This is a genomic window from Streptomyces sodiiphilus, assembly GCF_039529215.1.
Taxonomy (GTDB): domain Bacteria; phylum Actinomycetota; class Actinomycetes; order Streptomycetales; family Streptomycetaceae; genus Streptomyces; species Streptomyces sodiiphilus.
The window spans coordinates 419745-475151 of record NZ_BAAAMJ010000010.1 but is presented as its reverse complement, the minus strand read 5'-3'; the positions used below and the strand labels follow the sequence as shown (position 1 = coordinate 475151).

General features: G+C 72.4%; 55 protein-coding genes, 1 tRNA gene and 1 pseudogene. 37 read left to right on the top strand and 20 right to left on the bottom strand.

All coding sequences use genetic code 11. The features are described from left to right. Positions 1-17: 17 nt before the first annotated feature. Both ABD299_RS07340 and ABD299_RS07335 read right to left on the bottom strand, forming a co-directional pair. Positions 18-227: an acyl-CoA carboxylase epsilon subunit gene (locus ABD299_RS07340; RefSeq protein ID WP_344259702.1), complete on the bottom strand. Its 210-nt coding sequence runs from the start codon at positions 225-227 to the stop codon at positions 18-20. Between the two features lie 90 nt (positions 228-317). After that, positions 318-1913, bottom strand: coding sequence for an acyl-CoA carboxylase subunit beta (locus ABD299_RS07335; protein WP_344259701.1), 1596 nt, complete (start codon positions 1911-1913; stop codon positions 318-320). Positions 1914-2014: 101 nt separating this feature from the next. Between ABD299_RS07335 and ABD299_RS07330 the strand changes: the two genes are divergently transcribed. The 5 genes from ABD299_RS07330 to hutH all read left to right on the top strand — a co-directional run bounded on the left by ABD299_RS07330 (position 2015) and on the right by hutH (position 7894). Beyond that, complete coding sequence (locus ABD299_RS07330) at positions 2015-2908, top strand: biotin--[acetyl-CoA-carboxylase] ligase (RefSeq protein ID WP_344259700.1); 894 nt, start codon at positions 2015-2017, stop codon at positions 2906-2908. Positions 2909-3024: 116 nt separating this feature from the next. Further along, positions 3025-4101, top strand: a complete 1077-nt coding sequence (locus ABD299_RS07325; RefSeq protein WP_344259699.1) for an adenylate/guanylate cyclase domain-containing protein — start codon at positions 3025-3027, stop codon at positions 4099-4101. Positions 4102-4226: 125 nt separating this feature from the next. Beyond that, a complete protein-coding gene (locus ABD299_RS07320) occupies positions 4227-5027 on the top strand; it encodes an enoyl-CoA hydratase/isomerase family protein (RefSeq protein WP_344259698.1) in 801 nt (266 codons plus the stop codon). Between the two features lie 71 nt (positions 5028-5098). Next, positions 5099-6232 (top strand): GGDEF domain-containing protein, encoded by a 1134-nt coding sequence (locus ABD299_RS07315; RefSeq protein ID WP_344259697.1) that lies wholly within the window; start codon positions 5099-5101, stop codon positions 6230-6232. 87 nt (positions 6233-6319) lie between these two features. Beyond that, entirely contained in the window at positions 6320-7894 is a 1575-nt protein-coding gene (hutH, locus tag ABD299_RS07310; RefSeq protein WP_344259696.1) for a histidine ammonia-lyase, read from the top strand. A 57-nt stretch (positions 7895-7951) separates the two neighbouring features. On the opposite strand, the gene ABD299_RS07305 is transcribed toward hutH, so the two are convergent. After that, a complete protein-coding gene (locus ABD299_RS07305) occupies positions 7952-8140 on the bottom strand; it encodes a hypothetical protein (protein ID WP_344259695.1) in 189 nt (62 codons plus the stop codon). Positions 8141-8249: 109 nt separating this feature from the next. On the opposite strand from ABD299_RS07305, the gene ABD299_RS07300 reads away from it, so the two are divergent. The 10 genes from ABD299_RS07300 to ABD299_RS07255 all read left to right on the top strand — a co-directional run bounded on the left by ABD299_RS07300 (position 8250) and on the right by ABD299_RS07255 (position 16834). Then, entirely contained in the window at positions 8250-8627 is a 378-nt protein-coding gene (locus tag ABD299_RS07300; RefSeq protein WP_344259694.1) for a hypothetical protein, read from the top strand. A 150-nt stretch (positions 8628-8777) separates the two neighbouring features. After that, entirely contained in the window at positions 8778-10034 is a 1257-nt protein-coding gene (locus ABD299_RS07295; RefSeq protein ID WP_344259693.1) for a L,D-transpeptidase, read from the top strand. Between the two features lie 62 nt (positions 10035-10096). Further along, complete coding sequence (locus ABD299_RS07290; protein WP_344259692.1) at positions 10097-10894, top strand: outer membrane protein assembly factor BamB family protein; 798 nt, start codon at positions 10097-10099, stop codon at positions 10892-10894. Further along, positions 10891-11430, top strand: a complete 540-nt coding sequence (locus ABD299_RS07285; RefSeq protein WP_344259691.1) for a hypothetical protein — start codon at positions 10891-10893, stop codon at positions 11428-11430. The genes ABD299_RS07290 and ABD299_RS07285 overlap by 4 nt, the downstream gene beginning before the upstream one ends. A gap of 114 nt (positions 11431-11544) precedes the next feature. After that, complete coding sequence (locus tag ABD299_RS07280; protein ID WP_344259690.1) at positions 11545-12306, top strand: hypothetical protein; 762 nt, start codon at positions 11545-11547, stop codon at positions 12304-12306. Between the two features lie 71 nt (positions 12307-12377). Next, positions 12378-12632, top strand: a complete 255-nt coding sequence (locus ABD299_RS07275) for a type II toxin-antitoxin system Phd/YefM family antitoxin (protein ID WP_344259689.1) — start codon at positions 12378-12380, stop codon at positions 12630-12632. Further along, positions 12617-13024 (top strand): PIN domain-containing protein, encoded by a 408-nt coding sequence (locus ABD299_RS07270; RefSeq protein ID WP_344259688.1) that lies wholly within the window; start codon positions 12617-12619, stop codon positions 13022-13024. Before ABD299_RS07275 ends, ABD299_RS07270 begins: the two co-directional genes overlap by 16 nt. A gap of 317 nt (positions 13025-13341) precedes the next feature. Then, positions 13342-15393, top strand: coding sequence for a GmrSD restriction endonuclease domain-containing protein (locus tag ABD299_RS07265; RefSeq protein ID WP_344259687.1), 2052 nt, complete (start codon positions 13342-13344; stop codon positions 15391-15393). A 371-nt stretch (positions 15394-15764) separates the two neighbouring features. Beyond that, the gene (locus ABD299_RS07260) at positions 15765-16646 is read left to right on the top strand and encodes a helix-turn-helix domain-containing protein (protein ID WP_344259686.1); all 882 of its coding nucleotides are present in this window, start codon (positions 15765-15767) and stop codon (positions 16644-16646) included. Further along, positions 16643-16834 carry a DUF397 domain-containing protein gene (locus tag ABD299_RS07255; protein ID WP_344259685.1) on the top strand — a complete coding sequence of 64 codons (192 nt, stop codon included), beginning with the start codon at positions 16643-16645 and terminating at the stop codon, positions 16832-16834. Before ABD299_RS07260 ends, ABD299_RS07255 begins: the two co-directional genes overlap by 4 nt. 109 nt (positions 16835-16943) lie before the next feature. Here the strand turns inward: ABD299_RS07255 and ABD299_RS07250 are convergent, their stop codons facing one another. Next, positions 16944-17537 (bottom strand): DUF4291 domain-containing protein, encoded by a 594-nt coding sequence (locus ABD299_RS07250; protein WP_344259684.1) that lies wholly within the window; start codon positions 17535-17537, stop codon positions 16944-16946. A gap of 207 nt (positions 17538-17744) precedes the next feature. Between ABD299_RS07250 and ABD299_RS07245 the strand changes: the two genes are divergently transcribed. Both ABD299_RS07245 and ABD299_RS07240 read left to right on the top strand, forming a co-directional pair. Then, on the top strand, positions 17745-19292 hold the full coding sequence (locus tag ABD299_RS07245; protein WP_344259683.1) for an MFS transporter: 1548 nt from the start codon (positions 17745-17747) through the stop codon (positions 19290-19292). Positions 19293-19363: 71 nt separating this feature from the next. After that, on the top strand, positions 19364-19948 hold the full coding sequence (locus ABD299_RS07240) for a TetR/AcrR family transcriptional regulator (protein ID WP_344259682.1): 585 nt from the start codon (positions 19364-19366) through the stop codon (positions 19946-19948). Between the two features lie 70 nt (positions 19949-20018). Here ABD299_RS07240 and asnB read toward each other — a convergent pair whose 3' ends face one another. From asnB to ABD299_RS07220, 4 genes are all read right to left on the bottom strand, one after another. Continuing rightward, positions 20019-21887 carry an asparagine synthase (glutamine-hydrolyzing) gene (gene asnB, locus ABD299_RS07235; RefSeq protein ID WP_344259681.1) on the bottom strand — a complete coding sequence of 623 codons (1869 nt, stop codon included), beginning with the start codon at positions 21885-21887 and terminating at the stop codon, positions 20019-20021. A 36-nt stretch (positions 21888-21923) separates the two neighbouring features. Continuing rightward, on the bottom strand, positions 21924-23396 hold the full coding sequence (locus ABD299_RS07230) for an MFS transporter (RefSeq protein WP_344259680.1): 1473 nt from the start codon (positions 23394-23396) through the stop codon (positions 21924-21926). A 196-nt stretch (positions 23397-23592) separates the two neighbouring features. Then, positions 23593-24045 (bottom strand): hotdog fold thioesterase, encoded by a 453-nt coding sequence (locus tag ABD299_RS07225; RefSeq protein WP_344259679.1) that lies wholly within the window; start codon positions 24043-24045, stop codon positions 23593-23595. Beyond that, positions 24042-25757, bottom strand: a complete 1716-nt coding sequence (locus ABD299_RS07220; RefSeq protein WP_344259678.1) for a class I adenylate-forming enzyme family protein — start codon at positions 25755-25757, stop codon at positions 24042-24044. Before ABD299_RS07220 ends, ABD299_RS07225 begins: the two co-directional genes overlap by 4 nt. 407 nt (positions 25758-26164) lie before the next feature. Here ABD299_RS07220 and ABD299_RS07215 point away from each other — a divergent pair, with 407 nt between their 5' ends. From ABD299_RS07215 to fabG, 5 genes are read left to right on the top strand one after another with little or no spacing between them, the layout of a single operon-like run. Beyond that, positions 26165-28165 carry an AMP-binding protein gene (locus ABD299_RS07215; protein ID WP_344259677.1) on the top strand — a complete coding sequence of 667 codons (2001 nt, stop codon included), beginning with the start codon at positions 26165-26167 and terminating at the stop codon, positions 28163-28165. Beyond that, positions 28162-29298 (top strand): beta-ketoacyl synthase N-terminal-like domain-containing protein, encoded by a 1137-nt coding sequence (locus ABD299_RS07210; protein WP_344259676.1) that lies wholly within the window; start codon positions 28162-28164, stop codon positions 29296-29298. The genes ABD299_RS07215 and ABD299_RS07210 overlap by 4 nt, the downstream gene beginning before the upstream one ends. Continuing rightward, positions 29295-30251, top strand: a complete 957-nt coding sequence (locus ABD299_RS07205) for a beta-ketoacyl synthase N-terminal-like domain-containing protein (RefSeq protein WP_344259675.1) — start codon at positions 29295-29297, stop codon at positions 30249-30251. The genes ABD299_RS07210 and ABD299_RS07205 overlap by 4 nt, the downstream gene beginning before the upstream one ends. 31 nt (positions 30252-30282) lie before the next feature. Then, positions 30283-30552, top strand: a complete 270-nt coding sequence (locus ABD299_RS07200; protein WP_344259674.1) for an acyl carrier protein — start codon at positions 30283-30285, stop codon at positions 30550-30552. Continuing rightward, a complete protein-coding gene (gene fabG, locus ABD299_RS07195) occupies positions 30549-31319 on the top strand; it encodes a 3-oxoacyl-ACP reductase FabG (RefSeq protein ID WP_344259673.1) in 771 nt (256 codons plus the stop codon). The genes ABD299_RS07200 and fabG overlap by 4 nt, the downstream gene beginning before the upstream one ends. A 439-nt stretch (positions 31320-31758) precedes the next feature. On the opposite strand, the gene msrA is transcribed toward fabG, so the two are convergent. Then, positions 31759-32421 carry a peptide-methionine (S)-S-oxide reductase MsrA gene (msrA, locus tag ABD299_RS07190; RefSeq protein ID WP_344259672.1) on the bottom strand — a complete coding sequence of 221 codons (663 nt, stop codon included), beginning with the start codon at positions 32419-32421 and terminating at the stop codon, positions 31759-31761. Positions 32422-32444: 23 nt separating this feature from the next. Then, complete coding sequence (locus ABD299_RS07185; RefSeq protein WP_344259671.1) at positions 32445-33665, bottom strand: hypothetical protein; 1221 nt, start codon at positions 33663-33665, stop codon at positions 32445-32447. Positions 33666-33766: 101 nt separating this feature from the next. Here ABD299_RS07185 and ABD299_RS07180 point away from each other — a divergent pair, with 101 nt between their 5' ends. Further along, a complete protein-coding gene (locus tag ABD299_RS07180) occupies positions 33767-34921 on the top strand; it encodes a cystathionine gamma-synthase (RefSeq protein WP_344259670.1) in 1155 nt (384 codons plus the stop codon). A 60-nt stretch (positions 34922-34981) separates the two neighbouring features. On the opposite strand, the gene ABD299_RS07175 is transcribed toward ABD299_RS07180, so the two are convergent. Continuing rightward, entirely contained in the window at positions 34982-35470 is a 489-nt protein-coding gene (locus ABD299_RS07175) for a MarR family winged helix-turn-helix transcriptional regulator (RefSeq protein WP_344259669.1), read from the bottom strand. A gap of 171 nt (positions 35471-35641) precedes the next feature. Here ABD299_RS07175 and ilvA point away from each other — a divergent pair, with 171 nt between their 5' ends. The 3 genes from ilvA (at position 35642) to ABD299_RS07160 (ending at position 38943) form a co-directional block, all read left to right on the top strand. Next, on the top strand, positions 35642-36886 hold the full coding sequence (gene ilvA, locus ABD299_RS07170; protein ID WP_344259668.1) for a threonine ammonia-lyase: 1245 nt from the start codon (positions 35642-35644) through the stop codon (positions 36884-36886). A gap of 192 nt (positions 36887-37078) precedes the next feature. Beyond that, positions 37079-38077 (top strand): ATP-binding cassette domain-containing protein, encoded by a 999-nt coding sequence (locus ABD299_RS07165; RefSeq protein WP_344259667.1) that lies wholly within the window; start codon positions 37079-37081, stop codon positions 38075-38077. A gap of 53 nt (positions 38078-38130) precedes the next feature. Next, entirely contained in the window at positions 38131-38943 is an 813-nt protein-coding gene (locus ABD299_RS07160; protein WP_344259817.1) for an ABC transporter permease, read from the top strand. 46 nt (positions 38944-38989) lie between these two features. Here the strand turns inward: ABD299_RS07160 and ABD299_RS07155 are convergent, their stop codons facing one another. The 4 genes and pseudogenes from ABD299_RS07155 to ABD299_RS07140 form a co-directional block, all read right to left on the bottom strand. Then, the gene (locus ABD299_RS07155) at positions 38990-40225 is read right to left on the bottom strand and encodes a SelB domain-containing protein (RefSeq protein ID WP_344259666.1); all 1236 of its coding nucleotides are present in this window, start codon (positions 40223-40225) and stop codon (positions 38990-38992) included. 154 nt (positions 40226-40379) lie between these two features. After that, positions 40380-40793, bottom strand: a pseudogene (locus ABD299_RS07150) (GTP-binding protein); the annotation flags it as partial. Then, on the bottom strand, positions 40793-42163 hold the full coding sequence (gene selA / locus ABD299_RS07145) for an L-seryl-tRNA(Sec) selenium transferase (RefSeq protein ID WP_344259665.1): 1371 nt from the start codon (positions 42161-42163) through the stop codon (positions 40793-40795). The gene selA and the pseudogene ABD299_RS07150, both read right to left, overlap by 1 nt. A 146-nt stretch (positions 42164-42309) precedes the next feature. Then, positions 42310-42403, bottom strand: a tRNA-Sec gene (locus tag ABD299_RS07140). A gap of 45 nt (positions 42404-42448) precedes the next feature. Here ABD299_RS07140 and selD point away from each other — a divergent pair. From selD to ABD299_RS07100, 8 genes are all read left to right on the top strand, one after another. Next, positions 42449-43459, top strand: a complete 1011-nt coding sequence (gene selD / locus ABD299_RS07135; protein ID WP_344259664.1) for a selenide, water dikinase SelD — start codon at positions 42449-42451, stop codon at positions 43457-43459. A gap of 130 nt (positions 43460-43589) precedes the next feature. Then, positions 43590-44291, top strand: a complete 702-nt coding sequence (locus ABD299_RS07130) for a hypothetical protein (protein ID WP_344259663.1) — start codon at positions 43590-43592, stop codon at positions 44289-44291. 10 nt (positions 44292-44301) lie between these two features. Continuing rightward, positions 44302-44898 (top strand): MauE/DoxX family redox-associated membrane protein, encoded by a 597-nt coding sequence (locus tag ABD299_RS07125; protein ID WP_344259662.1) that lies wholly within the window; start codon positions 44302-44304, stop codon positions 44896-44898. A 349-nt stretch (positions 44899-45247) separates the two neighbouring features. Further along, positions 45248-45469 (top strand): hypothetical protein, encoded by a 222-nt coding sequence (locus ABD299_RS07120; protein WP_344259661.1) that lies wholly within the window; start codon positions 45248-45250, stop codon positions 45467-45469. Continuing rightward, a complete protein-coding gene (locus ABD299_RS07115; protein ID WP_344259660.1) occupies positions 45466-46413 on the top strand; it encodes a peptidoglycan-binding domain-containing protein in 948 nt (315 codons plus the stop codon). The genes ABD299_RS07120 and ABD299_RS07115 overlap by 4 nt, the downstream gene beginning before the upstream one ends. After that, a complete protein-coding gene (locus ABD299_RS07110; RefSeq protein WP_344259659.1) occupies positions 46386-46562 on the top strand; it encodes a hypothetical protein in 177 nt (58 codons plus the stop codon). Before ABD299_RS07115 ends, ABD299_RS07110 begins: the two co-directional genes overlap by 28 nt. Positions 46563-46625: 63 nt before the next feature. Further along, positions 46626-47150, top strand: coding sequence for a hypothetical protein (locus ABD299_RS07105; RefSeq protein ID WP_344259658.1), 525 nt, complete (start codon positions 46626-46628; stop codon positions 47148-47150). Positions 47151-47243: 93 nt separating this feature from the next. After that, positions 47244-50531 (top strand): tetratricopeptide repeat protein, encoded by a 3288-nt coding sequence (locus ABD299_RS07100; protein ID WP_344259657.1) that lies wholly within the window; start codon positions 47244-47246, stop codon positions 50529-50531. Positions 50532-50602: 71 nt separating this feature from the next. Here ABD299_RS07100 and ABD299_RS07095 read toward each other — a convergent pair whose 3' ends face one another. Both ABD299_RS07095 and mca read right to left on the bottom strand, forming a co-directional pair. Continuing rightward, entirely contained in the window at positions 50603-50866 is a 264-nt protein-coding gene (locus tag ABD299_RS07095; RefSeq protein ID WP_344259656.1) for a hypothetical protein, read from the bottom strand. 4 nt (positions 50867-50870) lie between these two features. Continuing rightward, positions 50871-51743, bottom strand: a complete 873-nt coding sequence (mca, locus tag ABD299_RS07090; RefSeq protein WP_344259655.1) for a mycothiol conjugate amidase Mca — start codon at positions 51741-51743, stop codon at positions 50871-50873. A gap of 198 nt (positions 51744-51941) precedes the next feature. Here mca and ABD299_RS07085 point away from each other — a divergent pair, with 198 nt between their 5' ends. Together ABD299_RS07085 and greA are read left to right on the top strand one after the other, a co-directional pair. Then, positions 51942-52355: a DUF4307 domain-containing protein gene (locus tag ABD299_RS07085; RefSeq protein WP_344259654.1), complete on the top strand. Its 414-nt coding sequence runs from the start codon at positions 51942-51944 to the stop codon at positions 52353-52355. A gap of 243 nt (positions 52356-52598) precedes the next feature. Further along, positions 52599-53096 (top strand): transcription elongation factor GreA, encoded by a 498-nt coding sequence (gene greA, locus ABD299_RS07080; protein WP_344259653.1) that lies wholly within the window; start codon positions 52599-52601, stop codon positions 53094-53096. Between the two features lie 112 nt (positions 53097-53208). Here the strand turns inward: greA and ABD299_RS07075 are convergent, their stop codons facing one another. Beyond that, entirely contained in the window at positions 53209-53775 is a 567-nt protein-coding gene (locus ABD299_RS07075) for a Uma2 family endonuclease (protein ID WP_344259652.1), read from the bottom strand. Between the two features lie 265 nt (positions 53776-54040). Here ABD299_RS07075 and ABD299_RS07070 point away from each other — a divergent pair, with 265 nt between their 5' ends. Continuing rightward, positions 54041-54607: a Uma2 family endonuclease gene (locus ABD299_RS07070; protein ID WP_344259651.1), complete on the top strand. Its 567-nt coding sequence runs from the start codon at positions 54041-54043 to the stop codon at positions 54605-54607. A 100-nt stretch (positions 54608-54707) separates the two neighbouring features. Here ABD299_RS07070 and ABD299_RS07065 read toward each other — a convergent pair whose 3' ends face one another. Further along, positions 54708-55115: a PIN domain-containing protein gene (locus ABD299_RS07065; protein WP_344259650.1), complete on the bottom strand. Its 408-nt coding sequence runs from the start codon at positions 55113-55115 to the stop codon at positions 54708-54710. Then, positions 55112-55384, bottom strand: coding sequence for a hypothetical protein (locus ABD299_RS07060; protein WP_344259649.1), 273 nt, complete (start codon positions 55382-55384; stop codon positions 55112-55114). Before ABD299_RS07060 ends, ABD299_RS07065 begins: the two co-directional genes overlap by 4 nt. Positions 55385-55407 lie beyond the last annotated feature (23 nt).

The following is a 55407-nucleotide window of genomic DNA, read 5'->3' as shown; positions in this document are numbered from 1 at the left end:
CGGGCGCCGGGCCGGGCTCAGGCCGGCCAGAAGCTGGTGCGCCAGGCGCGCGGGCCGGGGGCCGGCACCCGCCGCGGGACCGTCCTGGCCGGGTCGTACCACTCCGGCAGCGGCGCGGGCTCGTCACCGCCGGCCGCCGCCGCGGCCGCGGCGGCCCGGGCCTGCACCACCGCGAGCGCGGCCGCCAGTTCCTCGGGGGTCGGGTTGCCCCGCACGACCTTGATCACCGCAAGAGACCTTTCCTCGCTCCTCGCGCCCGCCCGCCGCGGGTGCGCCGCGCGGGCGGGCCGGTGCCGCCGGGCCGCCCGCGGTCCCGCCTACAGCGGGATGTTGCCGTGCTTCTTCGGGGGCAGCTGCTCCCGCTTGGAGGCCAGGGTGCGCAGGCCCCGGACGATGTGCCGGCGGGTCTCGGAGGGCATGATCACCGCGTCCACGTAGCCACGCTCGGCGGCGACGTAGGGGTTCAGCAGCGTCTCCTCGTACTCGGCGGTGAGCCGGGCCCGCAGTGCCTCGCGCTCCTCGGTGTCCTCCACCGCCGCCAGGGTGCGCCGGTACAGGATGTTCACCGCGCCCTGCGCGCCCATGACCGCGACCTGGGCGGTCGGCCACGCCAGGTTGAGGTCGGCGCCCAGGTGCTTGGAGCCCATCACGTCGTAGGCCCCGCCGAACGCCTTGCGGGTGATCACGGTGATCAGCGGCACGGTGGCCTCGGCGTAGGCGTAGATCAGCTTGGCGCCGCGCCGGATGATGCCGTTGTACTCCTGGTCGGTGCCGGGCAGGAAGCCGGGGACGTCCACGAAGGTCAGCACCGGGATGTTGAACGCGTCGCAGGTCCGCACGAACCGCGACGCCTTCTCCGAGGCGTCGATGTCCAGGCAGCCGGCGAACTGCAGCGGCTGGTTGGCGACCACGCCCACCGGGCGGCCCTCCACCCGCCCGAAGCCGGTGACGATGTTCGGAGCGAACAGCGCCTGCGTCTCCAGGAACTCGCCGTCGTCCACGACGTGCTCGATCACCCGGTGCATGTCGTAGGGCTGGTTCGCGGAGTCCGGGATCAGGACGTCCAGCTCCCGGTCGGTGTCCGAGGTCTCCAGGTCGGCCTCCTCCGGGAACACCGGAGCCTCCGAGAGGTTGTTCGAGGGAAGGTAGGACAGCAGCGCCTTGACGTACTCGATGGCGTCCTTCTCGTCGCCCGCCATGTGGTGGGCGACCCCGGAGGTGCTGTTGTGCGTGCGGGCCCCGCCGAGCTCCTCGAAGCCGACGTCCTCACCGGTCACCGTCTTGATGACGTCCGGACCGGTGATGAACATGTGCGAGGTCTGGTCCACCATCACGGTGAAGTCGGTGATCGCCGGGGAGTACACGGCGCCGCCCGCGCACGGGCCCAGGATCAGCGAGATCTGCGGGATCACCCCGGAGGCGTGCACGTTCCGGCGGAAGATCTCCGCGAACAGCCCCAGCGCCGCGACACCCTCCTGGATGCGCGCGCCGCCGCCGTCGTTGATGCCCACCACCGGGCAGCCGGTCTTCAGCGCGAAGTCCATGACCTTGACGATCTTCTCGCCGTAGACCTCGCCGAGCGAGCCGCCGAAGATGGTGAAGTCCTGGGAGTACACGCACACCGGGCGGCCGTCGACCGTGCCGTAGCCGGTGACGACGCCGTCCCCGTAGGGGCGGTTCTTCTCGATGCCGAAGTTCGTCGACCGGTGCCGGGCGAACTCGTCCAGTTCGGTGAAGGACCCCTCGTCCAGGAGGAGCTCGATGCGTTCGCGGGCGGTCAGCTTGCCCTTGGCATGCTGCTTCTCCACCGCGCGTGCCGAGCCCGCGTGCGTCGCCTCCTCGGTGCGCCGCCGCAGGTCGGCGATCTTGCCCGCGGTGGTCTGAAGGTCGGGCCTGTTCTCCTGCTCGGGCACGGGACGCGGCTCCTACTCGTCATCGGCTGGCTACCGATCCGTAGGTTATCGGCGCCGGGGCGTTCCCACGATGCGGCGTTGGACACACTTAGGCTGGCCCCATGAGCTCCCGCCACGACCCTCCGGGCGCCGGCCGCTGGTCCGACCTCGGCCGGCCACCGCTGAACGCCGCCGCCCTGCGCGGCGCCCTCGTCCGGCCGGGCGGGCTGTGGACCCGCCTGGAGGTGACCGAAGTCACCGGCTCCACCAACGCGGACCTGGCCGCGCGCGCCGCCTCCGGGGAGGCCGCCGCGGGCACCGTGCTGATCGCCGAGGAGCAGACGGCGGGCCGCGGCCGGCTCGACCGGCGGTGGCAGGCCCCGCCCCGCTCCGGGCTGTTCCTGTCCGTGCTGCTGACCCCCGATGTGCCGGCCGCCCGCTGGGGCTGGCTGCCGCTGCTGGCCGGGGTGGCGACCGCCGCCGCGGTGTCCCGTGCGGCCGGGGTGGACATCTCGCTGAAATGGCCCAACGACCTGCTGGTGGAGGTGGCGGGGGAGGAGCGGAAGCTCGGCGGCATCCTCTCCGAGGCCACCCGCACCCCCGACGGCACGCCCGCGGCGGTGCTCGGCATCGGGCTGAACGTCTCGCTGCGCGCCGAGGAACTGCCGGTTCCCACCGCCGGCTCGCTGTACCTGGCCGGGGCGCCCGGGCTGGACCGGGACCCGCTGCTGCGCGCCGTGCTGCGCTCCCTGGCCGACTGGTACCGGCGCTGGACGGAGGCCGCCGGGGACGCCGTGGACGGCGGACTCCAGCTCGCCTACACCGCCGGAAGCGCCACCCTCGGGCGCCGGGTGCGGGCCGAACTCCCGGGCGGCCGGCAGCTGCTGGGCGAGGCGGTGGCGGTGGACGGCGACGGCCGGCTGGTCATCGCCGGGGCGGAGGGCGTCCAGCAGCCGGTGGACGCGGCCGACATCGTGCATCTGCGGGCCGGAACCGGCCCCGCCGGGGAGGCGTGACCTGCGGCACACCTGCCGTAGGGTTGGGCCGTGACAACGCGCGAGTGGCGCGTGGGAACGGAACGGCAGGGAAGTGCGCGGCGGAGGGATCATCCCCCTGAGGGCGGGCAGCGAGCGTGGCTGAATCGGACAATGTGGACGGCGGTGGCGAGCCGGCGTCCGAGGAGGGCGAGGACCCGATCGCGCTGCGGATCGAGCAGTTGATCATCGGGGCCGAGCGTCAGTACACGCCCTTCCAGGCGGCCCGCGCCGCCGGGGTGCCGATGGAGCTGGCCTCCCGCTTCTGGCGGGCCATGGGGTTCCCCGACATCGGCCAGGCCAAGGCCCTCACCGAGATGGACGTGCTGGCGCTGCGCCGGCTGGCGGGCCTGGTGGAGGCCGGACTGCTCAGCGAGGCGATGGCCGTGCAGGTGGCCCGGTCCACCGGGCAGACCACCGCCCGGCTGGCCGACTGGCAGATCGACTCCTTCCTCGAAGGGCTGACCGACCCGCCCGAGCCCGGCATGACCCAGACCGAGGTCGCCTACCCGCTGGTCGAGCTGCTGCTGCCGGAGCTCCAGGAGTTCCTGGTGTACGTCTGGCGGCGTCAGCTCGCCGCGGCGAGCGGCCGGGTCGTGCAGGCGCAGGACGACGAGGAGATGGTGGACCGCCGGCTGTCCGTCGGCTTCGCCGACCTGGTGGGCTTCACCCGGCTCACCCGGCGGCTGGAGGAGGAGGAGCTGGGCGAGCTGGTGGAGGCGTTCGAGACGACCGCCGCCGACCAGGTCGCCGCGCACGGCGGCCGGCTGATCAAGACGCTCGGGGACGAGGTGCTGTTCGCGGCGGACGACGCGGGCACCGCCGCCGACATCGGCCTGCGGCTGGTGGAGACGCTGCGGGACGACCCGATGATGCCGGAGCTGCGGGTCGGCATCGCTTTCGGCACCGTCACCACCCGGATGGGTGATGTCTTCGGGAACACGGTGAACCTGGCGAGCCGGCTGACCTCGATAGCGCCGAAGGACATGGTGCTGGTGGACACCGCGATGCGCGAGGAGCTGACCGAGGCGGGCGAGGCGCCCGCCTCCGAGAAGGCGGCGGACGCCCGCGCGGCGGGCCCGGCCGGCTACCGCTTCGCGCTCCAGCCGATGCACCGCCGCCCGGTGCGGGGCATGGGCGTCATCGAGCCATGGCTGCTGACCCGCCGGAGCTGACCGCTTCTTCCCGGTTCTCCTCCCCTTTCTTCACGGTGGCCGCCCCCGGCCGGCGCCCGCCCGGCCGGCGTCGCCTACCCTGCCGGTGAGCGATCGTTAACCGAGCGGCGGCCTGGAGGGTGTCCATGGAGGAGCAGCGGTACGAGGAGTGGGTGGCGGTCAGGACCGACCGCGAGCGGCACCTGGCCGAGCTGGTGCTGGACCGGCCGCAGGCCATGAACGCGGTGTCCACCCGGATGGCCCGCGGCATCGCGCGGGCCTGCGAGGCGCTGGCGGCGGACGGCGACGTGCGGGCCGTGGTGCTCAGCTCGACCCACGAGCGGGCCTTCTGCGTCGGCGCGGACCTGAAGGAGCGCAACTCCTTCACCGATGCCGACCTGAGCCGCCAGCGCCCGCACGCCCGGGCCGCCTACGGTGGCGTGCTCGCCCTGCCGATGCCCACCATCGCCGCCGTGCACGGCTTCGCGCTCGGCGGCGGCTTCGAGCTGGCCCTGTCCTGCGACCTGATCGTGGCCGACCCGACGGCCGTGGTCGCGCTGCCCGAGGTGTCGGTGGGGGTGATCCCCGGCGGCGGCGGCACCCAGCTCCTGCCCCGCCGGGTGGGTGCCGCCCGGGCGGCCGAGCTGATCTTCACCGCCCGCCGGGTCGCCGCCGAGGAGGCCCGCGAGCTGGGGCTGGTGGACCAACTGGTGGCCGAGGGCGAGGACCGGGCCGAGGCGCTGGCGCTGGCCGCCCGGATCGCCGCCCATTCGCCGGTCGGCCTGCGGGCCGCCAAGCGGGCCCTGCGCACCGGCTGGGGCATGGACCTGGCCGCCGGGATGGAGGTCGAGGACGCCGCCTGGCGGACCGTCGCCTTCTCCGGCGACCGGGCCGAGGGCGTGGCCGCCTTCAACGAGAAGCGCGCCCCCAGGTGGCCCGGTGAGTGATCACGCGCGGTAACGGCCCGGGGAGTAGCCGGGAGAGCCCGAACCGGGGACACGCCCATACTCTGGGGCGTATGGGTGAGGACACTCGGCTGTGCGCCGTCGTCGAGGTGGCGCACGGCATGGCCGCGGCGCAGGGGCTGCGGGAGCTGGCGGACGCCGCCGCGTCCGGCGCGCGCCGCGCCATGGACGGCTCCTTCGCCGCGCTGTCGGTCTGGGAGCGGGAGCGCGGCAGGCTGAGGGTGCTGGCCAACTGCGGTGAGCTGGCCGCCGGCGAGGAGCCGCACCCGGTGGACGAGTCCTACCCGGTGCACGACTATCCCGAGGTGACGGGCCTCCTCGGCGGGGCGGCGCCCCGCGGCGGCGCCCCGCGGGCCTGGGTGGAGACCGCCTGCCCGGACCCGGCGGACGGGGGGATCTCTCCCGCCCGCCGCGCGTCCCTGCGGCGGCGCGGCCGGGGCTGCTGCGTGGTGGCGCCCGTCGTGCTGGACGGCCGGGTCTGGGGGGAGCTGTATGTGGCGCGCGCGCCCGGGGCCCCGGTCTTCGGCCCCCGGGACGCCGACTTCGCGGGCGTGCTGGCGGCGGTCGTCGCGGCCGGGATAGTGCAGCACGAACGGCTGGAGGAGGTCCGCCGGCTCGCCTTCACCGACCCGCTGACGGGGCTGGCCAACCGGCGGGCCGTCGACGCCCGGCTGGACGAGGCGCTGGCCGAGCACCGCGCCACCGGGGCCGTCCTCAGCCTGGTGGTGTGCGATGTCAACGGCCTCAAACGGGTCAACGACACCCTCGGCCACGGCACCGGTGACCGGCTGCTGGAGCGCTTCGGGTCGGTCCTGGCCATGTGCGGTGCCAAACTGCCCGGCGCGCTGGCCGCCCGGCTCGGCGGCGACGAGTTCTGCCTGCTGGTGGTCGGCGCCGAGGCCGCCGACGTGGTGCGGGTGGCCGAGGAGGTGTGCGAGCGGGCCGCGCGGCTCGAACCGGGCGACGGCGTGGCCTGCGGGGTGGCCTCCACCGGCGAGGACATAGGCCCTCTGCACTCCGCCCGGCGGCTGTTCCGGCTCGCCGATGCCGCCCAGTACCGGGCCAAGGACCTGCGCTCGGCGGTACCGGTGGTGGCAGGCCGGTACGGCCCCGAGGACCAGGTCGTGCGGCTCGCCGACACCCCCGCGAGCACCGCCGACCGCCGCGCGCTGCGCGGCCGTGAATGAGAGCCCCGGCACCGGGCACACCACGGAGCACCTCACCGCGCGGCCCGCGCGATGACAGGAATCGATTCACTGTCTAAGGTCCTGCATATGACTATGCACAACGTGGTGGTGGGAACCTCCGGGACCTCGCTGGACGACGTCGTCGCCGTCGCCCGCGGCGGCGCCCGGGTCGAACTGGGCGAGGACGCGCTGGCTGCCCTCGCCGCCTCCCGGCGCGTCATCGACGACCTGGCCGCCCGCACCGACCCGGTCTACGGCGTCTCCACCGGCTTCGGCGCACTGGCCGTGCGGCACATCGACCCCGGGCTGCGCGGCCGCCTCCAGCGCAACATCGTCCGCTCGCACGCCGCCGGCATGGGCCCGCGGGTCGAACGCGAGGTCGTCCGCGCGCTGATGTTCCTGCGGCTGAAGACCCTCGCCTCCGGGCACACCGGGGTCCGCCCGCTGGTCGCCCGCACCCTCGCCGACGTCCTCAACGCCGGCATCACCCCCGTCGTGCACGAGTACGGCTCGCTCGGCTGTTCCGGCGACCTCGCCCCGCTGTCGCACTGCGCACTCACCCTCATGGGCGAAGGAGAGGCCGAGGGCCCCGACGGCACCGTCCGCCCCGCCGCCGAGCTGCTCGCCGCCCACGGCATCGAACCCCTCGAACTGGCCGAGAAGGAAGGGCTCGCCCTCCTCAACGGCACCGACGGGATGCTCGGCATGCTCGCCATGGCCTGCGCCGACCTCGGCAGGCTGTTCACCTCCGCCGACGTCACCGCAGCCCTCACCCTGGAGGCGCTGCTGGGCACCGACCGGGTACTGGCGCCCGAACTGCACGCCATCCGCCCCCACCCCGGCCAGGCCGCCAGCGCCCGCAACATGCGCGCGGTCCTGGCCGGCTCCGGGCTCACCGGCCACCACCAGGACGACGCCCCCCGCGTCCAGGACGCCTACTCGGTGCGCTGCGCACCCCAGGTCGCCGGCGCCGGCCGCGACACCCTCGCCCACGCCCGCACTGTCGCCGGACGCGAACTGGCCGCCGCGGTCGACAACCCCGTCGTCCTGCTGCCGGGTGACACCGGCCCCGGACGGGTGGAGTCCAACGGCAACTTCCACGGCGCTCCCGTGGCCTACGTGCTGGACTTCCTCGCCATCACCGCCGCCGACCTGGCCTCGATCACCGAGCGCCGCACCGACCGCCTGCTGGACAAGAACCGGTCGCACGGCCTGCCGCCGTTCCTGGCCGACGACCCCGGCGTGGACTCCGGGCTGATGATCGCCCAGTACACCCAGGCCGCGCTGGTCTCCGAACTCAAGCGGCTCGCCGTCCCCGCCTCCGCCGACTCCATTCCGTCGTCCGCCATGCAGGAGGACCACGTCTCGATGGGCTGGTCCGCGGCGCGCAAGCTGCGCACCGCCGTCGACGGGCTCACCCGCGTGGTCGCCGTCGAGCTCTGCGCGGCCACCCGGGCACTGGAGCTGAGGGACGGCCTGCGCGCCCAGGGGTACGTGCCCGGCGCCGCCGCGGAGGCGGTCATCGCCGCGCTGCGGGCATCCGGGGTGCGCGGAGCCGGCCCGGACCACTACCTGGCTCCGGACCTCCTGCTCGCCGAGGAGTTCGTGCGCTCCGGGGCGCTGGTGCGGGCGGCCGAGGCCGCCACCGGCCCGCTCGAATGACACCCGCCCCCGTGCGGGTGCCGCCCCGGGCGGGCGGCGCGGCGACCGGAGCCGCGATCAGTCCGCCGCCGGCGCCCCCGCCGGTCTGATGTCCTCCGAGGACGGCTGCTGCTCCCCTTGGGAGGGCGCCGGACGCTCGTTGTCGGCGTAGGCGGAGGGCATGAGCCACACGGCGCACAGCACCCCACCGGCGGCGACACCGGTGAGGAGCGGACGACGGTTGGTCGCGCGGCGATGTTCGGGCACGGGGGGGCTCCCGGGGTGTTGCTGCGTATCGGCGGCGTGGAGAGCGATGTTACGGCCCGGCGCGGGTCGCGGGGAAGTCCGGGACGCCAGGACGCCTACTCTCCGTTCCATGACAGACATCGGATCAGGCCCGCTCCGGCTGCGTGTCGAGATGCTGCTCGACGTCACCGACGCCGCGGGGATCACCGGGGCGGCCCGGGAGCGCATCGAGGCCGACGACCTCATGCCCGCCGAGCAGCGCCGCCGCGCGGCCGATGCCGTCCGCGACGACGCCGCGGAGGCCCTCGCCTTCCTCGTCGACCCGGCCACCCTGGTCAGCCGGATCCCCGGGGTGGAACTCGCGCAGGCCACCTGGAGCAGCGAGCACGCCCTCGGCCTCGACGACGTCGAGAGCGACCTCCTGGACGGCCTCGACGAACTCGACGGCCTGTGGGACGAGGACCCCGCCAGGGACGAGGACAACGGCGGCCCGCACGGCCGTCGGTGAGCCGGCCGCCCCGCCCGGCCCGCCGCGGCCGGGCCGCGTTACTCATCCCACATTCGGCCGTATTGCCCGCCGTCCGCGGGGCCGTTTGCGTTACCTTCCGTATATCTGGACGTATTGCCCGGATCCCCGGACGGATGGAGCGGTCAACTGATGAGGGACGGCAAGCGCCGCGCGCGGCACGCGGCACGGCCCGCGACGGTACTGCTGCTCGGAGGGGTGCTGGCGCTCACTGCCTGCGGCACCGCCGGTGACGACACCCCGCCGTCGGGCGGCGGCACCGAAGCACGGGAGGCGGCCGCCCCGGCCTCCGCCGCCCGCATCACCATCACCCCCGACGACGACGCCGACAACGTCGGCCTCAACGACGGTGTCCAGGTCTCCGTCGCCGACGGCACTCTGGACGCGGTCCGGCTGACCGCCGTCGACAGCGGCGACACCGTCGCCGGCAGTCTGTCCGCCGACCGCACCCGCTGGCAGCCCGACGACAGGCTGGAGCGCGCCACCGGCTACCGGCTCGCCGTCCGCGCGGTGGACGCCGAGGGCCGCACCGCGTACGAGAACGTCACCTTCCGCACCGTCTCCCCGGACAACAGCTTCATCGGCCACTTCACCCCCGAGGACGGCTCCACCGTCGGCGTCGGAATGCCCGTCTCGCTGAACTTCGACAAGGAGATCACCGAGAAGGCCGCCGTCGAGGCAGCCGTCGAGATCAACACCAGCAGCGGCCAGGAGGTCACCGGCCACTGGTTCTCCGGAACCCGCCTCGACTTCCGCCCCCAGGAGTACTGGGCCGCCGGCACGGAGGTCACCGTCGACCTCGACTTCGACGGCCTTCAGGGCGCACCCGGCGTCACCGGAATCCAGGACCGCACCTTCTCCTTCACCGTCGGCCGCTCCCAGGTCAGCACCGTGGACGCGCGGACCAAGCAGATGACCGTGGTCCGCGACGGACAGGTCCTGCGCACCCTGCCGATATCGGCGGGCAGCGACGAGAACCCCACGTACAACGGGCAGATGGTGATATCCGAGAAGCACCGCGAGACCCGCATGAACGGCGCCACCGTCGGATTCACCGACGACGACGGCGAGGGCGAGTACGACATCAAGGACGTCCCGCACGCCATGCGGCTGTCCAGCTCGGGCACCTTCATCCACGGCAACTACTGGAGCGGCCCGGAGACCTTCGGCGCCGTCAACGCCAGCCACGGCTGCATCGGCCTGGCCGACGTCCAGGGCGCCTGGGACGAGACCCAGGACGGCGCCTGGTTCTACGACAACTCCCTCCTCGGCGACGTCGTCACGGTCATCAACTCCCCGGACCGCGAAATGGCCCCGGACAACGGCCTCAACGGCTGGAACATGCCCTGGCACCAGTGGATCGCCGGCAGCGCACTCACCACCCCCTGAGCAGGCAACCCGCCGCCCCCGGGCGGGAGTTCGGAGCCGCCGGGCTGCCGTAGAATCCCGCCATGCTCCGAGGGGGACCCGGCGGGCGAACGTCCCGTACCCGCATCGCCGCGGCGATGACGATGACGATGACGGCGATGACGCTCGGCGGATGCGTGGACCGGGGACCCGGCACGCCCCAGGAGACCGTCACCGAGGCCGCCGGCAGCTACCCGCCGCGCGTGGAGGAGCCCACCGACGGATTCGAGGTGGCACTCCCCTCGATCCCCCTGCTCGCCGACGACAGGCTGCGGGTGCTCGGCGCGGAGGACCGGGTGTGGGCCGAACCGCTGGAGGCCCCGGAGGATCCGCCCGCCTACTGGTCCTACGCGCGCGACAGCACGCTGAACACCATCGCCGTCGCGGACCGCCCGGGCGACGCGCCCCTGGTCGTCTCCCTGTGGAGCGACGGCGCGCTGATCGCCGTCGACGCCCGCACCGGTGCCGTCGACTGGCGGGCGGAGAGCCCGCGCTCCCCGGGCGGAGGCTGGTCGGACCGGCGGGACCCGGACGAGGACGACCGGCTGCTGATCGTCCCCGGAGGCGGGAGCCCGGTCGCGCTGGTGGCCAGGCTCGGCGGCCTGTGGGCCTTCGACGCCGGCGACGGGCGCCCGCTGTGGGAACGTGAGTGGTCCTGCGGGGAGTCCGGGCGCCAGTGGGCCGCGTCCCACGCCGTCGTCGTGCAGGAGTACTGCGAGCAGGAGAGGATCCGCACCTTCCACCCCAGGACCGGCGAGGAGATATCCGTCCTGGAACCGGAGATGCCCCCGAGTGGCCGTCCCCCGACGAGCCCGGCGTCCAGCAGCCCGGCCTCGACGTGAGCGGCTGCGTCGCCAAGGTCTGCGACCTCCTGACGTTCTACCCGACGGGCAGCACCGGGGGAGCGAGCCCGCTGTTCTGGTGGATCGGCCAGGACGGGCAGCCGGTGCCGCTCGGGGAAGGCGAGCCGCGCCCGGACACCGAAGGGCTTCCTCCGGTCGACGTCCGGCTCGGCATGGGGTCCGGCACCTTCCGGCTGTACGCCACCGACCCGGTCGACCGTTCCTTCCGCTGGGACACCGAGGCCGCGCTGAACACGGCCGGATCGGAGACCTTCCGCAGCGCGGCCGTCACCTCCGACGCGGTCTGGGTCACCTCGGACCGCTGGGAGGAGGAACGCGCCGCGCTGCTGCGCTTCGACCCAGGGACCGGTGAACTGCTGACCTGCCTCAGGGCGCCGGAGGGCCGCATCACCCACCTGTCCACGGCCGGGGACTACCTGATGACGGACCGCTACGTGAACGAACGGGACGACTCCGCGCCCGCCCGGACCCACCCCTTCGTCATGTCGCGCCCGGCGGGCAGCAGCACCTGCTGACCCGCTCGCGGGTGCGGCCCCGGTGGAACCCCACCCGTCCTACGCCGCGGCGTGTCCGGTAGGTTACGGACAGCTCATCACAAGAGCCCAGCCACTGCGCAGGGGGGACCCACCATGACGCACCGTACGCGCCGCCGCACGCGCCGCACCGCCGCTCTGGCCGCCGCCACCGCGGCCGTTCTCCTGGCCACCGCCTGCGGCGGCCAGGACGACGACTCCGCCGGAACACCCGCCGACGACGCCGCGAAGGCGGGGGACGCCGGGGACGCCGGGGACGCCGCCGGTGGGGACGACCCCGCCGAACTGATCGAGGCGGTCAACGAGGCGATGAGCAGCACCACGTTCCACGTCTCCGGCACCACCACCGCCCTGGGCGGCGGACAGCAGGAGGGCTGGTCCGACCCCGAGGTCGGCGTGCGCCTCGAATACCGCACCGAGGAACTGCCCCACGGCGAGATGTACTGCGGCGCCGACGGCTACCTCTACAGCAGCATGAGCCTGTTCGAGGTCCAGCTGCGGCAGATGGGCGAGGACCCGGACATCCCCGAGGACCTGGCCGACCACTACGTGGTCAACGAGGTGCCCGGCGGCGACTGCGGCTTCGTCTACAAGATCGACGCCTCCGGGGCGTCCGGCGAGGCCGGGGAGGTGGACGGCGTCCCCACCACCACGCTGGTGGTGAAGCAGCAGGGCAACGAGGACACCTACCACATCGCCGCCGAGGGCGAGCCCTATCTCCTGCGCCTCGACTCCCTCTACGACGGCCGCGAGAGCACCAGCGTCTACGACTCCTTCGGTGACCCGGTGGAGATCAGCCTCCCCTCCGAGGACGAGACCATCCACATGGACGCCCTCCGCACCCGCCTGGGTCTCTGAGGCGGCCGGCCACGAGGTGGTGGGGCAGCGCATCGGTGGCCTTGCCTGCAAGGATCAGATACTCTGATGCCATGAAGACAATGACCGCGACCGAGGTGTCGCGAAACTTTGCCTCCGTGCTGGACAGAGCGGAACGAGGTGAAACCATTGTGATCACTCGAGGAGGCCGACGACTGGCCACCTTGGCGCCGGCTCCGCCCGGCAATGGTGCAGGGATAAGAGATTTCCTGATGTCCTTCCAGGTGGATGAGGAGTTTGGCACGGACGTTTTGTCCGCGAGGGATGGTCTCACCGATGAGATGAGTGCCACGTGGCACGACGACTGATCCTCGACACCGGGGTACTCATCCGCGCCGAACGGGACCGCGCGGGGCTCGTTTCCTTGCTGGAGACAGACGATGATGTCACGATCGCTGCAGTTACTGTCGCTGAGCTCCAGTTCGGTGTGGAGCTCGCGGATGGATCTAGGCGTGCGCGACGCCAGGAGTTCGTTGACGGGGTACGGGCACTTCTCCCTGTCGAGGACTACACCGCAGACGTGGCTCGAGTGCACGCCCGATTGTTGGCCCATGTGCGTCGCGAGGGCAGGCCCCGAGGAGCGCATGACCTCATCATTGCGGCCACGGCTGCCGCGACGGCGCGAACCCTTGTCACGGCAGATGGCAAGGCTGGGTTCGATGAGCTGCCGGGTGTGCACTCCCTCTTCTCGAGCTCGTGATGCTGCCAAGGTTTCCACACAGGTAAACCTATGGGGATTATGTAGCCCGGCGATTCAAGATCATCTACCTCCCATCCTTCTGGATTCATGCCCGATTGGGAGGCTGAGGGTGACGGTCTGTTGGCTGCGGGTCAGGCGCCTTGAGGGGGGTCCGTGTGTTGACGCCGCGCAGGCGGAGTTCTGGCGGTGCGTGTATGGCGGAAGCGAGTGTCGCGTGCCCGACTGTGGGGTGGGTTTCGCAGACTCGCTGCGCACAGTAGGACGGGCCGATATGCTGTGACGGCGCAGTGTCAGTTCGGACCCGATCGGGGTGTGTCATGCGGGCAAATGAAACAGTGCTTAGAGATCTGCTTCAGGGGGAGAGGCGATATGTCGTGCCCCTCTATCAGAGAACCTATAGCTGGAAGCGTGATCAGCTGAGCCAGTTGTGGTCGGACATAACGGAGCTTCTGGATTCAGATAGCGATGACGGGCATTTTCTGGGCTCTATTGTCATTGCGCCAAGTCCAAATGGTACAGCTTCTGGAATCCAGAGTTGGCTCGTCGTCGATGGCCAGCAGCGCATAACGACTCTAAGTGTTCTGCTGTGCGCGCTCCGCGACTACTGTCATGATTCTTTCCCACAACTCGAACGTAAGATTGACGTCCATTATCTGAAGAACGAGTTCTCGCAGTCTCCTGAGAGGTATACACTTCTGCCGACCCAGGCAGACAGGCAGGCCTGGATTGCACTTCTGGAAAAAAGCCCCACTGCCGGTGGTGAAGATGCGATAGGGAACGCCTACAGATTTTTTCGAGGGCGTCTTGAGCATCTGTTGACTACAGATGGAGAACCCTCGGAGTCTGCGGTTCAGAAAATCGAGCAGTTGGTGGTGAGTCGACTCTCCTTTGTGTTGATTGCAGCTCAAGTGGGCGACAACGTGTATCGCATATTTGAGTCTCTGAATAACACAGGGCTCAAGCTTACGCAGGCCGATCTGCTGCGTAACTACATCTTCATGCGTCTTCCCACCATTGCTCAAAGGGTCTATGAGCAGCAGTGGCTCCCCATTCAGACGCAACTCAATAATCAGCAGCTGGTAGACCTTATTTGGCTGGACCTCGTCCTCAAGAAGAAGCGGGCAACTCAACACTCCCTCTACCGGGAGCAGCAAAAGTATCTGGATCTATTGGGATCGGAAGAAGAAGTAGAGGAATGGGTCGCTGGCCTGCACCGAATGGCGCTCATATTTAAGAGAATTTTGGTACCTGAGAGCGAGTCGGATCCGAAAATTAGAGAGGCTCTGGATCGGCTGCACCGATGGCGGGCTACGGTAGTGTATCCAATAACGCTGCGCACTCTTCTGTCTTATGAAGAGGGTGACCTTGACTCTCAAGAGGTCTCGGACATTCTGCGAGTTGTGGAAAGCTATCTCGTTCGTCAAATGGTTGTAGGTGTAGGGAGGGCAGGGAATAATGTGATGTTGAGCGATCTCGTTGCTTCCCTGGATGGTGAAACGCCCAGTGTTAAGACAGTGACCCGCATTTTAACTCGCCAGCGAGGACGTTTCCCCACTGATGACGCTGTTCGCTCAGCTATGCTAGAGCAGCCTTTCTACTGGCGTGGAAAAGAGTGGCAGAAGCACTTTGTCTTGCGTTGCCTGGAGGAAGGTATTGGCCGCACAGAGAAGTTGGATTTTGCCGCTTCTGATCTCACCATAGAGCACGTTTTGCCCCAGACGCTAACAAAAGAGTGGCGGCAAGTCCTGGAGTCCGACCTCGATGAGGATACTTCGATTGAAGAGCTTCACGAGCGGGTCGTTCACACAATCGGTAATTTGACCCTCTCTGCGTATAATGGGAAGCTCTCGAATAAATCCTTCGAGGACAAGAAGCAGATCTTGGCGGAGAGTGGATTGTCCATGAACCTCAGGATCGCGCGTGAACCTCGCTGGGGTGTTTCCGAGATACATCAGCGAAGTGAGGAGCTGGCTGATCTTGCTGTGAAGATCTGGCCCGGTCCAGATGATAGCATTCCGTTGGAGCCGCAAAGCCCGAAGCTCGCTGCCGTGCGTCAAGTGCTGAGTGAGATTCCTAGTGGGCGTTGGACCAACTATCTGGCGGTGGCTCAAGTCGCCGGTACGCACCGGCGCACAGTCAGTAAGTGGCTGGTGGAGTATCCACTTCCAAATAGACACCGTGTTCTGAGAAGTGACGGGTCGATCCCCGCGACTCTATCTTTGGGGATAGAAAGTCCGGTTGAGCAGATCCAGTTGCTGGAGGCAGAAGGAGTTGGTTTTGGAGTGAACGGACGAGCCGGCAAGAAGTTCCACTTCGGGCTGACTGATCTGGCGAGAATCGTTGAAGGGGGTTCTGGCTCATCACTCTGACAACAGCGAGCCGGGAGGGGAAGTCGCCGTAGGCGTTCGTCGGTCGCCGGCGACGAGAACAGCCCTGAGGGGTATGCCGCCGGGCGGCTGCGGCTTGGTGACACCCGTGGATCCTTCGATACCGCTGCGCACGTCGGCGATTGGCTCAGTAGCTGGTGCCCCCGGACCGTCATCAGCCCCGAGGGACCTCACCCGCCTACCGTTCCCCTCGGGTCGAGCCGTCCTGTCGAGCCGCGAACCACACGCCCCGTACGCGGAGTCAGCGTACGGACACGAAGAGTGGACAGCGTGTCCGGTTTGGCGCCACTCTGGACGGGTTGGCGCGCGAGCGCGAGAGCTCGTCGCGGTGAGACGCGGAGAGAAGGCGACGGATGGACATCGTCGGAGATGGTGAGGCCCGGGTTGTCGGCATGCGGTCGGTTCCGGCCGGGGAGTGGGAGCGTGAACCGCACCCGTCGGACAGCCTGCGCACGTTCGGAGCGGTCGTCCAGGCCCTGCGCGAACACGCGGGCCTCACCCGTGCCGAACTCGGCATGCGCGTGCGGTACTCCAAACACACCGTGGAGTCCATCGAGCTGGGCCGCCGCATGCCGGACGAGGCGTTCGTGGAACGCGCGGAGGAAGCCCTCGGCAACACCGGCGCCCTGCGGCGGGCCGCCCGGCATCTCACCCGTGGCGAGCCGGGCCTGGCGGCGTGGTTCCGCCGCTGGGCCCGGCTGGAACGGGAGGCGGTGAGCCTGTGCACCTATGAATGCCGCCTGCTGCCCGGGCTGTTGCAGTCGGAGGCCTACGCACGCGCGGTCTTCGACAACAGCATCCCGATCCTGACCGAGGAGCAGACCCGGGCTCAGCTCACCGCCAGGCTGGAACGGCAGGCGATGATGCGGGAGCGGCCGACCGTGCCGTTCAGCTTCATCGTGGAGGAGTCGGTTTTCCGCCGCAGGCTGGGCGGGGCGCGGGTGCACCCGGGCATGCTGGACCACGTCCTGGAGCTCACCGCCCCGCGCAACGTGACGCTCCAGGTGGTGCCGCTCGACCTGGAGTTCCACGGCTGCCTGGACGGGCCCGTACGGATCCTGGAGACCCCGGAGGGGCGGCGTCTCGGCTACTCCGAAGGCCAGCAGAACGGGCGGCTCATCTCCGACGTGAAAGAGATGAGACTGCTCTGCCAGCGCTATGAAACACTGCGCTCACAGGCCCTGAACCCCAAGGAATCCAGGGACCTGCTGGAGCGACTCCGAGGAGAGCGATGAGCAGCGGCACGACGGAACTCGCCTGGTTCAAGTCCAGCTACAGCGGTACCCAGGGCGACGACTGCGTGGAGGTCGCGATCGCCGAACAGGCCATCCACGTACGGGACTCCAAGGACCTGGCCCGCCCGGCCTTCACGGTCGGCCGCGAGAGCTGGACGTCGTTCGTGGGCTTCACGTCCGCACTCTGAACGGTCCGCCGCCCGCCCGCAACCGGGCGCCGCGGGAACGGCCCTGCCCCACGTGAGGCAGGGCCGTCGCTGTGCCGCAGGACAGCCGAGGGTCCTCGCGAACACCGTCTCAGCCGCGCAGATGGGCAAGGAGCCCGGCATCAGCGGGATAGGGGTGTTCCTGCGGCAGGAGCCGGGCGGCGGAGTCCAGGTCGCCACGGCTGACGTGGGCGTGAATCTCTCGGGCGAGTGGGGTCACGTCGCGAATGGACCTGATCCACTCGTCCGCGTAGCGGCGTACGGCCTCCCCGGAGAGGCCGAGTTGTAGCGACCGATACGGCAACGGCCGCAGGTGCAGGTCCCGTTCGGGGTCCCACTGGACACGAGCGGGCGCGCGCTTCAACTCACGCTGCCAGGCCGCGCGATCGGGATGCAGTCCGGGGACGTGGCTCGACAGGCAGGCGTGACGCAACGCCCACTCGAACCCGTCCCGGGTGATCTCGATGGCCAGGACGGTCTCCTGCCCGGCCTTGGTGGCCCAGCCGCAGCGGTACATCATCCACAGGAAGGACGGCTTGATCCACGTCATCCGGTCGCGCTTCCACGTCGTGGGGAAGCGGCCCTGGCGAGCTGCGGGCCCACCGATCGCCGGGGCATACGCCTGATAGACGGTGATCGTGGACGCCGTGCGCAGCGCACGGATCCTGCGTCGCGGTTCTTCCATGGGCCCCAGCGTGAGCCCGCCCCACCCCCTCCGGCCACCGGTTTTCGACCGGACCGGGCGCGGCACGCTCCTCCGTTCCGCGCCGAGCGCGGCTCGTCTTGCCTTTCGCCTTCGGCCTGAGCGGGTCGGTCCGTGCCTGCTCTCGTCAAACTTGTACGTGCGTTCTACTTGCACTATCGTCCAAGTGGTGTGCCTGAGGAGGTCGTCATGACAGTGGATCGGACGGTGCGTGCGGGGGCGCGTCAGTGGGTGGGCCTGGGGCTCCTGGCATTGCCGACGGTGCTGCTGGGGCTGGATGTGACGGTGCTGTACCTGGCGGCCCCGAGCATGGCGGCTGATCTGTCGCCCTCGGCCACGCAGCTCCTGTGGATCATGGACGCCTACGGGTTCCTCATCGCGGGATTCCTCATCACGATGGGGACGCTGGGGGATCGCATCGGGCGGCGCCGGCTGCTCATGACCGGCATGGCCGCCTTCGCGGTTGCCTCCGTGTTCGCCGCGTCCGCGCCCACCGCCGAACTCCTCATTCTCGCGCGGGCCCTGCTGGGCGTGGCCGGAGCGACGCTCATGCCCTCCACGCTCTCGCTGATCTCGAACATGTTCCCCGACGCGCGGCATCGCGCGGTGGCGATCGGGGTCTGGGCCACGATGTTCGCCCTCGGCATGGCCGCCGGGCCCGTCGTGGGAGGGCTCCTGGTGGACGCCTTCTGGTGGGGGGCCGCCTTTCTGCTGGCGGTGCCCGTCGCGGTGGTGGTCCTGGCGAGTGCGCGCGCTCTGCTGCCCGAGCACGCCGACCCGTCCGCCGGGCGACTGGACCTCAGCAGCGTAGGGCTGTCACTGGCGGCGATCCTGCCGCTCGTCTACGCCGTCAAGCATCTCGCCGCGCACGGCCCCGACGCGCGCGCCGTCGCGTTCGCCGGGGTGGGCGCCCTGGCCGGGGTGGTGTTCCTGCGCCGTCAGCGCCGCCTGACCGACCCGCTGCTGGATGTGCGGCTCTTCGGCGACCGGGCGTTCACCGCCGCGCTCGCCGTACTGCTCATCGGCCTGGTCGGGGTCGGAGGCTCGATGTACCTGGTCACTCAGTACCTTCAACTCGTCGAGGGCCTGACGCCGTTCGCCGCGGGCCTGTGGATGGGGCCACCGGCCCTGGCGATGTTCGCCGCGGCGATCGGCGCCCCCCTGATCGCCCGCCGCATCCGCCCCGGCGACGTCATGGCCGCCACCCTGGGGATCTCACTCATCGGCTACGCGCTGCTGGCCACGGCAGGGCTCGGCGACCAAGTGGCCGTGGCGCTCGGTTTCGCCTTCGTGTACCTCGGCCTGGGCGCCATTGCCGCCCTGGGCACCGACATGGTCGTCGGCGCCGCCCCGTCCTCCAAGTCCGGGTCGGCGGCGTCCCTCTCCGAGACCGTCCAGGAGCTGGGGATCGCCGTCGGCGTCGCTCTCCTGGGCAGCCTCACCACCGCCGTCTACCGCGCCCACCTGCCCATCCTCCCCGACGGACTCCCGCCCGACGCCGCGCACGCCGTCACCGACAGCCTCGGCGCCACCGTCTCCCTCGCCGACGACCTTCCGGCCGGGGTCGTCGAGTCGGCCCAACGGGCCTTCACCACCGGCCTGAACGTGGCCTCCCTCGTCGCGGGCGCCGCGATCGCCGCCGCCGGCCTGCTGTGCCTCAGCAGGCTCCGCCACGTACGCCCCCTGGGACAGCCCCAGCCCCAGTCCGCCCCCGCCGACGCCGACGTCAGCGCCTGACCGAGCGCCCGACGTGCCCGTACCTTCTCCCAGCCCTGCCCTACCCTGGGGTCGGGCCGAGGAGAGAGAACATGGGCGACAGCAAGCGCGTCGACGGGCGCCGTGCGCGGGGCGAGCGGCGACGCGCCGAGATCATCGAGGCCACCCTCGCGGTCGTCACCCGCGACGGTGCGGCGGGGGTCACCCACCGCACGGTGGCCAAGCAGGCGGGCATCACCACATCCCTGAGCACCTACTACTTCGCCACTCTCGACGATCTCCTCGTGGCCGCCCTGACCACCGTCGCCGACACCTACACCGCCCGCATCCGCGAGATCATCGACGCCCCCGGTGACAAGCTCGCCGGCCTGGCCCGGCTCATCGCCGAATCGGGTGGCCCCGGACGTGACCGAGCGCTGGCCGAACGCGAGTTGGCGACCCTCGCCGCCCGCCGCCCCGCCCTGCGGCCGGTCGCGCGGCGGTGGCGGGAGAACATCGCCGAACTCGCCGCCGCTCTCACCACCGACCCAGACGCCGTGGCCGCCCTCGTCGCCACCTCCGACGGCCTGTGCACGGCGCTCCTCCTCGGCAACGCCCCCGCCGACCCCGACCGGATCCACGCCGTCCTCCGCCACGCCCTCGGCCTCCACCCCGAGCCACCCCCGGACCACGCATAGCGGCCACCGGCTCCCGTGCCACCGACGACCCTCAAGCGTTGCCGGTACGCCCGGTGCTCCCCGGTGCGGTTCACAGCTCCAGGTCGACGTCGAGGCCGGTGTTCTGGCCCCGGAGCCAGAAGTCGAGGGCGAGCACCAGCTCGGTTCCGGTGCGGTAGCCGGGCTGCGGGTCGTCGGCCGTGGCGGCGGCCAGCGCGGCCTCGTCCAGCAGCTCGCGTACCGGTGCGTCCGGGCCCTCGGTGGCGCGCTTGAGGGAGGCCCGCAGTCCGTCGAGGTAGCGCCGGTCCCGGCTGGTCGGGTACGGGGCCTTCACCCGGTCGGCGATCTCCGCAGGCAGCAGGTCCCGGGTGGCGGCGCGCAGGAGGCTCTTCTCCCGGCCGTCGAACGACTTCATCGCCCACGGAGTGTTGAAGACGTAACTCACCAGCCGGTGGTCGCAGAACGGCACGCGTACCTCCAGGCCGACGGCCATGCTGGCCCGGTCCTTGCGGTCCAGCATCCAGGGCAGGAACCGGGTCAGGTGGAGATAGCCGATCTCACGCATCCGCTGGTCGGCGGCGGACTCCCCGGCCAGGCGCGGGGTTTCGGCGAGTGCCTCGTGGTAGCGCTGGGCCCGGTAGCCCTGGAGGTCGATCTTGGCCAGCAGGGCGGGGTTGATCAGGGATTCGCCGGGCCCGCTTCCGGGTCCGGAGATGCCGGTGCCGAACGGCGGCGCGAGCCAAGGGAAGGTGTCCGCGGTGATGGTGTCGGGGTGGCTGAACCAGCGGTAGCCGCCGAACACCTCGTCGGCCGCCTCGCCGGACAGCGCGACCGTGCAGTGCCGGCGGACCTCCTGGAAGAGGAGGTAGAGCGAGGTGTCGCCGTCACCGAGGTCGAAGGGCAGGTCGCGGGCGCGCATGATGGCCTCGCGGGCTTCCCGGCCGAGCAGTTGCCCGGGGGAAAGGGTGACGGTCCGGTGGTCGGAGCCGGCATGCCGGGCGAGCAGCTCGGCGAACGGTGCGTCGGGGGTGCCGCGCCAGTCGTCGGCCCGGAAGTCGTCGGCGTGCCGGTCGAAGTCGAGGGCGAAGGACCGGATCGGCGGGGCCCCCAGGGCGGTCCGGTGGCGGGCGGCGAGGGCGGTGATGATGCTGGAGTCCAGTCCGCCGGAGAGCAGCGTGCCCACCGGGACGTCGGCCACCAGCTGCCGGGCGACGATATCCTCCAGCAGCTCACGCACGCGGCCGATCGTGGTGTCCAGGTCGTCGGTGTGCTCGTGGGACTCGACCGCCCAGTAGCGGCGCAGGGTGTTGCCGCCGCGCCCGACCCGCAGGGTGTGGCCGGGGCGCAGCTCGTACATGCCCTTGTAGACCGCGTGGCCGGGGGTCTTGGTGAAGCCGAGCAGCTCGGCGAAACCCTCGGTGTCGATCGCGGGCCGCACCGAGGGGTGGGCCAGGATCGCCTTGGGCTCCGAGCCGAACAGCACACCGCCGCCGGGGAGCGGCCAGTAGTAGAGCGGCTTGATCCCCAGCCGGTCGCGGACCAGTAGGAGTTCCTCGGTACGGGCGTCCCACAGCGCGAAGGCGTACATGCCGTTGAGGTGCTCGGTGAAGTCCTCGCCCCACTCCAGGTAGGCGTGCAGGACGACCTCGGTGTCGCTGTCGGTCCGGAAGCCGTGCCCTCGGGCCAGCAACTGCTGCCGTAGCTCGCGGTAGTTGAAGACCTCGCCGGTGTAGCTGAGGGCGACGACCGGCGCACCGTCCTGCTCGAACACCATCGGCTGGCTGCCGCCCGCCGGGTCGATGACAGAGAGCCGACGGTGGCCGAGGGCGACGGCCCGGCCGAGCCAGAGGCCGTGCGCGTCCGGCCCCCGGCAGGCCATGGTCGCGGTCATCGCGTCGGCCACCGGGGCAGTGACGGGGGCTTCCGGGTCGAAGGAAACCCATCCTGCTGTTCCACACATGATGATGTGGCCTCTCTCGACGTTGTGGGACGGGGGTCAGCCCTGTGCGACGGACCGCTTGGCCGGCGGAGGGCTGAAACGCTTGAACGTCCAGGTCGTCCACATCACGACGAGGACGAGCAGGAAGCTCGCGGCGGTCGCCCAGGCCATCGCGAGGGACCAGTCGGCCGTGGTGGGCCGGGCGCCGGCTACCGTGAAGAACAGCGTGCCGATCGCCGCGACACCGGCGGCGCTGGCGAACTGCTGGGTGGTGGTGAGGATGCCGGAGGCGGTCCCGGCGTCCTGCGGGGGGACGTTGATGAGCGCGGCGCCGAACAGCGCGGGCAGCACGACACCGTTGCCCGCGCCGACCAGGCAGAGGCAGAACACCACCCACGGCAGGCCGACGGCGGAATCCGAGACGGCCAGCGGCACGGCCAGCAGCGCCAGTCCGAGCGCGGTCACCCCTCCGGAGACCACCAGGGCGTTCATTCCCCAGCGTGCCGTCAGCCGGCCGCCGATCATCGAGGTGGCGGTGAACAGCACACCCATCGGCGAGAACATCAGTCCGGCCTCGAACGGGGTCAGCTTCAGCCCGGACTGCAGGAGCAGCGTCAGGGTGAACATGAAGCTGCCGAAGTAGAGCATGAACGCCGCGCTCGCGATCACGCCACCGCGGAAGGAGTCGCTGCGGAACAGCGACAGAACGAGCACCGGATTGCCGCCGCGGGCCTCCAGCGTCCGCTCCCAGCGCAGCGTAGCCACCATGACAGGAACGGCCAGAGCCATGCTGACCCAGGTCCAGGCCGGCCAGCCGGAGACATGGCCCATGGTCAGGGGTACCAGCAGCAGGGCGAGCGCGAACGAGACGCCGACCGCGCCGACCGGGTCGAGGCCGACCCGGACCCGGTTGACGTGCGCGGGGAGCACCCGCAGCGCGGCGAACGCGATGACCAGGCAGAACGGCACGTTGATCAGGAAGATGGTGCGCCAGCCGAGCCCGGCGAAGTCGGCCGAGATCAGCGCGCCGCCGAGCACCTGGCCGGCGATGGACCCCAGACCGGCGGCTGCGCCGTACCAGGCCATCGCCCTCCCCTTCTTCTCGTTGGGGAAGTACGCGGTGATGACGGCCAGGACCGGCGGCACCATGACCGCCCCGGCAAGCCCCTGGGCCAGGCGGGCGGCGATGAGCTGCCCGGGGTTGACGGCCAGTCCGCACAGCAGCGAGGTGAACCCGAAGGCGAGCGTGCCGATGATGAACAGCAGTCGGTGCCCGTAGCGGTCGCCCAGCCGGCCGGCGGTGATCATCCCGCCCGCGTACGCGAACGCGTATCCCCCGACGATGAGTTCCAGCGCGGCCGGATCGGCGTTGATGCTGCTCTCCAGGGAGGGAGCGGCCACGTTCACGACGAAGAAGTCGAACTGGGCGAAGAACATCGCCGACAGCAGGACGAGCAGCACCGGCCCGGTGCGCCGCAGGATGGGAGGCGCGACCGTCTTGGGCTCGTTAGGGTCGTGAAGCGTGGTCATGGCACTCCTCGGGGCCTGTGCGGCCCGGCGGCTGTGACGGACGGGGAGAGAAGGGGAACCAGTTGCCCGCGGCGGGAAGGAGGCTTGTACGGGGGGGCGCGGTCTCGTACGGGAGTGGAGCGAAACCGGTGCGGGGGTGGGTGTGAGGCGCTACGCAGGTGGTGCGGAGCGGGGCGCCGTCGGCCGGGACGGCGGGTCAGCCGCATTTCCGCCTTCCGTGGATCGCACACGTGATCCGTGCGGTGCAGACCCGGCGGCCCGCCTCGTCGGTGATCACGACCTCGTAGCTGGCCGTGCTCCCACCCAGGTGCAGGGCCGTCGCCACTCCGGTCACGCTGCCCGAGCGGACCGGCACGTGGTGGGTGGCGTTGAGGTCCACCCCGACGGCGATCCGGCCCTCCCCCGCGTGCAGCGCCGCGCCCAGCGAGCCCAGCGACTCGGCGAGGACCGCGGAGGCACCGCCGTGCAGCAGCCGCTGCAACTGGGTGTTGCCGGTGACCGGCATGGTCGCCACCACCCGCTGGGGGGCGGCCTCCAGGAAGGTCATGCCCATCCGGCCGGCCAGGGTCTCGGAGCCGGCCTCGTTCACCCAGGCGGCGGCGGCCTCCGGGCCCGCCTCGGGGGCGGGCGGCGCGGCGGAGGTGGTCATGCCGGGACCTCCGTCGAGCCGTGGCCCACCGCCGTCGTGACGGCCACCGTCTTCGGGTCGGCGGGGCGGTACTCCTCCAACGCGGCGTATTTCTCACGCAGTTGACGCTTCAGGACCTTGCCGGTCGGGCCGAGCGGAATCGCTTCGGGCGTGGGCGCTATCTCCAGCAGGGCCAGTCGCGGCTGACCGGCCCGGTCCAGGGCCGCGTTGGCCCGCCGCAGCAGGTCTTCGGCCGTGGCCTTCCGGCGCAGCGTCACGATCGCCGCCGGGACGGTCCGGCCGCGGTCCTGGGCCGCGACCACCGAGCAGTCCGCCAGCTCCTCGACGGCAAGCAGGAGCTCCTCCTCCATCAGCGCCGAGTAGCCATCGCCGGCCTCGGTCCGGATCCGGTCGACCGCCCGGTCCACGTGGAAGAACTCGCCGTCGGCCGAGCGGCGGACCAGGTCCCCGGAGAGCCAGTAGCCCGCGAGCATCGTGCGGTACGTGGTGTCGGAGTCGTTCCAGTAGCCGTGCGCGAGCGCCTCGCTGCGGACCCCGAGCAGGCCCACCTCGTCCGCCGCCGCCTCGGTACCGTCCTCGCGCAGGATCGCGACCTCGGCGATCGGCACCCGGGTGCCCAGATGCCGGGCCCTGGACGGGGTATCGGGGGTGAGCACGCGGCGCAGCGCCGCCCAGCCCAGCTCGGAGGAGCCCAGACCGTCGTCGATGATCGAGCCCGGTGTGCGGGTGCCGTCGGGCGCGGTGGTGTGCCCCAGCCGCATCAGCCGCCGCATGTGCGCGTCGTGGCCGCAGTCGCCGAGGTTCACCCACACCGCGACGGAGTCGAAGTCGGCCGGCTCCGGCTCGTGCGTCGCCAGGTGCGACAGTGCCTCGTTGAAGGCCAGCACGACGTTCGGCCGGTGAGTGGCGCAGCCGCGTGCGATGCCAGGGCCGGTCGGGTCGGACCAGCCGATGGTGCGGACCCCGGCCAGCAGCGAGTAGAAGGTGAACGCGATGGCGCTGGAGTGCGACTGCGGGGCGCCGGCGAGCACGACGGTGTCCTCCTGCTCCGGGTGGTTGATGAGCCGGAAGCGGGCCCCGGCGACGCTCTGCCGGTGTGCCCAGACGACGGGCTTTGGGTTGCCGGTGGTGCCGGAGGAGTGACAGATGACGACCGGGTCGTCGTCCCCGTGCCGGTACAGCTGGGAGGGCTTCGGGGCGCGGGCGCCGAGGGTGCCCACCTCCTCGTCCAGGGAGGTCCAGCGCAGCTCCGGAAGCTGGCGCTCACGCCCGGCGAGCAGGGCGAGCCGCTCTCCGTCGGTGAACAGCCCGGCCGAGCCGGTGCGTTCGACCAGCCCGAGGGCGAGTTCGGGCCGCATCCGGCCGTTGATCAGTACGCCGATCGCACCGATGCGGGCAAGCGCGGTCAGGTGCACCTGGTACGCGAAGGTGTCCTCCAGATAGACCGACACCCGGTCGCGCGGCCCCACCCCCCGGTCCAGGTACCAGGCCGACCAGGCGTCCGCAAGGGCGTCCAGCTCGCGCAGGCTGAACTCCCGCCGAAGGTTGCCGTCCGGACCCGCCAGCGGCCGGTCGGCGAGCAGCACCGGCAGGTCGGCGGCAGGGTTCGTCTCCGCGGCGATCCGCCAGGCGTTGCCACCTCCGAGGCCGGGTAGCTCGGCGAGCCGGAGACGTGCTTCGGGGGACAGCAGCGGTGTGGACGTGAGCGGCATCGATTCCCCTGATCTCGGTCGGACGGGCTCTCTGGAACGGACGGCGCCACCTCTGCGCAAGGCGTGCCGACGCACCGGACCTCTGGGGGGCCGGTCCGCCGCGGCAGCGCGTGCAGAAGTTACAAGCGGTTTCTCCGCATCGCCACCGCCCGCCGAAAGTGCGTCAGGTCGGTGCCGCCGCAGGGGCGTGATGCCGGAAATGCCGTGTCGGCCACGTTTCATAACCCTACGGGGGTCTGCGAAACGGCCGAAAGATGTCCATATGCAGCCAAACCGGACTTGACGAATTCGGCGCAGAGGCACTGACGGGGTGAGGCCCACCCGGTTACGTTCCTGCCGAACTCCCCGGGAGCCGACCGTACGCCGTGGCTGCAGGCCCTCGTGCAGCCCGACAAGGAGCTCGTCGCATGCCGCCTGAACGGATATCCGATGCCGCGGAGCGGCTGCGCCGCATCGTGGCATCTGTTCTCGAACTGGACCTCGCCGAGGTGTCGGCCGAGGCCTCCTTCCAGCGCGACCTGAAGATGGATTCGCTGGAGAAGGTCGAGTTCGCGGCCCGGGTCGAGCGGGCCTTCGGCGTCGCGCTGAGCGACGAGGAGGCGAGCGGGATCGACAGTGCCCTCGCCGCCGCCGTCCTGCTGGACGCCCGGCTCTCGCTCCCGGCGGGTGCCGCGGGCTCGGCTCCGGAGGCTGCGCGGTCCGCCGCGGGGCCGTCTGCCGGGGTCCGGACCGCGCCGTCCCCGTCCGGCCCGACCCTGCCCGGGCCGTCCTCGCAGTCCTCGTTACGGCCCTCGCCGTCCCCGGCCCAGCGCCCCGCGGCCCCGCCCGCCGCGTCCGGCATCTCCGCGCCGGCCGGCAGCACGGGCAGGGCACCCGCCTCCACCGGAATCGACCGGTCCGCCGGTATCGATCTGGTGGACAGACTCGTCGGCCGCCACCTCGCCGCCGGCCGCGGAGACCGTACCGCCTATCTCGACCCCGGCCTCGGCGCCGTCTCCTACCGCTCCCTGTACGAAGCAGCGCGTGGCTACGCCGGTGCGCTGCTCGCCCACGGCGTCGCCCCCGGCGCCCGTGCGCTCGTCGTCGCCGAGGATTCCGTGGCCACCGTCGCCGCCGTCCTCGGCCTGTGGTGGCACGGCTGTGTACCCGTCCCGGTCAGCCCGATGCTCGGCGAGGCCGGCCTCGCCCTCGTCTTGGCCGACTGCGCGGCCGAGATCGTCCACCTCGACACCGCACCGGCCGATCCGTCCGCCGCCACGGTGCTGCTCACGGGCGACGCCGTACGCGCAGGCATCCGCACCGGCCGCCCCAACGCGGCGAACCGCCCCGAGCACGCCCGGCCCTCCACCGGACACCACCCCGGCCGGACCGCCCTGATCCAGTACACCTCCGGCAGCACCGGCCGGCCCAAGGGCGTCCGGCACGCCACCTCCGCGATCACCGCCATGCTGGACGGCTTCGGCGGCCTGCTCGCCCTGGACACCGGCGACATCGTGCTCTCCACCGCCCGGATGTCCTTCGGCTACGGCTTCGGCAGCTCCGTCCTGTGCGCCCTCGACGCCGGGGCGACCACCGCACTGATCGGCGGCGCCGTCGACCAGCACAAAGTCCGGGCCGCGCTGCGCCGCCACCGTCCCACCGTGCTCTGCTCCGTCCCCCGCCTTTACGCGGCCCTCCTCGACACGCTCCGCCCCGGGGACGACGCGGTGGCCGCGCTGCGCCTGTGCCTGACCGCCGGCGAGAACTGCCCGGCCGACCTCAACCACCGTATCCAGGACGTCTTCGGCGCCCCGGTGATGAACTGCCTCGGCGCCACCGAGGTCATGCACGTCGTCGTCGCCACCCCGCCGGACCGTCCGATGCCCGGGCGGGCCGGGCTGGCGGTGCCCGGCACCACCGCCACCGTCCGCGACGAGCACGGCAGGCCGGTGCCCGACGGTACCGAGGGCCGCCTGCACATCGCGGGACCGACCGTCGCGCTCGGCTACCTCGACCGCCCCGACGACGACCGGATCACCTTCACCGACGGCGGTGCCTACACGGGCGACCTGGTCCGTCGTGAGGCCGATGGGACCCTGACCCATCTGTGCCGGGCCGACGACATCCTCAACCTCGGCGGCTACAAGGTGCCGCCCGCGGAGATCGAGGCGGTGCTCCGTACCGTCGCCGGTCTCCGCGACTGCGCCGTGGTCGGCGGCCTGGACGCCAACGGCCTGGAATGCGCAGTCGCCTTCGTGGTCCCGGACACGGGGACCGACGAGGAAACGATTCGCCGCGCCCTCCGGGCAGCGGTCCGGGCCAACCTCGCCCTCTACAAACGCCCGGCCCGGGTCGAGTTCGTCAGCGCACTGCCGTCCACGGCCACCGGCAAGGTGGCCGCCTACAGATTGCGTGAGCAGGCATCATGACGTGGGACATCACAGGGATGGGAGCGGTCGCCTGCAACGGCACCACCCCGTCGGAGGTCTTCGACGCGCTCTGCGCGGGCCGCGACGGCCTCAAACCGCTCCAGGTCTTCGACCACGACAAGTACCGCGCACGGAACGCCTACGAGATCACCGACCGCGCCCGCCCGGGCGTCGACGAACCCGGCCGCGCCACCCGCTGGCTCATCGCCGCGATCGACCAGGCGCTGGCCGACGCGGGCCACCCACGCGATCTCACCGATGTGCCGGTCCTGGTCGGCACCACCCTCCAGGAGCAGCGCAGCGCGGAACTCTGGTGGCGCCACGGCGCCGCCCTCGACCCCGCGGACCTGCACTTCGGCACCGCGCTGCGGGAGGAGTACGGAGCCGCCCGCACCTACACCTTCGCCAACGCCTGCGCGGCCGGTCTGTACGCGCTCGCCATGGCCACCGACCTGATCGAACTCGGTGAGGCCGACACCGTCGTGGTGGCGGGCACCGACGCGATCGGCGAGAGCGCCTTCGGGACCCTGGACCGGGTCCAGAATGACGTGCCCGACGCGCTGCGCCCCTTCGACCGCTCCCACCGCGGCATGCTGATGGGCGAGGGCGCCGTCGCCGTGGTGGTCACCCGCGCCGCCGCCCCCGGCCGCCCGGTGCACGCCCGGCTGCGCGGCGTCGGCGTCAACTGCGACGCCCAGCACTCCACCGCCCCCGACCCGGAGGGCATCGCCCGCGTCCTGAGCGACGCCTACCGGCTGGCCGGGGCCGCACCCGAGGAGATCGACCTCGTCATGCTGCACGGCAGCGGCACCCCGAAGAACGACTCCACCGAGGCCACCGTGCTCTCCCGGATCTTCCCGCCCGGGAGCGGGCCGCTCATGACCGCCGTCAAGTCGATGACCGGCCACACACTCGGCGGCTCCGGCCTGCTCAGCCTGACGACGGCGGTGCTCGCCCTCCAGCGGTGCCAGGTGCCGCCCGTGCTCGGCCTCACCGACCCGATCGAGGAGGCGGAGGGCCTGCGACTGGTCCGTGGACACATGGCCACCGCACCGGAACTGACGCTGGCCCAGGTCGACGCGTTCGGCTTCGGCGGGATCAACGCCGCCGCGATCCTGGAGGCAGTCCGATGAGCACAGCGCACCCCGCCTCCACGTCCTCGGCTCGCGTGGCGGTCGTCACCGGGGCGGGACTCGCCGTTCCCGGCCTCACCCTGCCCGACGAGCTCCTCGGCACCGTCCGCGACGGCGGCTTCGACCCCGCCACCGGCCTGGTCGGGCGAGACCTGCGGCACAAGGACCGCGCCTCCCGGCTCGCCCTGCGCGCCACCGCCCCCGCCCTGCGGGCCGCCGGTCTGCTCGACGGCGACCGCTACACCGGCCCCGGGGACACCACCGCCGTGGTGGTCAGCACCAACGTCGGCATCCTGGAGAACGTCTGCTCCTTCGCGGACACCATCGCCCGCGACACCGTCCTCGGCCTCAGCCCGCTCGGGCTGCCGCAAACCTCCAGCAACGTCATCGCCGGATCGGTCGCCATGGCCCACGGCCTGCGCGGCCCCAACGTCACCCTGTGCAACGGCCCCACCAGCGGCCTCGACGCCCTCTACTGGGCCCACGCCCTGATCATCACCGGACGGGCCGACACCGCCGTCGTGATCGGCGTGGAACCGGCCGGCGACATTGTCACCAAGCTGCTCGGCACCTCCGCCCTGGACGGCGGCGTCGCCCTGGTCCTGGAGTCGGCCGCCCGTGCCGCCGAGCGCGGCGCCGAGGTCCGCGCCACCGTGGCCGGCTGCGCCAGAGCGGCGGACCTCGCCGGTGCCGTCGCCCGCGCCGGGGGCCTGACGCCCGACCTGTGGCTGACCGAGACGACGGATGACCCCGCCGGGCCGCCCGCGGGCTCCGTCCTGGACCCCGCCGCCGGTCTCGGCGCCGCCTCCGGCGCGCTCGGCGTGCTCCAGGCGGCCGCAGCCGTCGCCCATCTCGACGCGCACGGCGGGCACACCGTCCTGGCCACCTGCGGCCGGCCCGAAGGCGACGGCGTCGCCGCGGTGTTCCTCACCGGCCCCGACCACACCCCCTGAGAACCCGACCCCCGAAGAAGAGGAGTGCCTCATGGCCGCCCACACCGACCAGGCGTTCGACGCCGAGGAGTTGCGCACCGTCGTCGCCGAGGCGCTGGAACTGCCCGTCGAGGAGGTCACCGACGACGCCCGCTTCAAGGAGGACCTGGAGGTGGACTCGCTGATCTCGCTGGAGATCGCTGTCCGGGTCGAGGAGCGCTACGGCGTGAAGATCGACGAGTCGCGGCTGGCCGAGATGGGCAGCTTCCGGCTGGTACGGGAGCTGATCGAGGCCGAGCTGAACGGCGCGTCCGCCACATGACCGGCGCCGAAGCCGCAGGCCGGGCTCCCGCGACTCGCCCGGTGGCCCTGGTCACCGGCGGGTCGCGCGGCATCGGGCGCGCCGTCGTCGCCCGCCTCGCCGAGGACGGGTACGACATCGCGTTCTGCTACCGCTCCGACGCGGAGGCCGCCGGGGAAGCGGCCCTGATCGCGGAGAAGGCCGGGGCCCGGGTCCTCCACCGGCCGGTCGATGTGGCCGACGCCGCGCAGGTGAAGGAGTTCGTCACCGCGGCCGAGGAGAACCTCGGGCCGCTGTCGGCCGTCATCACCTCGGCCGGAATCACCCGGGACCGTCCGCTCGCCCTGATGGCCGAGGAGGAGTGGCGCTCGGTCATGGACACCAACCTTGACGGCACCTACAACGTCTGCCGGGCCGCCGTGTACCCGCTGGTGCGCCGCCGCCGCGGAGCCGTCGTCACGCTCTCCTCCATCGCCGGCGTGCACGGCAGTGCGGGCCAGACCAACTACGCGGCCTCCAAGGCCGGGATCATCGGCTTCACCCGTTCCCTGGCCAGGGAGTGCGGCCGCTACGGCATCCGCGCCAATGTCGTCGCGCCCGGTCTGATCTCCACCGACATGACAGCCGATCTCCCCGCCGAGGTCGCCGAACGGCACCTCAAGAGCATCCCGCTCGGCCGGGCCGGCACCCCGCAAGAGGTCGCCGACCTGGTCTCCTTCCTGGTCTCGGACCGCGCCGCCTACATCACCGGCCAAGTCGTCGAGATCAACGGCGGCCTGCCGAGCTGATGGGCACGGGGCCCGGCACCGGACCCGGGATGCTCGGCGCCGCGCCCGGTGGGAGGCGGGGGGCACCGCCGGTACGGGCATCCCGGCGCGCGCGTCACATCGTCGGCCACCCCCACCACACCGGGCCCGTGAACCTGCGAGCCGGCCATCCCTCACGGAGGGATGGTCAAGAGTGGTACGGCAGACGGGGCCGGCGGCTGGGACGGTTCCCTGGGAGCTGTCGATCAATATCTCCTTGATCTACTCCTTGGCGGGCGGAGGTGTCGGGTGGCCTGCGAGGGAGGCGAGTTGCTGCACGGTGGTTGTCGTGAGCCCGCCGGTGACCCTTCGCATTGTGCGCGCAGCGGAGGTTACGAAGAGGAGCAGAATGCCGGACGCTGCTCGCCGGATGAGCGGCGAGCAGCGCGTTCGGCGTCACGGTCGTGTGGTGGGAAGGGCTTCAGCTCTCCGTCCTGGCGACACCGACCGGGCAGCTGACGCCCGTGCCGCCGATGCCGCAGTAGCCGGCGGGGTTCTTGTCGAGGTACTGCTGGTGCTCCGGCTCGGCCGGGTAGAAGGGGCGGGTGCCGGCGGGCAGGATCTCGGTGGTGATCTCCGGGTAGCCGGCGGCGGTCAGGACGCGCTGGTAGGCGTCCCGGGAGGCCTCGGCGGTGACCTGCTGCTCCGCCGAGTGGGTGTAGACGGCCGAGCGGTACTGGGTGCCGGTGTCGTTGCCTTGGCGGAAGCCCTGGGTGGGGTTGTGTGACTCCCAGAACAGCCGCAGCAGCTCCGAGTAGCTGGTGCGCCGCGGATCGAAGACGACCCGGACCGCCTCGGCGTGGCCGGTCAGTCCGCTGCACACCTCTTCGTAGGTGGGGTGGGTGGTGTGGCCGCCCTGGTAGCCGACCAGGGTGGTCCACACACCCTCGGCCTGCCAGAACTTGCGCTCGGCGCCCCAGAAACAGCCCAGCGCGAAGTCCGCGGTCTCCATGCCCTCCGGGTACGGGCCCAGCAGCGGGTTGCCGAGCACGGTGTGCCGCTCGGGCACCTGGAAGACAGGTGTGTCACGGCCCGCGAGCGCCTCGTCGGCACCGGGGAGACGGTTCTTGAAGCCGTAATGCATCGCGTTCTCCTGTTCCGGCGGCGCTACTGACGGGCAACGGCGATCGCCCGGTAGGCGGCGTACTCGCCGGCCGGGTTCTCGCTGTTGATCCAGGGCACCGCACCTACATAACCGTCCACGGCGCGCACCTGTTCCACCGCTTCGGCGTAACGTTCGGCACGCACCAGGAAGTACAGCAGCAGGTGCCGCACGTGCGGCTCCACGGGGTGGCCCTGCCGGACGTTGCCGACGGCGTACTGGGCGGCCTCGATGGCGTTCCGGATGACCGCGCCCTGGTACATGCTGGGCGAGAGCTGGACGTCGGGCAGGTGGTCGTGCACGGCGAACAGCGGCAGCGCGGGCAGCAGGCTGCCGGCCGGCGCGGAGGCCGCCGCGCTCTGGGCGAAGCCGTCGGCCTCGGCGCGCGAGCCGTGCCACTTCTCCGACCAGTACGTCAGCGCCGCCAGGTGGGCGCCCATGTGGCGGTTGTCGCGCTGCAGGACGCGGGACCACACCTCTTCGAACTCCGGCTTGCCGTAGCCCAGGCCGCGCGCCACGAACAGCTCGGTGATGTGCGGGACCGGGTCGCCCGGCTTCAGCTTCGCCGCCTCCTGGCAGACCGCCCGGGCCTCCTCGAAGATGATCCGGCTGTCCGCCGAGCCGGTGTCCGACATCGCCTGCCACACCAGGAACTGGGCGTAGACCTGGGCGCCGCCGTGGTCCCGGGGCTCCTCGGCCCGCCAGTTGCGCAGCCAGCCGGCGTCCCGGCGCTGCTCCTGCTTGCCCAGCGAGACCCGGTCGGCGGCCTCCTCGGCCGCCTCGGGGCCGCGCTCGGCCTGCCACTGTGCCAGCTCCATCGCCGCCGCACCGGCCAGCGACAGCACGCGCTGCCAGCGCAGCTCGCTGTCGTCGGTCAGGGCCAGCAGGTGACCGGCGGGGCGCCAGTCCTGGGTGCGCTGGGTCTCCTCCAGGGCGGCGACGAGCTCGGGGTCGGGGCCCGGCAGCCTGACGTCCAGTTCCTCGACGGAGACCAGCCCGGTGGCGGCCTCCGGGCGGCCGCCGCCGTCCGCGTCGCCCTCCTTGCTCAGGGACACGCCGGACTCCTGCTGCCCGCCGGCTGCGGACCAGCCCTGCGGGCCCGGCCGGTACTCGGTGGCTTCGGCGGCCCGCTGGAACTCCATGCGTTCCTTGCGCCGCCGCAGGGCGGGCAGTACGAGCACGCCGAAGATGGCGGTCAGGGCGATCATCAACAGCAGGGCTTCCATGGTGGCGCGGCTCCCGTGGACAGCGATTCGACGGTGCGGACACCCTATGACCCGGTGCGGTCGTGGGATGCCTCCACCGTACGGCGCATTACGGTTGACCCATGAGTGAGCACCCCAGCGATCAGCAATTCGAGACCCTGGCGATCCACGCCGGGCAGGAGCCCGACGCGGCCACCGGAGCGGTGGTACCGCCGATCCACCAGGTCTCCACCTTCAAGCAGGACGGCGTGGGCGGCCTGCGCGGCGGCTACGAGTACAGCCGGTCGGCGAACCCGACCCGGTCCGCCCTGGAGGAGAACCTGGCGGCCCTGGAGGGCGGGCGGCGGGGCCTGGCCTTCGCCTCCGGGCTCGCGGCCGAGGACTGCCTGCTGCGGACCGTGCTCAGCCCGGGTGACCACATGGTGGTGCCCGATGACGCCTACGGGGGCACCTTCCGGCTGATCGCGAAGGTGGTCGAGCGCTGGGGGGTGCGCTGGTCGGTGGCCGACACCTCCGACCCGGACTCGGTGCGGGCGGCCCTGCGCCCGGAGACGAAGCTGGTGTGGGTGGAGACCCCCTCCAACCCGCTGCTGGGCATCACCGACATCGCCATGGTGGCGGAGATCGCCCGGGGGGCAGGTGCCCGGCTGGTGGTGGACAACACCTTCGCCAGCCCTTACCTGCAGCAGCCGCTGGCACTGGGCGCGGACGTGGTGGTGCACTCCACCACGAAGTACATGGGCGGCCACTCGGACGTCGTCGGCGGCGCGCTGATGACGTCGGACGCGGCCCTGGGCGAGGAACTCGCCTACCACCAGAACGCGATGGGCGCGGTGGCCGGGCCGTTCGACGCCTGGCTGGTGATGCGCGGCATCAAGACGCTGGCGGTGCGGATGGACCGGCACTGCGCGAACGCGGCCCGTATCGCGGAGGCGCTCGAGGCGCACCCGCGGGTGAGCGCCGTGCTGTATCCGGGGCTGCCCTCGCACCCGGGCCACGAGACGGCCGCCAAGCAGATGCGCGCCTTCGGCGGGATGGTGTCGTTCCGGCTGGCGGACGGCGAGGATGCGGCGGTGGAGCTGTGCGATCGCACCAAGCTGTTCACGCTGGCCGAGTCGCTGGGGGGCGTGGAGTCCCTCATTGAGCACCCCGGCCGGATGACGCACGCCTCGGTGGTGGGTTCGGCCCTGGAGGTCCCCGCGGACCTGGTACGGCTCTCGGTGGGTATCGAGTCCGTGGACGATCTGCTGGCGGATCTCGGCCAGGCTCTCGGCTGACCGTCCGCGGGGGCCCGGTGGTTCAGGAGGCGGGCGCCGGCGGGAGCGGGCGGCCCGGGGTCACTTGGGGAGTGACCCGGTCTGCCACGCGAAGTAGGCGGTGTTGAAGCGGGTGAGGAGCGCGCGGAAGGATTCGCGCTCCTCCTCCGTCCAGTCCTCGGTGAGCAGCTCCAGGAGCCGGCACCGGGAGTTGCGGACCTCTTCGAGGCGCTCGCTGCCGCGTGGGGAGAGGTGCAGGACGACGGCGCGCCCGTCGTCGGGGTCGGAGGTGCGCCGGACGAGACCGGAGTCGACGAGGGGGGCGACCTGGCGGGTCACGGTCGAGGAGTCGATGCCCATGCCGGACGCCAGTGCCTTGACTCCGGTCGGGCCTTCCTCGTCCAGCCTGCTGAGCAGGAGATAGGCGGCGCGGTCCATGGAGTTGCGGGCGGCGCCGAGTCCGCCCAGGCGGGTCTGTTCCGCGCGCCGGGCGAAGACGGCGACCTCGTGCTGGAGCGCGTCGAGCAGTGGATCGGGTCCGGTCTGTGGGGTGCTGGATTCAGGTGTCATGTCCGGGTTCAGGATTGAGTGTGGGGACAGCCGGGGAGGGATGCGATGACTGAGGGTTGCGGCACAGAGTACGCGTCCTCGGGACTGCCGCGTGCCCATTGTCCGGCCGTCGGCCCAGGGGCGGGCGGGGCGTCTACGGCGGGCCGTGGCCCCGGCTGCGAGACTGGCGGCATGGTTGCAGAGCACACCGAGGGCGCCACCCCGGCCCTCCGGCACGAGCCCACCGTCGAGGACGTCCTGAAGGCACAGGGGGTGCTCTCCGGAGTGTCCCGGGTGACGGCGATGGAAGGCAGCCGGTATCTGTCCCGCCTCGTCGGCGCCCCGGTCCATCTCAAGTGCGAGAACCTGCAGCGCACCGGGTCCTTCAAAGTGCGTGGAGCGTATACGCGGATCGCCGGACTGACGCAGGAGGAACGCGCGCGCGGGGTGGTGGCGGCCAGCGCGGGCAACCACGCGCAGGGGGTGGCGCTGGCGGCCACGCTGCTCGGGGTCCGCTCCACGGTGTTCATGCCGGTGGACGCTCCGCTGCCGAAGGTCGCGGCCACCCGGGAGTACGGCGCGCAGGTGCGTACGCACGGCCAGGTGGTGGACGAGACGCTCGCGGCGGCCGAGGAGTACGCGGAGCAGACCGGCGCCGTCCTCATCCACCCCTTCGACCACCCGGACGTGGTGGCCGGGCAGGGCACGGTGGGGCTGGAGATCCTGGAGCAGTGCCCGGAGGTGCGCACCATCGTGGTGGGCATCGGCGGCGGCGGTCTGGCGGCCGGGGTGGCGCTGGCGGTGAAGTCGCTGCGCCCCGACGTGCGGATCGTGGGCGTGCAGGCGGAGGGCGCCGCGGCGTATCCGCCGTCGCTGGAGGCTGGGCACCCGGTGTCGCTGGAGTCGATGGCGACGATGGCGGACGGCATGAAGGTGGGCCGTCCGGGCGACGTGCCGTTCAAAATCATTGGCGAGCTGGTGGACGAGGTGCGTACGGTCTCCGAGGACGCCCTCTCCAGCGCGCTGCTGCTGTGTCTGGAGCGGGCGAAGCTGGTGGTGGAGCCGGCCGGGGCCAGTCCGGTGGCGGCGCTGATGACGGCGCCGGAATCCTTCGAGGGCCCGGTGGTCGCGGTGCTGTCGGGGGGAAACGTGGACCCGCTGGTGCTGCAGCGCACGCTGCGGCACGGCATGGCGGCGGCCGGCCGCTATCTGTCGCTGCGGCTGCGGCTGCCGGACCGGCCGGGGGTGCTGGCCGCGCTGCTGGGGGAACTGTCAGTGGCCGACGCTAACGTCCTGACCGTGAACCACGTACGGACCGATCCGCGGCTCGGGGTGAGCGAGGCGGAGGTGGAGCTGCAACTGGAGACGCAGGGTCCTCAGCACTGCGTAGAGGTGACCGGGGCGCTGCGCCGGGCGGGATACACGGTGCTGGGCTGAACGGGTGCCTTCCGGCCCGTCGATTCCTGTATCGCGATGCATCGCGATACCCTGGGTCGGCGCTCCGGGGGAACCCGGACGTGGGCCGGCGCTGCTTTCGCCCCTCCCGTCCTGTTCGTGTGGGTTTCTTCCTGTGAAGCTCCACCCGCATCGTCCGTACCGCTCATTCGTGAATACTTATTGGGAGACCACATGCCAGGCGCCATATACGCCGAGGGTCTGGTCAAGACCTTCGGTGATGTGAAGGCACTGGACGGCGTCGACTTCGACGTTCCAGAGGGCACCGTCTTCGGCCTGCTCGGGCCGAACGGGGCGGGCAAGACCACATCCGTACGGGTGCTGACCACCCTTCTCCAGCCGGACAGCGGCCGGGCGGAGGTGGCCGGACTCGACGTGCTGAAGTACCCGAACGAGGTGCGCCGCTCCATCGGCCTGTCCGGCCAGTTCGCGGCCGTCGACGAGTACCTGACCGGCCTGGAGAACATCCAGATGGTCGGCCAGCTCTACCAGCTCTCCGCCCGGGACGCGAAGAAGCGTGCCCTGGAGCTGCTGGAGCAGTTCAACCTGGCCGACGCCGCCCACCGCACCGCGAAGACCTACTCGGGCGGCATGCGGCGCCGCCTCGACCTCGCCGCCGCTCTGGTGGTGCGGCCGCCGGTGATGTTCATGGACGAACCCACCACCGGCCTGGACCCGCGCAACCGCCAGGGGCTGTGGGACGTCATCCGCGACCTGGTGGCAGGCGGCACCACCCTGCTGCTGACCACCCAGTACCTGGAGGAGGCCGACGCCCTCGCCGACAACATCGCGGTCGTCGACCACGGCAAGGTCATCGCCCGGGGCACCTCCGACGAGCTGAAGGACCAGACCGGCGGCGACGTCGTGGAGGTCGTGACGCACCGCCGCGAGGACCTGCCGGCCGCCCGGGAGATCCTGGAGCGCCTCGGTGACGGCGAGCCGAAGCTCGCCGAGCACACCCGCAGGCTGTCCGTGCCGGTGTCCGGCGGCGCCAAGCTGCTCGCCGAGGTCCTCAGGGAGCTGGACACCCGGGGCATCGAGATCGACGACATCGGGCTTCGCCGCCCCACCCTGGACGACGTCTTCCTGTCCCTGACCGGACACAGCGTCGACTCCGGGGACGACACCACCGGTTCCGGCCAAAACACCAGCGCGAAGGAGCGGGAGCAGTGAGCGTCACCGTCCAGCACACCCCCAGCGCCCCGGCCCAGGCCGGCAGCGGACGCATCGGTCCAGGTCAGGCGCTGCGCGACTCCATGGTGGTCGCCAAGCGGAACCTGCTGAGGATGCTGCGGATTCCTGAGGTCGTCGTATTCGGCCTGGTCCAGCCCGTCATGTTCGTGGTGCTGTTCGCCTACGTCTTCGGCGGCTCGATCAACATCCCCGGCGCGGGCCTGGACGCGGACGCCTACCGGCAGTTCCTCATGGGCGGCATCTTCGCGCAGACGGTCACCTTCGCCACCGCGGGCGCCAGCGCGGGCATCGCGGAGGACATGCAGAAGGGCATCATCGACCGGTTCCGGTCGCTGCCGATGGCCCGGGGAGCCGTGCTCACCGGCCGGACCTTCGCCGACCTCGTGCAGACCGCGCTCATCCTCGTCGTGCTGGCCGTGGTCGCCTTCCTGGTCGGCTGGCGGATCCACGAGGGCGTGCTGAACGCGCTGGCGGCCTTCGGCCTGCTCCTGCTGCTGGGCTACGCCTTCACCTGGATCGGCGCCCTGATCGGCCTGTCCGTGCGCAGCCCCGAGGCGGCCACCTCCGGCGGACTGGTGTGGCTGTTCCCGCTCACCTTCATTTCGGTGGCTTTTGTCCCCTCGGAGAACATGCCCTCCTGGCTGGCCCCGGTGGCCGAGTGGAACCCGTTCAGCGCCACCGTGCTGGCCGTCCGGGAGCTCTTCGGCAACCTTCCCGCCGGATACCAGGCCCCCGACGTCTGGCCGATGCAGAACCCGGTGCTGGCCTCGGCCCTGTTCTCGATCGTGATCATCGCGATCTTCCGGACGCTCGCGGTCCGCAAGTACAAGCGGGCCACGGACTGACCCGCCGTGCGGCGGCGCCNCCCCCGGCGCACCGCGCCGGGGGGCCTCAGCCGTGGTGTTCCGTGCCGGGCCGCACCACGCGGCGCCCGTCCGCGTCGCGCACGGTGACACCGGCCCGGTCCAGCGCCTCCAGCAGCGGAACGGCGACCCGTCTGCTGGTCTCCAGCGCCCGGCAGCACTCGCCGACGGTGAACGGCCCGTCCAGGGCCCGCAGGCGCCCGGCCGCAAGCTCCGCCGCGCCGCGCGGCAGCAGCACCTCGCCGTACTGCTCCAACTCGCCGTGGCCCACCAGCACGGCCACCTGCCGCCGGGTCACGCCCAGTTCCGCCAGCCGTCCCCGGCCCGGCGCCCGGAAGGGCGCGCCGGACAGCTCCTGACGCAGCGCCGCCGCGGCCTCCCGCACCTCCTCCGGCAGCCGTCCGGCGTCCCCGGCGCGGTACAGCCGGCCGTCCCGCACCGTGAACTCCTCCCCGGCCACGGCCTCCACCAGCCGGGTGTCCGGCAGCCCGGTGAGCTGCCGGGCGGCGCCCAGCGGCAGCCCGTAGCCGGAGACCTCCTCGCGCAGCCGCTCCCGCCGCCCGGCGGCGTGCTCCCGGTCCACCACCCAGCCCGCCGCCCGGACCGCGCACTCGGGGACGCGAGCCCCCATCGAGGCGAGGTCCCCGGGGCGGGCGTGCCCCAGCCGCCGCAGCAGCGCCGCCCCGTCGGCCGGGGTCCCGGTCAGCCCTGACAGCGCGCGGGCCCGGGCCGCCCCGGCGCCCCTCCCGGACAGCTCCGGCGGCGTCACGTCGAGCACCACGGCCCCGGTCAGCAGCCGGGAACCGGGATCACGCAGCAGCAGCCGGTCGCCCAGGCGCAGATCGAGCGGGGTGCGCAGGGTCAGCCGGGCGGTGTGGTCGTCGAAGCGGCGCAGCCGGGCGCTGGTCATCGCCGTGCCGCAGTGCACCAGCGGTTCCGCGGGCAGCCGGGGCGGCGGGCCGGCCCGGGGGCTGTCGTCGCCGGGCGGTGCGGGAGCGGCGGGCAGCCGCACGTCCACCACGCCGGTGCGCCACCAGGCGCCCGGGGTCACCAGGGCGTGGCCGCGGCGCACGTCCGTGTGGTGCGCCCGGCGCAGGCCGACCGCCACCCGTGCCGGTGCCGCGACGCGGGGGACGGGTCGGCCCAGGGTGTGCAGCCCGCGCACGGTCACCCGCTGCCCGGCGGGGGAGAGCTCCAGTTCGTCGCCCACTGCCAGCGTGCCCGCGGTGAGGGTGCCGGTGACGACGGTCCCGGCGCCGGGCATGCTGAAGGACCGGTCCAGCCACAGGCGGACCGGCGCCNCCCCCGCCCGCCTCCGGCCCGGAGACGTGCGCGGCGCCCGCCGCGCGGGCGGCCAGCGCGTCGAGCCGGGCGCGCAGCGTCTCCAGCCCGGCGCCGGTGCGGGCGCTGACCGGCACCGCGCCGACGTCCCGCAGAGCGGTGCGGGCGAGCCGGGCCCGCGCGTCCGCCAGGGCCGGTCCGGGGTCGGCCAGATCGCTGCGGGTCACCGCCAGCAGGCCGTCGCGCACCCCGAAGGCGTCCAGCGCCGCCAGATGTTCCTGGGACTGCGGCATCCACCCCTCGTCGGCCGCCACCACGAACAGCACCGCCGGGGCGGTGGCGATCCCGGCCAGGGTGGTGCCGAGGAAGCGCCGGTGGCCGGGGACGTCCACGAAGGCCACGTGCTCCCCGCCGGGCGTGGGGGCCGAGACGAAGCCGAGGTCGATCGTCAGCCCGCGCCGCCGCTCCTCCGCCAGCCGGTCCGGGTCGCTGCCGGTCAGGGCCCGCAGCAGCGTGGACTTTCCGTGATCGACGTGCCCGGCCGTGGCCATCACGTACATGTGCTGCCCCGCGCCGTCTTGCCCGCCGTCGCCCCGGCGGCGGCCAGCACGGCGTCGAACAGCGGACCGTCGTCCTCCTCCGGCACCGTGCGCAGGTCCAGCAGCAGCCTGCCGTCGTGCAGTCGCCCGACGACCGCCGGGCGCCCGCTCCGCAGCGCGCCCGCCGCCTCCGGGCCGAGGGCGACGGCCGCGCTGGGCAGCACCGCCGCGGGCGCACCCCCGCCGCCCACCCGGGCCCGGGAGGACACCGCGGCGGCCCGCACGCCGTGCTCCGCCAGCCGCCCGGCCAGCGACTCGGCCCGGGCCATCAGACCGGCGGGCCGGGCGGCCAGGGCCCGCCGCACCGGCGGGAGCGGCCCGCGCAAGGTGGCCTCCAGCGCGGCCAGGGTCAGCTTGTCCACCCGCAGGGCGCGTGCCAGCGGGTGCCGGCGCAGCCGGGTCACCAGGTCCTCGCGGCCCAGCAGCAGCCCGGCCTGCGGCCCGCCGAGCAGCTTGTCGGCGCTGGCGGTGACCAGGTCCGCGCCGTCGGCCAGGGAGGTCGCGGCGTCCGGCTCGCCGGGCAGCAGCGGGTCCGGTGTGAGCAGCCCGGATCCGGTGTCGTGGACCACCGGGACGCCCAGGCCGGCCAGTTCGCGGACCGGGACGGAGGAGACGAAGCCGGTGACGGCGAAGTTGGACGGGTGGATCTTGAGGACGAATCCGGTGTCCGGGCCGATCGCCCCGGCGTAGTCGGACAGGTGCGTGCGGTTGGTGGTGCCGACCTCCCGCAGCCGGGCCCCGGTCGAGCACAGCAGGTCCGGAAGCCTGAACCCGTCCCCGATCTCGACCAGTTCGCCGCGGCTGACCACGATCTCCCGGCCGTGGGCCAGGGCCGTGGCGGCCAGCACCAGAGCGGCGGCGTTGTTGTTGGTGAGGTGCACGGCCTCGGCGCCCGGCACGGCCCGGGCCAGCGCGTCCAGCGCCGTCCGGCCGCGGCTGCCGCGACGGCCGGTGGCCAGGTCGAACTCCACGTCGGTGCAGCCGGCCGCGGCGGTCACCGCCTCCCGGGCGGCCTCCGACAGCGGGGCGCGCCCCAGATTGGTGTGGACGACAATCCCGGTGGCGTTGATCACCGGACGCAGCCCGGCGGCGGTCGCCGGCAGCGCCGCGACGGCGGCGTCCGCCGCGTCCTCGGGCGGCAGTTCGCCGCCGCGCACCGCCTCCAGCGTCCGGCGGACGACCGCGCGGACCGGCTCCCGCCCCAGCCGCCGCACCGCGTCGGCCAGCCGGGGGTCGGCCAGCACGCTGTCGGCCCGCGGCACCCGCCGCCGGGGGTCGGCCCCCGGCCCGGACGGCCGGCTCCGGTCGGTCTGCTTGGCCACAAGTCACTCCGCCGGGCGCCTACGGGAATCGGACAGCCCAGAAACTACCCCGCCCGCACCGGGGTTGACGCGGCACGGGGCGNCCTCCGGGCCCTGTTCCGCCAATCTGCCCGGCGGAACAGGGCCCGGTGGCGCCGGGCACGTGAGCGGAGGCGTACGGGAATCGAACCCGCCCGGCCGGGGATCCCGGCCGCATCGGTGTTGAAGACCGTGAGGGCCACCAGGCACCTGCCCGCCTCCGCCGGAGAGTGTAGATCCCGGCGGCCCGCGGACTAGGTTTCCGGCATGCATCCGATACGACTGACACAGTTCGCCCAGGGGGGCGGCTGCGCCTGCAAGATCCCGGCGGGCGAACTCGAAGAGCTGCTCGGGGGCTTCGCCGCATCGGCAGAGCCGGGGGAGGGCGGCTGGGCGGCCGAACTGCTGGTGGGGCTGGAGGGCGGGGGCGACGACGCGGCGGTGGTGCGGCTGGACGGTGAGCGGGCGGTGGTGACCACCGCCGACTTCTTCCCGCCGGTGGTGGACGACCCCTACGACTGGGGGCGCATCGCCGCCGCCAACGCGCTGTCCGACGTCTACGCGATGGGCGGAACCCCGCTGGCGGCCGTCAACCTGCTGGCCTGGCCAAGGGAGAAGCTGCCGACGGAACTGGCCGCCCGGGTGCTGCGCGGCGGTCTGGACGTGGCGCGCTCCGCCGGCTGCCATGTGGCGGGCGGGCACAGCCTGGCCGCCCCGGAGCCGGCGTACGGGATGTCGGTGGTCGGCACGGTCCACCCGGAGAGGATGCTGCGGATGGACGCCGCCGCGCCGGGACTGCCGCTGACCCTCACCAAGCCGCTGGGCACCGGCGTGCTGAACACCCGTCACAAGGCGACCGGCGAGGTGTTCGCGCACGCGGTCGCCTCGATGGCGGCTCTCAACCGGGAGGCCTCGCGGGCCGCGGTGCGGGCGGGGGTCCGGGCGGGCACCGATGTGACCGGGTTCGGGCTGCTGGGGCATGCCTTCAAGCTGGCCCGGGCCTCCGGGGTGACGGCCGTGCTGGAGGCGTCCGCGGTGCCGCTGCTGGACGGCGCGCGGGAGGCGGCCGAGGCGGGATTCGTCAGCGGCGGCACCCGCCGCAACCTGGAGTGGGTGGCGGCGGAGACGGAGTTCGGCGGGCTCCCGGAGACGGACAGGCTGCTGCTGGCCGACGCGCAGACCTCGGGCGGGCTGCTGGTCGCCGGCGAGATCCCGGGACACCCGGTGGTGGGGCATCTCACGGCCGCCGGACCCAAGCCGGTGGTGGTGCGGTCCTGAGGGGCACCGGGGGGTGCCGGACGGCGGTTTCCGCCGGTGGTCGCACCTTTGACCGTACATTGACAATCTGTCGGGGGGTGGTTAGCGTCCGCCGGACAGCCGCCCCCGTGCGGCCCGCGAAGGGAGTGCGATGGCGCCGTCCACCACCGTCCGGCACCGCTCGCTCGACGGTGTCTCCTACCGTCTGACGGGCCCTCTCGACCTCGCCCTGCCCGGCACCTCCGCGGCGGACATCTCGATCGGCGGCCGGCTGACCGAGTTCACCGCCGGCCCGCGCTCGCTGGCCGACGACATCGCCGGTGCCCTGGGCATCACCTCCTTCGACTCCGAACTGTCCTTCCGGGGCGGGACGCTGCGCCTCGCCTCCCGCCAGGAGTACGAACCGCGCTCCGGCCTCGCCGAACGCCCGGTCCTGGTGGCCTGGCAGGGCCGCAAGTACAGCCTGGTCACCCGCCTGTACTCGGTCACCGTGCGGGACGTCCTCGGGCTGCTGCGCACCCTGGGCATCGCCGAGCACGACGACGGCATCACCCTCACCCCGGAGCGGGAAGCGGGCAGCGCCTTCGTCCGCCCCGCCACCGTCATCAAGGAAGTACCGGGGCTCGGCCTGCTGGAGATGTCCGAACCCACCCGCGACGAGGCCGACGAACTGCCGCCCTGGCGGGGCGCCGCCGTCCCCTCCGGGGAGCTCTACCGCGACACCCTCTCCGACGGCCGGACCTTCTTCCTGCTGTCAGGACCCCGCCTGCGCGCCACCCTCGTCCCCCTCGGGGACACCGCCGAGGCCGCCCCTGACCTGCTCGGGAAACTGCACGTCACGGCAGAGGATTGAGGCCCGGACCGTGGTGACCTTCCTCGCCCCGGTGGCAGCGGGCATCGTGCTGCTGAGCCTCCTGGCCGGCTGTGCCGCCCACCTGACGAAACCGGGCTCGCTCCCCGCCGCGCTGCGCGCCCACCGCATCGTGCCCGACGCCCTCGTCCCCGCCGTCGCGCGCGCCGTCCCGGCCGCCGAGGGGCTGCTGGGCGCGGGCGGAGCGGCCCTGCTCGTGGCCGGTCACCGCGCCGGGCTCGCCTCGGTGCTCGCCGCCGCCGCGCTGCTGTGCGCCGGCTACGCCGCCTACAGCCGGCACGCACTGGCCGCCGGACGCGCCGGCTCCCCCTGCGGATGCTCGCGCACCGAGGTGCCGCTCAGCGGCTGGGTCGCCGGGCGGGCCCTCGCCCTCGCCCTGCTGGCCGCCGCTGCCGCCGCCCTGACCGCGGCCGGGGCGCAGCCGCCCGCCGGGGCGGCGCAGTGGGCCGTCGTGGTGCTCGCCGCCGCGGCCTCAACGGCGCTGCTGTGGTCACTGCCCGCAGCCATGCACCAGCCGGCCCCGCCCCGCCCGGCCCCCGGCCCCCACGCCCGGCACCGCCCCGCCGTCCTGCCAGGAGGAACCCCCTGATGGACTTCACGACCAGTGCCCTGATCGCCTCCTGGGTGGCCATCGGCCTGCTGGCCCTGGTGGTCTCCGGGCTGATCCGGCAGGTCCACCAGCTCTCCCGCGGCACCACCCGCCCCGCCCCCCGGCAGGTCGGCATCCGGCCCGGCACCGAGGCCCCGGAGGGAGCGGACCTGCTGGACGGACACCGCGCCGCCCTGCTGCTCTTCCTCAGCCCCGGCTGCCGCACCTGCACCGAGGTGCTGGAGGAGGCCGGACGGTGGGCCGCGGACCGGCCGGCCACCGGCGTGGCGCTGCGGGCCGTGTACGCCGGGCCGGCCCCGGACGGCACCGGAANGGGCCCGCCGACCCGGTGGGGGAGCACGGGTCCGACCTGTTCGACAGCTACGACGCGATCGCCACCCCCTTCGGCGTGGTGATCGGCGAGGACGGCCGGGTGCTGAGAGCGGAACCGCTGGGCTCCCGCGAGGACCTGCCGGACCTCCTCACCGCCCTGCCCGCCGCGCCCGGCGACGCGGGGACCACCCCCGCACCCGCCCCCGGCACCGCCGCCCGGACCAGGAGCGCCCGATGACCTCACTCGACGCGATCCCCACCTTGCGGAACCCCGGCGGCCCCCGGCCCGCCCGCCGCACCCCCGCCGCCACCCCGCGCCGCGCCGCCGCCGCCGAGGGGCCGGACCGCCCCTGGACGCTCTCGCGCCGCCGGGCCGTCCAGGCCGCCACCGCCGTCGGCTTCGCCGCCCTCGGCGTGTTCTCGGCGGCCCGGCAGGCCTACGCCGACGGCTACGAGATCTGGGAGGGCGCCTGCCCCTCCTACGCCGCGGACCACGACTGCTCGCCCGGCTGCGGGCCCAGCACCGTGTTCGCCGACGCCTGCGTGACCGCCGGCACCTACACGGGATTCCACAAGAACGACGGGACCACCTGGACCCTGCGCCCCAACCAGTGCTACGCCGGAACCTACGACGGCTGGCTGTGGCGGTTCAGCGGGCCCTGCGGCACCTGCGGCTGCGGGATCGAACGCCGCTGCCACGACGGCTACCGCAACACCGGCTCCGGCTGGGTGCGTTCCATCTGCCGCTGGACCACCGACTGCGGCTGCCCGGGCAGCGTCACCTGGCCCACCGTCCGGCAGGGCGACCGGGGCCCGGACGTCGCCACGGTGCAGCACCTGGTGACCCACCACGGCTTCGCGACCGGGGCCGACGGCATCTTCGGCCCCGACACCCTGGCCAAGGTCACCGCCTTCCAGCGCGACCGCGGCCTGGAGCCCACCGGCACGGTCACCGCCACCGAGTGGCCCCTCCTCACCCTCACCCTGCGGCAGGGCGACCGGGGCGACGCGGTGCGCGGCCTGCAGCGCCAGCTCACCAAGCACGGCTACGACATCTCCGTCGACGGCGCGTTCGGCCCCCTGACCCGGGACGCGGTCACGGCCTTCCAGCGGCTGCGGAACCTCACCGTCGACGGCATCGCGGGACCCCAGACATGGCGCACCCTGACCGGCACCGTGTAGTCCCGGCCTGGCGCCGCCGGGTGACCGGCCCGTTGGTGCCGGTGCTCGTGCTCGCCTGCGCGGCGGCCGCCGCGGCGCCGTTCCTTCCCCTGCTGTCCTGGGCCATCACCGGAGGGCTGGCCGGCTACTCGCTCTCCGGCTCCGTTTGAACCCGCAACAGCGCGTTCGCGCTGGCCTCGCCAGGTTGGCGGGCACCACATCGACAGGCCGGCGTGCTGGCCGTCTTCACCACCGGGCTGCTGACCGGGGCCGTCCTCTCGGCAACCGTGCTGTGGCTGTTCTCCGGGCTGTTCACCCCGCTGCCGGCCGGCTGGCGGTACGGCCTGCTGCCGGCCGCCGCACTGCTCGCCGTGGCCCGCGACGCCGGTCTGCTGCGGATCCGGCTGCCGCAGAACGCCCGGCAGATCCCGCAGGACGTGCTGCAGCGTCATCTGTTCCGGGGAAGCTGGCAGTTCGGCTTCGAGCTGGGCACCGGCGTGCGGACCTACGTGTCCGCCTCCCTGCCCTACGTCCTCGCGCTGGCCGTGCTGCTGTCCGGCGGCGGGATCTGGCCGGCCCTGCTCGCCGGTACCGGTTTCGCCGCCGGCCGGGCCCTGACGCCCGTGCTGCGGCTGGCCTCCGGCGACGCGGCGGACTGGGACGCGCGGCTGGCCGGCCGGCTCACCGCGCTGACCGTGGGCGCCGCGGCCGCCGGCGCGCTGATCCTGGCGGCCGTCGCCGGGCAGATCCTGCGATGACCGGCCCCGGCGGCGGATCCGCCCGAATCCGGGGGCCCGCCGGGGTGTAGGGCGGCGGCTGTGTTGACAGACTTCCAGAAGGGAGGGGTGCCCATGGCGGATCACGGCGTGAACGCGGAGCACGTGGCGGATGTGGAACGGCTGCTGGAACGCGCCGTCGAGGAGGAGGCGCGCCGCTCCGGGGGGAGAACGGACCCCGGCCGGCTGCTCCGGCGGGCGCGCGAGGACCTGCCGGAGATCCTGCGCCCCGCCCGGGAGGAGTACGAGGCGTTCCGGCAGGCCGAGGCCGACAGCGCGCCGGGGCGGCTGGCCGACCGGTTCGCGGCGCGCGCGCTGGCCGGGCCGCTGGCCGCCACGGCCGCCGGAGGGCTCGCCGCGCTGCTGTTGCTCGCGGCCGCCGGGCAGCCGCCGCTCTCCGCCCGGGCCGGGGCCGCGGTGGTGGCCGGGGCGGCACTGGCGGGCTTCGTGCTGCAGGCCGTCGCCGCCCACCTGTGGGCGGCCGAGCGGCACGCCGGCAGCGTCCAGCAGCCCGGCGGGGTGCAGCAGTTGAGGCTGGCCTGGCTGACCGCCGTCGAGGTGCGGGGCATCCGCCCGTACATGGAGCGGCAGCGCACGCCCGCCCCCGGGCGTACCGGACCGGGGGAGGGGCGCGACCGCGGCCGGACACAGCAGGCCAGGGACCGCAGCGCGGCCGCCCGCACCCGGACCGTGCTCGCCAGATCGTTCGGGCGGCTGCCGGAGCCGGTGCGGCCCTTCATCGGACGCCGCCGCGAACTCTCCCAGCTCACCCAGTGGGTCAACCGGAACCGGGCCAGTACCGAGACCCGGCCCACCGTGGTGGTGCTGCACGGCCCCTCCGGCTCCGGCCGCACCACACTGGCGGGCTGGGCCGTGCACGAGATGCGCGAGCTGTTCCGCGGCGCGTGCCTGGTGGACCTGCGCGGCCAGAGCCAGGACCCGATGTCCACCCGCGACGCGGCGCTGTACCTGATGAACCGGCTCGGCGCGCCGCGCGAACACCTGCTGTTCCGCGAGGACGCCGGGGGCCGCGGCTCCGACGACAGCCGGCAGGCCCGGCTGCTGGAGCGCTACCACCGGCACCTGACCGGGCTGCCGGTGGTGATCGTCCTGGACGACGCGACCGACGCCGAGCAGGTGCGCGCCCTGGTGCCCGAACGCTCCGACTCGCTGGTGCTGGTCACCGCCGCCGCGCCGCTGGAGCTGGACCCGGCCCTGCACGCCTCCGTGCACCAGCTGCCGCTGGGGCCCCTGGACGGCACCGCCGCCGAGGAGCTGCTGCGCGCCTCCGCCTCCCGCCCCGCGGAGCCGGCCGGGGAACCCGGCGACGAGGACCGGCAGCGCATCAACGCGCTGTGCGAGGGACGTCCTCTGCTGCTGAGGCTGGCCGGCACCGCCCTGGAGCACCGCACCCCGGACCGGCTGGCCGCCGAACTGGCGGACGGGGACACCGCACACGACACCGACGCGGCCGGGCGGGTCCTGCGGCTGCGCTACGCCGACCAGAGCGAGGAGGCCCGGTGGCTGCTGCGCCGCCTGGCACTGGCCGGCCGGGCCAGCCTCGGCGCGGCCACCGCGGCGGCGCTGCTGGGCGTCGGGCGGCGGGAGGGCGCCCGCCGGCTGGAGGAACTGCAGCGCGCCGGGCTGATCCACCAGGTGCGCGGCGACCGCTACCAGCTCCACGAACTGGTGCGCCGCTTCGCCCGGGCCCGGCTCCTGGCCGAGGAGAGCACCCAGGACCGCGCGGCGGCCCAGGAACGGCTGATCCGCAGCTACGCGGAGCTGGCCGACACGGTGATCCGGCTGGTCGACGGCAACACCTCCACCCGCGCCGACCTGCTCCCGGCGAAGGCCGGCGGCCACGGCTTCGCCTCGGTGGACGCCGCGCTGCGCTGGCTGGACGACGAGACCACCTTCATCACCGCGACCCTCCGCTACGCCGACGAGTCGGTGGATCAGAAGGCCGTCCAGCACCTGATCGGGGCGCTGTGCGACTACTGCCTGCTGCGCGGCGACCTCTACCGGCTGGGGGAGCTGAACGAACTCGCCCGCCGGGCGGACCGCAGCCGGATCAAGCGCACGGTGCAGTGGCGCACCGGTGTCGCCGCCCGGCAGCTCGGCGACCTCGACAAGGCCCGCGACACCCTGACCTCCGTGGTGGACCAGTACCGGGAGGCCGACTACGGCGCGGGCACCGCCCGGGCGCTGCGCGACCTGGGCATCACCCTCCAGCACCAGGGGCGCCTGGAGGAAGCCGGGGAGAAGCTGCGCCGGGCGCTGGATCTCCAGCAGGGGCCGGGCATGGAGGGCGACCGGGCCTGGACGCTGCACGCCCTGGCCACGGTGGAACGGGAGCTCGGGCGGGTGCGCACGGCGCGCACCATGCTGGCCGAGGCGCTGCGCCTGCACCAGGGCAGCGGCAGCGTGCACGGCGAGGCGTGGACCCGGTTCCAGCTGGGGCAGACCTTGCTGCGCGGCGACGAGGTGCCGCGGGCCGAGCAGGAGCTGCGCGCCTCACTGGACCTGTACGAGCAGTCCCGGGACGTGCGCGGCCAGGCGTGGGCGCTGACCGAGCTGGGCCGGGCGCGGCTGCACGCCGCGGACGCGCCCTCGGCCGCCGACCAGCTGCGGGCGGCCCTGGCCCGGCACCGGGAGAACGAGGACGCCCGCGGCGAGGCGTGGACGCTCTACTACCTCGGGCAGGCCCTGGAGGAACAGGGCGACGCCCAGGCGGCCGTGCGCGAGCTGGAGCGCGCCCGCACCATGTTCAGCCGGATGCGGGACGTCTACGGCCTGGCGTGCGCCCGCCACCACTCGGCGCGGGTGACCCGGGACATGCGGGCGGAGAACACCGGCTCGCTGCGCAACAGCGGGTTCGCCCGGCAGCTGCTGGCCGATGCCCGGCGCGACTACCAGCGCGCGGGGGTCGCGCACGGCGAGGCGTGGTGCGCTCTGGAGCTGGCGGTGATAGACGCGGGCAACGCCAGGGCCGGCCAGGCGCTGGAACTGGTCGACGAGGCGCTGCGGCTGTTCACCGACGGGTACGGCGAGGGACTGCCGGACGCTCGCGGCGCGGACTGGGCGCAGTTCCTGCGCTGCACGCTGCTGCCGCTGGCCTCGCCCGGCGGCAGCGAGGTCGGGCAGGCGGTGGCCGAGGAGGAACTGGCCGAGCTGCGGGAGCGCGACCACCCACTGCGCGACCCCCGGCTGTCGGACGCCGCCCACACCTACGCGCTGATGCTGGACCGGCAGGGCCCGGAGACGGGCTGGCCGGCCTGGCGGCTGGGCATGGTGCCCGGCCGCGCGGCCCGCGACGTGCTGGGCATCCCGCCCGCCGAGGACGCCCCGGCGGCGTCCGGCTGACCGGCCGCCGCCGTCCGCTCCCGGAGGGCGGACCGGCGGCGGAGGCCAGTCAGCGAGGTTCAGGCGGCAGGTCAGGCGGTGCGCGGGCCGCTCTCCCCGGCCGCCGCGGAGGAGCCGGCCGCGGGCCGCTCCTGCTTCCCGGAGCCGGGCTCCTCCTCGGTGAAGTTCACGCGGTTCATGTGCTTGCTCATGGACTTCAGCAGGATCCAGACGGCCACGCCCATGACGGCGAACACGACGAAGCCGAGGACGCCGGGCGTCACCGTGAATTCGTCGAGCTGCCGGGCGGGCTCCTCCTGGGCGAGGACCAGCAGGGCGTTCGTTGTGGCGTTCATGGGCTCAATTGTGGCGGATGCCGGCGAAGAGGTCGGACTCGGGGAGCGAGGTCTCCACCTTGGACCTGGCCAGCTCGTACTCCTCGGTCGGCCAGACCTCCTGCTGGATCTCCATGGGCACCTTGAACCAGCCGCCGTCCGGGTCGATCTGGGTGGCGTGGGCGATCAGCGCCTTGTCCCGCACCGGGAAGAACTCCGCGCAGGGCACGTATGTCGTCAGCTCGCGGTCCTTGCGCTGGAACTCCTCCCAGCGCTTGAGCCACTCCCCGTAGGGGGAGTCCAGCCCGCGCTCCAGCATGGCGTTGTGCAGCGCCATGGTCCGGGGCCGGTTGAAGCCCTGGTTGTAGTAGAGCTTCAGCGGCTCCCAGGGCTCCCCGGTGCCCGGGTAGCGCTCCGGGTCCCCGGCGGCCTCGAAGGCCACCATGGAGATCTTGTGGGTCATGATGTGGTCGGGGTGCGGGTAGCCGCCGTTCTCGTCGTACGTGGTGATGACGTGTGGCCGGAACTCCCGGATCAGCCGCACCAGCGGCCCGGCGGCCTCCTCGGTGTCCTGCAGGGCGAAGCAGCCCTCCGGCAGCGGAGGCAGCGGGTCGCCCTCGGGCAGCCCGGAGTCCACGAACCCCAGCCACGCCTGGCGCACCCCCAGGATCTGCCGGGCCTCCTCCATCTCCTTGGCCCGCACCTCGTGGATGTTCTCCTCGATGTACGGGTCACCCTGGAGCCTCGGGTTGAGGATGGATCCCCGCTCGCCCCCGGTGCAGGTGGCCACGAGAACGTCCACGCCTTCGGACACATACTTCGCCATGGTTGCGGCGCCCTTGCTCGACTCGTCGTCGGGATGGGCGTGCACGGCCATGAGCCGCAGCTGCTCAGTCAAGACTCGATCCTCGTCACTCGATCCGGGAGACGGCTTCTATAGTGACGGATGGAGGACCGTTCGCATTCCTCGTCTCGTTCACCGGTCGTTCCTCCGGGCCGTCTTCCCGGACCGTGGTGCCCGGGCGCCCTCGCGGGCGGCTCCCCCAAGGCCCGGCGGCTCTCGACCCCTGTCCCGTCTCACCGTGAGGACACGCGCATGGCGACCGCACACCAAGGGCTGCCGGAAGGGCGCTACGGCCGTGCCCCGAAGGACGAGGCCCGCACGGACCGGCGGCTGACCGTCGTCGGGCTGGTGCTGGGCGCGGTGCTGCTGGCCTTCCTGGGGTGGACGGGCGTGGCCTACATCAGCAGCCAGCCGGTCTCCGGCGAGCTGACCGGTTTCGTGGTGATTTCCGACACCGAGGTCGAGGCCCGGCTGGCGATCCGCAAGCCCGCCGGCATGACCGGCGTGTGCACGGTGCGTAGTCAGGCGGAGGACGGCCTGGAGGTCGGACGCGCGGACTTCCGGTTCGAGGACGAGGCCGAGAGCCTGCACCGCGCGGTGACGCTGCGGACCACCCAGCGGGCCACCAATGCCCAGCTGATGGGCTGTTCCGAGGCTTCCGACTGAGCGTCCGGGCCCGCCGTCCCCGCCCCCGGTGCGGAGGGCGCGCGAGCCGCTGCGCGCGGCCGGCACCGGCCGGTCCGCGCCCCGGTGCGCCGGAAGGTTTGCCCCCGACCCCGGAGGGTAATCTCCCCGCGACTCGGTCCCGGAGTTGTTAGGATCGATGTTTCGCCCACCCGGAACAGCACATGGCCGGGTCGGGCATTGTTTTTATGCCCCACTACCCGATTCTGTACCCGAGGAGCACCTGTGACCCAGACCAGCGGCACGGTCACCTGGCTGACCCAGGAGGCGTATGACCAGCTCAAGGAGGAGCTGGATCATCTGTCGGGTCCCGCACGCATCGAGATCGCCAAGAAGATCGAGGCGGCTCGAGAAGAGGGTGACCTGAAGGAGAACGCGGGTTATCACGCTGCCAAGGAGGAGCAGGGCAAGCAGGAGGCCCGCATCCGGCAGCTCGAGCAGCTGCTGCGGCACGCGCGGGTGGGCGAGGCCCCGCCGGACGACGGCGTGGTGGAGCCCGGCATGGTGGTCACGGTCGCCTTCGACGGCGACGAGGACGACACCATGACCTTCCTGATGGCCTCCCGCGAGTACGTCACCGCGGACATCGAGACGTACTCGCCGCAGTCGCCGCTGGGCAGTGGTGTGCTCGGCAAGAAGGCCGGCGAAGAGGCGGAGTACGAGCTGCCCAACGGCCGGACCGCCCGGGTGAAGATCCTGGACGCCAAGCCCTACAAGGGCTGAGGACGCGCGGGGCCCTGGACCGGCCGGCACTGCCGCAGGGCCCCGTCAACCACCACCACCGCGCCACCGCGCGGCGCGCCCGGGAAGCCGCGCGGAGTCCGCAGCGGTGCTGTCAGACGGCTCCCAGGTCGGCGGTCACGGGAAAGGGCGCGGCGGCCTTGATCACGCCGGTGAACATCTCGCCGTCCCGGTAGGCCCTGGTGGCGGGGTCGAGGACGCAGGTGTAAACGATCGGGACACCGGTGGCGGCCTGCTCGACCCGCCAGTAGAAGGGGATACCGGCCTTGGCGTACTGGTCGACCTTCACGATCCGGTCGGTGGTTTCCGAGCCGGGCGACACCACCTCGGCGACCAGGAGTACGTGTTCTGGGCGCGTTGGCGTCAGATCGATGGTTTCCGCCCGGTAGACCACGACGTCCGGACGGCGGTTGGTGAGGGGAACGTCCTGAAGGCGGACGTCGAAGTCCGTATCGGCGTTCCAGTCCGGGCCCGCCGCTGCGTCCAGGGCATTGGCCAGGATCCGGGCGAGGCGGTTGTGCCGCTTGGACGCGCTCGGGCTCACAACGACCATTCCGTCCACGATCTCGATGCCGGCACACTGCTCCTCGGACCAGGAGTCGTACTCCTCCGCGCTGATCGGCGTATGCATCCACTCGGGCGCCACCATCTCGGCGGTCATGGTGTACCTCCTTCGAGGGGCCTCGGCGGTTCCAGCGCTGCTGAACTCAGCCTAAGGGCTGCGATGCCGGCCCGTTCCGCATTGCCGCGACGACGGATGAGGACTGGCGCACCGCGAGGAGCGGCCGGACATCGACTCGGTCTCATGGACGGTCGGGACGGCCACCGGGCCGGGGCCGGCCGACGACGGTCTTCATGGAGCAGCCCGTTGGTTCATGGTGCCCGGCCGTACCATGGCGGTATCCCGGGACGGGCAGGGAGGCGAGATGACCGCGATGTATCCGGAGTATGCGCAGTGGCTGCGCCAGGTACGCAGTTCGATGAAGCTGCCCAAGGCGGTCAAGCTGCTGTTCGACCAGGGGCGCCTGTACATGTCGCCGGTGACGGAGGCGCACAGCGAGGCCGACGATTCGATCCGGTTGCAGTTGGCGGAGCAACTGGGAGGGGAGTCCGGTCTGCACGTCACGCGGGACAAGGGTGTGCTGCCGGAAATGGACGGTTACATGCCCGAGCCCGATGTGCTGGTGGTGGATGCGGGTGCCCTCGGCCCTGGTGACGCGTTCGTCGACCAGAAGCATGTCCACTTCGTGGCCGAGAGCGTGTCCCGCTCGACGGTCGGGCAGGACTACGGGCGCAAGCTGAACCAGTACGCGGCGCGCGGGATCGCGACGTATCTGATCGTCGATGTGCTGACCGGGGAGTGTGTGCTCTACCAGGCGCCCAAGGGTGACGAGTACACCTCGGCGGTGCCCTACCGGTTCGGTGAGGAGATCGGGTTCTCCCTCGCGGGAGTCCCGGTGACGGTGCGCACCGACTTCAAGAAGATCTGCTGAGGCGGCCTCCAGCGGCGGCCGGCTACCTGGATACAAGCCGGTACGAACGTTCCTCGGCCCGCTCCTCGATGGCCGTGTCATGGTGAAGCGGGCTCCGTGCTCACACGTCTCTGATGATCACGCGCTTCCCGCAGAGCTTCGACCAGTCGTCACGGTCCGAGGTCAAAACGATCACGGGGGGCGGGACGCGGAGCGCGAGCGCGGCGACGAGGGCATCGATCGCGTACTTGTGCCCGTGCAGCCCGCCTGCGTCCTGAAGCAGCTCCACGGCAGTCAGGGAGTCCTCCTGACTGACCGGCTCCACTCGCAGTCGGGAGAGCACCCACTTCAAGCGCGCCAGATGGGTCTTCCCGTGTACGGCTTCAACAATGGTCAGCGCGGACACGAGGACGGGAACCCCAGCCTGCCGGGATGCCTCGATGCGAGCTGCCATACCGCGGTCGTTGCGCAGGAGAAGAGCGAGCGCCTCGGAGTCGAGCACCAGCGAGCGGGCGGGCTGCTCCTTCACGCGGCGCCCCGCTCGACATCCTCAGCGTTCACGTCTCCGAACAGCTCGCGACGAGCGGCTTCGATCTCCTGTTCCGTGAGCGCGCCGTGCTCCTCCTCGTGGGACGCCACGATCTCGGCGAGTCCGTCCATGGCGAGCTGGTGCCTGACGGCTTCGGTGACGTAGCTGGACAGCCCGCGGCGGCCGGTTCGGGAGCGGAGCTCGCTTACCAGCTCGGCGGGCAAGGACACGGAGATGTTCTCAGTGGTCCCGGCTCGGGTCTGCTTCATACCCGAAGTGTATGACGACATCT

Bases quoted from the DNA above. Each gene is read 5' to 3' on its own strand.
- ABD299_RS07300 (WP_344259694.1), top strand. From the start codon at position 8,250: ATGACAGACATCGGATCAGGCCCGCTCCGGCTGCGTGTCGAGATGCTG.
- selD (WP_344259664.1), top strand. From the start codon at position 42,449: ATGCATCCGATACGACTGACACAGTTCGCCCAGGGGGGCGGCTGCGCC.
- ABD299_RS07130 (WP_344259663.1), top strand. From the start codon at position 43,590: ATGGCGCCGTCCACCACCGTCCGGCACCGCTCGCTCGACGGTGTCTCC.
- ABD299_RS07290 (WP_344259692.1), top strand. From the start codon at position 10,097: ATGCTCCGAGGGGGACCCGGCGGGCGAACGTCCCGTACCCGCATCGCC.
- fabG (WP_344259673.1), top strand. From the start codon at position 30,549: ATGACCGGCGCCGAAGCCGCAGGCCGGGCTCCCGCGACTCGCCCGGTG.
- ABD299_RS07100 (WP_344259657.1), top strand. From the start codon at position 47,244: ATGGCGGATCACGGCGTGAACGCGGAGCACGTGGCGGATGTGGAACGG.
- ABD299_RS07245 (WP_344259683.1), top strand. From the start codon at position 17,745: ATGACAGTGGATCGGACGGTGCGTGCGGGGGCGCGTCAGTGGGTGGGC.
- ABD299_RS07085 (WP_344259654.1), top strand. From the start codon at position 51,942: ATGGCGACCGCACACCAAGGGCTGCCGGAAGGGCGCTACGGCCGTGCC.
- ABD299_RS07060 (WP_344259649.1), bottom strand. From the start codon at position 55,384: ATGAAGCAGACCCGAGCCGGGACCACTGAGAACATCTCCGTGTCCTTG.
- ABD299_RS07075 (WP_344259652.1), bottom strand. From the start codon at position 53,775: ATGACCGCCGAGATGGTGGCGCCCGAGTGGATGCATACGCCGATCAGC.
- ABD299_RS07185 (WP_344259671.1), bottom strand. From the start codon at position 33,665: ATGGAAGCCCTGCTGTTGATGATCGCCCTGACCGCCATCTTCGGCGTG.
- ilvA (WP_344259668.1), top strand. From the start codon at position 35,642: ATGGTTGCAGAGCACACCGAGGGCGCCACCCCGGCCCTCCGGCACGAG.
- ABD299_RS07180 (WP_344259670.1), top strand. From the start codon at position 33,767: ATGAGTGAGCACCCCAGCGATCAGCAATTCGAGACCCTGGCGATCCAC.
- ABD299_RS07250 (WP_344259684.1), bottom strand. From the start codon at position 17,537: ATGGAAGAACCGCGACGCAGGATCCGTGCGCTGCGCACGGCGTCCACG.
- ABD299_RS07315 (WP_344259697.1), top strand. From the start codon at position 5,099: ATGGGTGAGGACACTCGGCTGTGCGCCGTCGTCGAGGTGGCGCACGGC.
- hutH (WP_344259696.1), top strand. From the start codon at position 6,320: ATGACTATGCACAACGTGGTGGTGGGAACCTCCGGGACCTCGCTGGAC.
- ABD299_RS07115 (WP_344259660.1), top strand. From the start codon at position 45,466: ATGACCTCACTCGACGCGATCCCCACCTTGCGGAACCCCGGCGGCCCC.
- ABD299_RS07110 (WP_344259659.1), top strand. From the start codon at position 46,386: ATGGCGCACCCTGACCGGCACCGTGTAGTCCCGGCCTGGCGCCGCCGG.
- ABD299_RS07255 (WP_344259685.1), top strand. From the start codon at position 16,643: ATGAGCAGCGGCACGACGGAACTCGCCTGGTTCAAGTCCAGCTACAGC.
- ABD299_RS07230 (WP_344259680.1), bottom strand. From the start codon at position 23,396: ATGACCACGCTTCACGACCCTAACGAGCCCAAGACGGTCGCGCCTCCC.
- ABD299_RS07240 (WP_344259682.1), top strand. From the start codon at position 19,364: ATGGGCGACAGCAAGCGCGTCGACGGGCGCCGTGCGCGGGGCGAGCGG.
- ABD299_RS07095 (WP_344259656.1), bottom strand. From the start codon at position 50,866: ATGAACGCCACAACGAACGCCCTGCTGGTCCTCGCCCAGGAGGAGCCC.
- ABD299_RS07175 (WP_344259669.1), bottom strand. From the start codon at position 35,470: ATGACACCTGAATCCAGCACCCCACAGACCGGACCCGATCCACTGCTC.
- ABD299_RS07330 (WP_344259700.1), top strand. From the start codon at position 2,015: ATGAGCTCCCGCCACGACCCTCCGGGCGCCGGCCGCTGGTCCGACCTC.
- ABD299_RS07205 (WP_344259675.1), top strand. From the start codon at position 29,295: ATGAGCACAGCGCACCCCGCCTCCACGTCCTCGGCTCGCGTGGCGGTC.
- asnB (WP_344259681.1), bottom strand. From the start codon at position 21,887: ATGTGTGGAACAGCAGGATGGGTTTCCTTCGACCCGGAAGCCCCCGTC.
- ABD299_RS07260 (WP_344259686.1), top strand. From the start codon at position 15,765: ATGGACATCGTCGGAGATGGTGAGGCCCGGGTTGTCGGCATGCGGTCG.
- msrA (WP_344259672.1), bottom strand. From the start codon at position 32,421: ATGCATTACGGCTTCAAGAACCGTCTCCCCGGTGCCGACGAGGCGCTC.
- ABD299_RS07265 (WP_344259687.1), top strand. From the start codon at position 13,342: ATGCGGGCAAATGAAACAGTGCTTAGAGATCTGCTTCAGGGGGAGAGG.
- ABD299_RS07220 (WP_344259678.1), bottom strand. From the start codon at position 25,757: ATGCCGCTCACGTCCACACCGCTGCTGTCCCCCGAAGCACGTCTCCGG.
- ABD299_RS07215 (WP_344259677.1), top strand. From the start codon at position 26,165: ATGCCGCCTGAACGGATATCCGATGCCGCGGAGCGGCTGCGCCGCATC.
- ABD299_RS07070 (WP_344259651.1), top strand. From the start codon at position 54,041: ATGACCGCGATGTATCCGGAGTATGCGCAGTGGCTGCGCCAGGTACGC.
- ABD299_RS07165 (WP_344259667.1), top strand. From the start codon at position 37,079: ATGCCAGGCGCCATATACGCCGAGGGTCTGGTCAAGACCTTCGGTGAT.
- ABD299_RS07225 (WP_344259679.1), bottom strand. From the start codon at position 24,045: ATGACCACCTCCGCCGCGCCGCCCGCCCCCGAGGCGGGCCCGGAGGCC.
- ABD299_RS07295 (WP_344259693.1), top strand. From the start codon at position 8,778: ATGAGGGACGGCAAGCGCCGCGCGCGGCACGCGGCACGGCCCGCGACG.
- ABD299_RS07210 (WP_344259676.1), top strand. From the start codon at position 28,162: ATGACGTGGGACATCACAGGGATGGGAGCGGTCGCCTGCAACGGCACC.
- ABD299_RS07155 (WP_344259666.1), bottom strand. From the start codon at position 40,225: ATGCCCGGCGCCGGGACCGTCGTCACCGGCACCCTCACCGCGGGCACG.
- ABD299_RS07200 (WP_344259674.1), top strand. From the start codon at position 30,283: ATGGCCGCCCACACCGACCAGGCGTTCGACGCCGAGGAGTTGCGCACC.
- ABD299_RS07280 (WP_344259690.1), top strand. From the start codon at position 11,545: ATGACGCACCGTACGCGCCGCCGCACGCGCCGCACCGCCGCTCTGGCC.
- ABD299_RS07275 (WP_344259689.1), top strand. From the start codon at position 12,378: ATGAAGACAATGACCGCGACCGAGGTGTCGCGAAACTTTGCCTCCGTG.
- ABD299_RS07320 (WP_344259698.1), top strand. From the start codon at position 4,227: ATGGAGGAGCAGCGGTACGAGGAGTGGGTGGCGGTCAGGACCGACCGC.